The sequence below is a fragment of the Anaerolineales bacterium genome (assembly GCA_030583885.1).
Lineage (GTDB): Bacteria > Chloroflexota > Anaerolineae > Anaerolineales > Villigracilaceae > Villigracilis.
In genome coordinates this window covers 288,358-346,028 of the sequence record CP129480.1, presented here as the reverse complement: position 1 = coordinate 346,028, position 57,671 = coordinate 288,358, and the positions used below count along the sequence as shown (strand labels likewise).

Annotated in this window: 54 protein-coding genes and 2 riboswitches (2 of these 56 only partly in view); of the genes, 19 read left to right on the top strand and 35 right to left on the bottom strand. The window is 55.6% G+C overall.

The window, feature by feature from the left end:
* The 3 genes in view from QY332_01750 to QY332_01740 are tightly spaced (at most 11 nt apart) and all read left to right on the top strand, a layout consistent with a single transcriptional unit that may run on beyond the window.
* Nucleotides 1-1,586, top strand: partial view of an APC family permease gene (locus tag QY332_01750; GenBank protein WKZ36650.1) — the 3' portion only. It extends 385 nt beyond the left edge of the window; only the last 1,586 of its 1,971 coding nucleotides appear in the window; its start codon lies off the left edge, out of view; its stop codon occupies nt 1,584-1,586.
* An 11-nt stretch (nt 1,587-1,597) separates the two neighbouring features.
* The gene (locus QY332_01745) at nt 1,598-2,263 is read left to right on the top strand and encodes a TrkA family potassium uptake protein (protein ID WKZ36649.1); all 666 of its coding nucleotides are present in this window, start codon (nt 1,598-1,600) and stop codon (nt 2,261-2,263) included.
* Between the two features lies 1 nt (nt 2,264).
* Entirely contained in the window at nt 2,265-2,945 is a 681-nt protein-coding gene (locus tag QY332_01740) for an NAD-binding protein (protein WKZ36648.1), read from the top strand.
* Nucleotides 2,946-2,988: 43 nt separating this feature from the next.
* Here QY332_01740 and QY332_01735 read toward each other — a convergent pair whose 3' ends face one another.
* Both QY332_01735 and QY332_01730 read right to left on the bottom strand, forming a co-directional pair.
* Nucleotides 2,989-4,803: an ABC transporter ATP-binding protein gene (locus QY332_01735; protein WKZ36647.1), complete on the bottom strand. Its 1,815-nt coding sequence runs from the start codon at nt 4,801-4,803 to the stop codon at nt 2,989-2,991.
* Nucleotides 4,804-4,905: 102 nt separating this feature from the next.
* Nucleotides 4,906-6,669 carry an ABC transporter ATP-binding protein gene (locus QY332_01730; GenBank protein ID WKZ36646.1) on the bottom strand — a complete coding sequence of 588 codons (1,764 nt, stop codon included), beginning with the start codon at nt 6,667-6,669 and terminating at the stop codon, nt 4,906-4,908.
* Between the two features lie 119 nt (nt 6,670-6,788).
* On the opposite strand from QY332_01730, the gene QY332_01725 reads away from it, so the two are divergent.
* Nucleotides 6,789-6,938, top strand: a complete 150-nt coding sequence (locus QY332_01725) for a hypothetical protein (protein ID WKZ36645.1) — start codon at nt 6,789-6,791, stop codon at nt 6,936-6,938.
* A 43-nt stretch (nt 6,939-6,981) separates the two neighbouring features.
* Here QY332_01725 and QY332_01720 read toward each other — a convergent pair whose 3' ends face one another.
* From QY332_01720 to rlmB, 4 genes are all read right to left on the bottom strand, one after another.
* Entirely contained in the window at nt 6,982-7,947 is a 966-nt protein-coding gene (locus QY332_01720) for an aminoglycoside phosphotransferase family protein (protein ID WKZ36644.1), read from the bottom strand.
* Entirely contained in the window at nt 7,944-8,750 is an 807-nt protein-coding gene (locus tag QY332_01715) for a hypothetical protein (protein WKZ36643.1), read from the bottom strand. Before QY332_01715 ends, QY332_01720 begins: the two co-directional genes overlap by 4 nt.
* An 87-nt stretch (nt 8,751-8,837) precedes the next feature.
* Nucleotides 8,838-10,163 carry a family 1 glycosylhydrolase gene (locus tag QY332_01710; protein WKZ36642.1) on the bottom strand — a complete coding sequence of 442 codons (1,326 nt, stop codon included), beginning with the start codon at nt 10,161-10,163 and terminating at the stop codon, nt 8,838-8,840.
* Nucleotides 10,164-10,203: 40 nt separating this feature from the next.
* Complete coding sequence (gene rlmB, locus QY332_01705; GenBank protein WKZ36641.1) at nt 10,204-10,929, bottom strand: 23S rRNA (guanosine(2251)-2'-O)-methyltransferase RlmB; 726 nt, start codon at nt 10,927-10,929, stop codon at nt 10,204-10,206.
* 51 nt (nt 10,930-10,980) lie between these two features.
* Here rlmB and QY332_01700 point away from each other — a divergent pair, with 51 nt between their 5' ends.
* Nucleotides 10,981-11,451 carry a hypothetical protein gene (locus QY332_01700; GenBank protein ID WKZ36640.1) on the top strand — a complete coding sequence of 157 codons (471 nt, stop codon included), beginning with the start codon at nt 10,981-10,983 and terminating at the stop codon, nt 11,449-11,451.
* Nucleotides 11,452-11,484: 33 nt separating this feature from the next.
* Here QY332_01700 and cysS read toward each other — a convergent pair whose 3' ends face one another.
* Together cysS and QY332_01690 are read right to left on the bottom strand one after the other, a co-directional pair.
* On the bottom strand, nt 11,485-12,882 hold the full coding sequence (cysS, locus tag QY332_01695; GenBank protein ID WKZ36639.1) for a cysteine--tRNA ligase: 1,398 nt from the start codon (nt 12,880-12,882) through the stop codon (nt 11,485-11,487).
* 126 nt (nt 12,883-13,008) lie between these two features.
* Nucleotides 13,009-14,085 carry a TRAM domain-containing protein gene (locus QY332_01690; GenBank protein ID WKZ36638.1) on the bottom strand — a complete coding sequence of 359 codons (1,077 nt, stop codon included), beginning with the start codon at nt 14,083-14,085 and terminating at the stop codon, nt 13,009-13,011.
* 159 nt (nt 14,086-14,244) lie between these two features.
* On the opposite strand from QY332_01690, the gene moaA reads away from it, so the two are divergent.
* The 3 genes from moaA to QY332_01675 all read left to right on the top strand — a co-directional run bounded on the left by moaA (nt 14,245) and on the right by QY332_01675 (nt 17,554).
* The gene (gene moaA, locus QY332_01685; GenBank protein ID WKZ36637.1) at nt 14,245-15,249 is read left to right on the top strand and encodes a GTP 3',8-cyclase MoaA; all 1,005 of its coding nucleotides are present in this window, start codon (nt 14,245-14,247) and stop codon (nt 15,247-15,249) included.
* 79 nt (nt 15,250-15,328) lie between these two features.
* A complete protein-coding gene (locus QY332_01680; protein ID WKZ36636.1) occupies nt 15,329-16,036 on the top strand; it encodes an HAD family hydrolase in 708 nt (235 codons plus the stop codon).
* A gap of 168 nt (nt 16,037-16,204) precedes the next feature.
* The gene (locus QY332_01675; GenBank protein WKZ36635.1) at nt 16,205-17,554 is read left to right on the top strand and encodes a malic enzyme-like NAD(P)-binding protein; all 1,350 of its coding nucleotides are present in this window, start codon (nt 16,205-16,207) and stop codon (nt 17,552-17,554) included.
* Nucleotides 17,555-17,632: 78 nt separating this feature from the next.
* Here QY332_01675 and QY332_01670 read toward each other — a convergent pair whose 3' ends face one another.
* The 25 genes from QY332_01670 to QY332_01550 all read right to left on the bottom strand — a co-directional run bounded on the left by QY332_01670 (nt 17,633) and on the right by QY332_01550 (nt 44,708).
* The gene (locus QY332_01670; protein WKZ36634.1) at nt 17,633-18,868 is read right to left on the bottom strand and encodes a PLP-dependent aminotransferase family protein; all 1,236 of its coding nucleotides are present in this window, start codon (nt 18,866-18,868) and stop codon (nt 17,633-17,635) included.
* 303 nt (nt 18,869-19,171) lie between these two features.
* Nucleotides 19,172-20,026, bottom strand: coding sequence for an EamA family transporter (locus QY332_01665; GenBank protein WKZ36633.1), 855 nt, complete (start codon nt 20,024-20,026; stop codon nt 19,172-19,174).
* 3 nt (nt 20,027-20,029) lie between these two features.
* Complete coding sequence (locus QY332_01660) at nt 20,030-20,926, bottom strand: alpha/beta hydrolase (protein WKZ36632.1); 897 nt, start codon at nt 20,924-20,926, stop codon at nt 20,030-20,032.
* Nucleotides 20,901-21,569: an SDR family oxidoreductase gene (locus QY332_01655; protein ID WKZ36631.1), complete on the bottom strand. Its 669-nt coding sequence runs from the start codon at nt 21,567-21,569 to the stop codon at nt 20,901-20,903. Before QY332_01655 ends, QY332_01660 begins: the two co-directional genes overlap by 26 nt.
* Nucleotides 21,562-22,320: a GTP cyclohydrolase II gene (gene ribA, locus QY332_01650; protein WKZ36630.1), complete on the bottom strand. Its 759-nt coding sequence runs from the start codon at nt 22,318-22,320 to the stop codon at nt 21,562-21,564. Before ribA ends, QY332_01655 begins: the two co-directional genes overlap by 8 nt.
* Before the next feature lie 30 nt (nt 22,321-22,350).
* Nucleotides 22,351-23,031, bottom strand: a complete 681-nt coding sequence (locus QY332_01645; GenBank protein ID WKZ36629.1) for a dihydrofolate reductase family protein — start codon at nt 23,029-23,031, stop codon at nt 22,351-22,353.
* A gap of 4 nt (nt 23,032-23,035) precedes the next feature.
* Nucleotides 23,036-24,637 (bottom strand): M1 family metallopeptidase, encoded by a 1,602-nt coding sequence (locus QY332_01640; protein ID WKZ36628.1) that lies wholly within the window; start codon nt 24,635-24,637, stop codon nt 23,036-23,038.
* Nucleotides 24,634-26,127 (bottom strand): M1 family metallopeptidase, encoded by a 1,494-nt coding sequence (locus tag QY332_01635; GenBank protein WKZ36627.1) that lies wholly within the window; start codon nt 26,125-26,127, stop codon nt 24,634-24,636. Before QY332_01635 ends, QY332_01640 begins: the two co-directional genes overlap by 4 nt.
* 159 nt (nt 26,128-26,286) lie before the next feature.
* Nucleotides 26,287-26,727, bottom strand: a complete 441-nt coding sequence (locus QY332_01630) for an SRPBCC family protein (GenBank protein ID WKZ36626.1) — start codon at nt 26,725-26,727, stop codon at nt 26,287-26,289.
* 41 nt (nt 26,728-26,768) lie between these two features.
* Nucleotides 26,769-27,584, bottom strand: a complete 816-nt coding sequence (locus QY332_01625) for a metal ABC transporter permease (protein ID WKZ36625.1) — start codon at nt 27,582-27,584, stop codon at nt 26,769-26,771.
* Complete coding sequence (locus QY332_01620) at nt 27,581-28,390, bottom strand: metal ABC transporter ATP-binding protein (protein ID WKZ36624.1); 810 nt, start codon at nt 28,388-28,390, stop codon at nt 27,581-27,583. The genes QY332_01625 and QY332_01620 overlap by 4 nt, the downstream gene beginning before the upstream one ends.
* Nucleotides 28,391-28,454: 64 nt before the next feature.
* Nucleotides 28,455-29,393 (bottom strand): zinc ABC transporter substrate-binding protein, encoded by a 939-nt coding sequence (locus QY332_01615; protein WKZ36623.1) that lies wholly within the window; start codon nt 29,391-29,393, stop codon nt 28,455-28,457.
* Nucleotides 29,394-29,440: 47 nt separating this feature from the next.
* Complete coding sequence (locus tag QY332_01610) at nt 29,441-29,860, bottom strand: Fur family transcriptional regulator (protein WKZ36622.1); 420 nt, start codon at nt 29,858-29,860, stop codon at nt 29,441-29,443.
* 120 nt (nt 29,861-29,980) lie between these two features.
* The gene (locus QY332_01605) at nt 29,981-30,520 is read right to left on the bottom strand and encodes a hypothetical protein (GenBank protein ID WKZ36621.1); all 540 of its coding nucleotides are present in this window, start codon (nt 30,518-30,520) and stop codon (nt 29,981-29,983) included.
* Between the two features lie 131 nt (nt 30,521-30,651).
* Entirely contained in the window at nt 30,652-33,237 is a 2,586-nt protein-coding gene (locus QY332_01600) for a hypothetical protein (protein WKZ36620.1), read from the bottom strand.
* Nucleotides 33,171-34,532: a hypothetical protein gene (locus tag QY332_01595; GenBank protein ID WKZ36619.1), complete on the bottom strand. Its 1,362-nt coding sequence runs from the start codon at nt 34,530-34,532 to the stop codon at nt 33,171-33,173. The genes QY332_01600 and QY332_01595 overlap by 67 nt, the downstream gene beginning before the upstream one ends.
* Entirely contained in the window at nt 34,529-35,263 is a 735-nt protein-coding gene (locus QY332_01590) for a TIGR03943 family protein (protein WKZ36618.1), read from the bottom strand. Before QY332_01590 ends, QY332_01595 begins: the two co-directional genes overlap by 4 nt.
* An 8-nt stretch (nt 35,264-35,271) precedes the next feature.
* Nucleotides 35,272-36,288: a permease gene (locus QY332_01585; GenBank protein ID WKZ36617.1), complete on the bottom strand. Its 1,017-nt coding sequence runs from the start codon at nt 36,286-36,288 to the stop codon at nt 35,272-35,274.
* Nucleotides 36,289-36,383: 95 nt separating this feature from the next.
* Entirely contained in the window at nt 36,384-36,851 is a 468-nt protein-coding gene (locus QY332_01580; GenBank protein ID WKZ36616.1) for a rhodanese-like domain-containing protein, read from the bottom strand.
* A gap of 85 nt (nt 36,852-36,936) precedes the next feature.
* Nucleotides 36,937-37,353 (bottom strand): STAS domain-containing protein, encoded by a 417-nt coding sequence (locus QY332_01575; protein WKZ36615.1) that lies wholly within the window; start codon nt 37,351-37,353, stop codon nt 36,937-36,939.
* A 26-nt stretch (nt 37,354-37,379) separates the two neighbouring features.
* Entirely contained in the window at nt 37,380-38,657 is a 1,278-nt protein-coding gene (locus QY332_01570; protein WKZ36614.1) for a ferric reductase-like transmembrane domain-containing protein, read from the bottom strand.
* A gap of 67 nt (nt 38,658-38,724) precedes the next feature.
* On the bottom strand, nt 38,725-39,135 hold the full coding sequence (locus QY332_01565) for an STAS domain-containing protein (protein WKZ36613.1): 411 nt from the start codon (nt 39,133-39,135) through the stop codon (nt 38,725-38,727).
* A gap of 31 nt (nt 39,136-39,166) precedes the next feature.
* Nucleotides 39,167-40,387 (bottom strand): ribonuclease H-like domain-containing protein, encoded by a 1,221-nt coding sequence (locus tag QY332_01560; GenBank protein ID WKZ36612.1) that lies wholly within the window; start codon nt 40,385-40,387, stop codon nt 39,167-39,169.
* Between the two features lie 78 nt (nt 40,388-40,465).
* Complete coding sequence (locus QY332_01555) at nt 40,466-43,894, bottom strand: calcium-binding protein (GenBank protein ID WKZ36611.1); 3,429 nt, start codon at nt 43,892-43,894, stop codon at nt 40,466-40,468.
* Nucleotides 43,895-44,066: 172 nt separating this feature from the next.
* Nucleotides 44,067-44,708 (bottom strand): sortase, encoded by a 642-nt coding sequence (locus QY332_01550; protein WKZ36610.1) that lies wholly within the window; start codon nt 44,706-44,708, stop codon nt 44,067-44,069.
* 71 nt (nt 44,709-44,779) lie between these two features.
* A riboswitch (cyclic di-GMP riboswitch) is annotated at nt 44,780-44,870 on the bottom strand.
* Nucleotides 44,871-44,955: 85 nt separating this feature from the next.
* Nucleotides 44,956-45,046, bottom strand: a riboswitch (cyclic di-GMP riboswitch).
* A gap of 143 nt (nt 45,047-45,189) precedes the next feature.
* Between QY332_01550 and QY332_01545 the strand changes: the two genes are divergently transcribed.
* Nucleotides 45,190-46,629, top strand: coding sequence for an MFS transporter (locus QY332_01545; protein ID WKZ36609.1), 1,440 nt, complete (start codon nt 45,190-45,192; stop codon nt 46,627-46,629).
* A 23-nt stretch (nt 46,630-46,652) separates the two neighbouring features.
* Here QY332_01545 and QY332_01540 read toward each other — a convergent pair whose 3' ends face one another.
* Nucleotides 46,653-48,332 (bottom strand): methylmalonyl-CoA mutase family protein, encoded by a 1,680-nt coding sequence (locus QY332_01540; GenBank protein WKZ36608.1) that lies wholly within the window; start codon nt 48,330-48,332, stop codon nt 46,653-46,655.
* A 111-nt stretch (nt 48,333-48,443) separates the two neighbouring features.
* Between QY332_01540 and QY332_01535 the strand changes: the two genes are divergently transcribed.
* The 3 genes from QY332_01535 to QY332_01525 all read left to right on the top strand — a co-directional run bounded on the left by QY332_01535 (nt 48,444) and on the right by QY332_01525 (nt 50,820).
* On the top strand, nt 48,444-48,971 hold the full coding sequence (locus tag QY332_01535) for a DUF3090 domain-containing protein (protein ID WKZ36607.1): 528 nt from the start codon (nt 48,444-48,446) through the stop codon (nt 48,969-48,971).
* A gap of 33 nt (nt 48,972-49,004) precedes the next feature.
* The gene (locus tag QY332_01530; GenBank protein ID WKZ36606.1) at nt 49,005-49,703 is read left to right on the top strand and encodes an SCO1664 family protein; all 699 of its coding nucleotides are present in this window, start codon (nt 49,005-49,007) and stop codon (nt 49,701-49,703) included.
* 82 nt (nt 49,704-49,785) lie between these two features.
* The gene (locus tag QY332_01525) at nt 49,786-50,820 is read left to right on the top strand and encodes a homoserine dehydrogenase (GenBank protein WKZ36605.1); all 1,035 of its coding nucleotides are present in this window, start codon (nt 49,786-49,788) and stop codon (nt 50,818-50,820) included.
* Between the two features lie 36 nt (nt 50,821-50,856).
* Here QY332_01525 and QY332_01520 read toward each other — a convergent pair whose 3' ends face one another.
* Nucleotides 50,857-51,204: a DUF1304 domain-containing protein gene (locus QY332_01520; protein WKZ36604.1), complete on the bottom strand. Its 348-nt coding sequence runs from the start codon at nt 51,202-51,204 to the stop codon at nt 50,857-50,859.
* 276 nt (nt 51,205-51,480) lie between these two features.
* On the opposite strand from QY332_01520, the gene radA reads away from it, so the two are divergent.
* From radA to hutU, 7 genes are all read left to right on the top strand, one after another.
* The gene (gene radA, locus QY332_01515; protein WKZ36603.1) at nt 51,481-52,899 is read left to right on the top strand and encodes a DNA repair protein RadA; all 1,419 of its coding nucleotides are present in this window, start codon (nt 51,481-51,483) and stop codon (nt 52,897-52,899) included.
* A gap of 11 nt (nt 52,900-52,910) precedes the next feature.
* On the top strand, nt 52,911-53,396 hold the full coding sequence (locus QY332_01510) for a nucleoside deaminase (protein WKZ36602.1): 486 nt from the start codon (nt 52,911-52,913) through the stop codon (nt 53,394-53,396).
* Between the two features lie 16 nt (nt 53,397-53,412).
* Nucleotides 53,413-53,628, top strand: a complete 216-nt coding sequence (locus QY332_01505; protein WKZ36601.1) for a DUF2277 domain-containing protein — start codon at nt 53,413-53,415, stop codon at nt 53,626-53,628.
* A 72-nt stretch (nt 53,629-53,700) separates the two neighbouring features.
* Nucleotides 53,701-54,549 (top strand): toast rack family protein, encoded by an 849-nt coding sequence (locus QY332_01500; protein ID WKZ36600.1) that lies wholly within the window; start codon nt 53,701-53,703, stop codon nt 54,547-54,549.
* Between the two features lie 217 nt (nt 54,550-54,766).
* Entirely contained in the window at nt 54,767-55,180 is a 414-nt protein-coding gene (locus tag QY332_01495; protein ID WKZ36599.1) for an Rrf2 family transcriptional regulator, read from the top strand.
* Between the two features lie 143 nt (nt 55,181-55,323).
* Nucleotides 55,324-56,157: a hypothetical protein gene (locus QY332_01490; protein ID WKZ36598.1), complete on the top strand. Its 834-nt coding sequence runs from the start codon at nt 55,324-55,326 to the stop codon at nt 56,155-56,157.
* Nucleotides 56,158-56,165: 8 nt separating this feature from the next.
* Nucleotides 56,166-57,671, top strand: the 5' portion of a protein-coding gene (hutU, locus tag QY332_01485) for a urocanate hydratase (GenBank protein ID WKZ36597.1). 156 nt of this gene lie beyond the right edge of the window; only the first 1,506 of its 1,662 coding nucleotides appear in the window; the start codon lies at nt 56,166-56,168; its stop codon lies beyond the right edge, outside the window.

Sequence of the window (57,671 nt, the reverse complement as noted above, 5' to 3'; positions counted from 1 at the left end):
TTGCGGCATCCTCCCTGCTTACCGATTACATCCTGACGGTTTCGGTGTCGATTTCCTCCGGGGTGGCACAAATTGTCTCTGCCTACCCGGCCTTGCATGAATACCGTGTCGTTCTTGCGGTGACAGCCGTTTTCTTCATCATGTTTATTAACCTGCGCGGCGTACGCGAATCCGGCGCCGCGATTGCCGTGCCAAGTTTGTCGTTTGTTGTCATCATGTTCGTTACGCTCGGCGCTGGTGTGTTCAAATACTTTAGTGGATCGCTGGGCTTGGTGGTGGACCCGCCTGAGATCCACGCGCATGGGATCACATCCGTGCTTGGGCCCTTGCTTATCCTGCACGCCTTCTCCAGCGGTACCGCCGCCCTGACGGGAATCGAAGCCATTTCCAACGGCATCACCGCCTTCAAGGAGCCGCGCAGTAAGAATGCCGCCGTCACCTTGTCATGGATGGGCTTCATCTTGGCGAGCCTGTTCCTCGGCATTTCCTTCCTTGCCAGCCGTGTCGGCGCCGTTCCATCGGAAATCGAGACAGTCATTTCCCAGCTGGCCCGCACCATATTTGGCGGTCAGGGATTCATGTATCTTGCCGTTATTCTCGGCACAACCATCATTTTGATTCTCGCTGCAAATACCGCCTTTGCCGGGTTCCCGCGGTTGGGGGCATTGATGGCCGGTGACGGTTTTCTGCCGCGCCAGTTAACGTATCGAGGCAGTCGTTTGGTGTACTCGCGCGGCATTGTTGCCCTGGCACTTCTCTCCTCCCTATTGATTATCATCTTTCAAGCCAGTGTAACGCGTCTCATTCCCCTGTATGCCATTGGCGTGTTCCTGTCTTTTACCCTGGCGCAGTTTGGCATGGCGCTGCGCTGGCGGCGAAGCGGAAAAATTCATCCGGATCATGAAGGAGATCAAACTTCCAGGCGGGTGACACGGCTTCAATTTGACCGCATGTGGCGGGTAAAAATGGTCTTCAACGGATTCGGTGCGTTGAGCACTGCTCTGGTCATGATTGTGTTTGCGGTCACAAAATTTCAGGACGGCGCGTATGTTGTGTTGATCCTGATCCCCGTCCTGATTTGGGCATTATGGCTGATCCACGGCCATTACAAAAGACTTGCCCAAAAACTCTCGCTGGATAATATCGGTGTCATCCCGCCGCATGCCATGCGCCACCGCGTGATCATGCCGATCAGCGGGGTGCATCAGGGGACGCTTTCCGCCCTGCGCTATGCACGCATGCTTTCGGACGATGTGACCGCGGTCCACGTTACGATCGAACCGGAAGATTCTGAAAAGGTCCGTAAAAAATGGGAGACCTGGGGCGAGGGCATCCGCCTGGTGATGCTGGATTCCCCCTACCGTCTTTTCATCGAACCGATCCTTGGCTACATTGCCGATATTGCAGCACAGCGCCAGCCCGGCGAGACCATCACGATTGTGGTGCCTGAATTCATTTCAGACAACCGCATGACCTCTGTATTGCACACCAATACGGCGGAAATATTACGCAGTCAGTTGAAGCATTTGCACGATATCGTAATTACAAATGTGCCCTATCACGTCCATGAAAACGGCGGGCATTAAGGAGCTATGGAATGAATTTTATTGTTGTAGGCTGCGGAAGGGTTGGCGCGGATCTGGCCTACCGCCTCTTCCAAAATGGATACCAGGTGGTGGTGGTGGACAGCGATCAAAAGGCATTCAACCGCCTCCACCCGGACTTTCGAGGGCGCACTGTTGAGGGAGACTCTCTTTCCGCTGACACATTATCCCGCGCCGGTGCAGATAAGGCTGACGGCGTTGCCGTCGTCACCAACTCGGATACGATGAACGCCGTCATCGGGCATACCGTCCGCGCGCATTACCCCAACGTGAAGCAGGTCATCGTCCGCAATTATGACCCTGCCATGCGCGAAATGCTCGAAGCCTTTGGCCTGCAGCTTGTCAGTTCCACTGCCTGGGGTGCGGAACGCGTGCAGGAATTGCTGATCGACCCGTCCTTCCGCGCGGTATTCTCAGCCGGGAACGGCGAAGTGGAGATGTACGAAATGTATATCTCCCCCAAATGGGATGGCATGACCATCTCTGATCTATTGGATGGATGCGGCCAGATCGTCTGTGCCGCGCTAACTCGTGCGGGGCGGGCGCAACTGCCGACCCCGCACTCCACGCTCACGAGCGGTGATGTGCTTACCGTCAGTGCAACCTTGGATGGCGTAAAAGCCCTGCGCGCAAAGCTGCAGGAAGGCAGGGAGGCGTAATATGTTCGTATTTATTGCCGGGGGTGGGCGCACAGGCGCCCAACTTGCCGCGGATTTGATCGCTCAAAACTATGAAATCCGCCTTGTGGAGCATCGCCGCGAGCTGCTGACCCGTCTCCATCACGAACTTCCCACCGAGGTCATCTACGAAGGGCAGGCAACCGACCCTGCCGTCTTGAAACAGGCCGGCTTGGAAAAAGCAAACGTACTGGTGGCTTGCACCAATGATGACGCCGCCAATCTCGTATTGTGCTACCTTGCGCGGACGATGTTCAAGGTCAAACGTACCGTGGCGCGCATCAACAATCCGCGCAATGCCTGGCTGTTCGATAAAAACTTCCATGTGGACGAGACCATCAATCAAGCCGACGTGATGGCGCATCTCATTCAGGAGGAAATGTCGCTGGGTGACATGATGACCCTGCTCAAACTCCGCCGTGGACGTTACTCGCTGGTCGAGGAGAAGGTTCCAAAGGGCGCGCAGGCGATCGGCGTGCCGCTCAAGGACCTGGGCCTGCCCGAGCAGTGCGTGATCGCCGCCATCATCCGCAATGGACAGGTGACCCTGCCGCGCGGCACGATTGCATTTGAAGAAGGCGATGAAGTGCTTGCCGTCACCGACGATGAAGGCGCAAAAAAACTCGCCATCCTGCTTGAGCCGCCAGACCGGTCTGTACTGTAATGGAAATAAATTCGCCCGATGGGTTTTGCCATCGGGCGAATTTTTATTTTCCGACCATTTCCTTCATCTGTTCCACATAGGCAAGTGATTGATGCCTGAAATACGTGTTGTATAACTCTGCATAATGTCCGTTTTGCTCCAGCAGGCCGTCGTGATCGCCTTCCTCGATGATCGTCCCTTTTTGCATGACCACGATTCTATCCGCGGCTTTGACGGTGGACAGGCGGTGCGCGATGAGGATGCTGGTCGTATTCTTCAAAATGAGATTCAACGCCTGCTGGATCTGCCATTCAGTGAACGGGTCGATGCTGGCAGTGGCTTCATCCAATATAAAGATGGCGGGGTTTTGAACCAGCACACGCATCAACGCCACGAGCTGGCGCTGTCCCATCGAGAGGCGGTTGCCGCGCTCGCCGACTTCGGTGTGCAGACCTTCCGGCAGGGTTTCCAGCCATTCGCCGTCGCCGATCTTCTTTGCAAGTTTGAGCAGCTCCTCTTGCGGGACGCCGGGCGCGGCGTAGCGGATATTCTCCATGATCGTGCCGGAGAACAGGAATGGAACCTGGGAGACAATGCCAAGCTGGCGGCGGTATTGGGTCAGGTCAAAGGTGCGGATGTCGCGCCCATCAATCAACAAACGTCCCTGCTGATATTCATAGAAACGCGCGATCAATTTTGCAATGGACGACTTGCCGGCGCCGGTATGTCCCACCAGCGCAAGATTCTCCCCGGGTTGTACGAGCAGGTTGAAGCCTGTAAGAACCGCCTCCTTGTCCGAATAGCGGAAGTGAAGCGCGTCAAAATGGATTCCGCCTTTCAGCCGCGGCACATCCTGTTTTTCGTTTTGGATGACGTTCGGGTCGGCGTCGATCAAGGCGAAGACGCGTTCCGCGGCGGAAAGTCCGCTTTGGATCTGTGCCCAGAACGAGGTCAGGTTCAAAACAGGGAAGAAGAACTGGTCGAGACTCATGATGAAGAGATACCACGCCCCGATGCTGACCATGCCCTGTGCGGCGCTCCACCCGCCGACATAGATCAGGACGCCGACGAAGATGCCGCCGAGCGCATTCAGCACGGGGAAGACCAGCGAAAGAATAAAACCGCGCTGCACGTTGACGTGATACGACTGCTGGTTCGATTCATCGAACGACTTGAAGATCTCCTGCTCCTGCCGGAAATTTTTCGCGATCGAAATGCCGCTGATGGTTTCCTTGATGGCCGCGTTCACGTCGGACATGGCTTTCATGCCGCGCCGGCTCACCCGCCGCGCCAGTACGCGGAAGATGGATGCGACGCCGAAGATGACCGGCATAAAACCGATCAACAGCAATGCCAGCCGCCATTCCGTGCGGAAGAGCACCACCGCAATGATGACCGCCTGCATCATCTGTGCGACCACGTCGGTGACGATGACCACGAGCTGGCCGAAGTCGTTCGTGTCGGAGGTGATGCGTGAGACGATGCGGCCCGACGAGAATTGATCGTAGAACGAGAGGTCATGCTCGGCGGCGGCGCGGAAGGCGCGGGAGCGCATGTCCAGAACCACATCGCCGACGGCGCGCACGATCAGACTCCGCCGCAGCCAGTTCAGTCCCCACAAGCCGAATGCCACGCCGACAAGTGCCAGCCCCACCCATGCAATGGATGCCACGCCAGGCTGGTCCTGGATCAGGTCCACCATGCGGCTGACAAGGATGGGCAGTGCCGCGCCGATGAATGCCAGCACGATGATGGTGATGGATGCATATATCAGCCGCGCAGTCTGCGTGTTGAAGTAGTTGACCATGCGGTTGACCAGTACACGGTCTGTATACTGGCGGTCGTATTTTTCGTCGTTTAATCCTACAAAGAAACCCATAAATAATCCTCTGTCATTGCGAGGAGGGCGATAGCCCGACGAAGCAAACTCATGTAAATGGAGAGATTGCTTCGGGCTGACGCCCTCGCAATGACAATAATGCTATTCTCTAAAAATCCTCGAATACGCCTCGGATGTTTCCATCAATTCCGCATGCGCCCCGATGGCGGCGATCTGGCCTTTGCGGAACACGATGATCAGATCCGCCCAGCGTATCTGTGAGAGGCGGTGCGTGATGATGAAGGTGGTGCGTCCGCGCGTCGCATTGGAGATGGCGCGCTGGATCTTGTCCTCGGTGGCCGAGTCGATGGCGGATGTGGAATCGTCCAGCACCAGGATGCGCGGATCGGTGAGGAAGGCGCGCGCGAGCGCAATGCGCTGGCGCTGTCCGCCGGATAATGTCACACCGCGTTCGCCGACAGTGGTTGCGTAGGTCTGATCGAAATCGAGGATGAAGTCATGTGCCTGCGCGGCAATCGAGGCGGAGATGATCTCCTCCTTGGTGGCCCCGGGTTTGCCAAAGGCGATGTTGTCGCTGAGCGAGCGCGAGAAGAGGAAGATATCCTGTTCGATGATGGAGATTTGTTCGCGCAGGGCGGCCAGGTTCCAGTCGCGTACATCCACACCGTCCACAAGGATCTGCCCTGCGGTCACATCGTAGGTGCGGTTGATCAGCTTGACGAGGGAGGTCTTCCCCGCTCCTGTCTGCCCGACCAGGGCGACGGTCTGGCCGGGCTTGACCTTGAAGGAAATGTCCTTTAGCACGGGTTCGCCGTGTGGATAACTGAACGAGACGTTTCGGAACTCGATCTCGCCGGCCATGTTCGAGGTCCGGCCCGAGGCGTTTTGGTCGAGGTGAGTCTCTCGTTGGATGAGTTCCAAAATACGGCGGGCAGAGGAGACTCCCGAAGAGATCTGCGAATAGGCGAACGTGGAAACAAAGGTCGGGAATCCAAGCAGCTGCAGCATGCCGAAATATGCAACGACCGCGCCCACGTCGATCAGCCCTGCACGGAAGAGGAACAGGGAGTGGACGAGCCCGCCCGCAAATGCAAGGCCGAGCAAAAGCATGGCGATGTATTTCGCTTCGAGGTCGCCCTGCACCACAAAGGTGTCGCGCACCTTGCGCGCGTTGGTGACAAAGCGTTCGACTTCAGCGCTCTCCTGTGCCGCGCCCTTCATGATCTCCACGCCGTCCAGTGATTCGGAGAGGTGGGTGTTCATTTCCCCAAAGGTGGCGCGCACTTCGTCCGTGATCGGCGCGAGTTGTCTGAGATAGCGCGCCAGCGAAATAAAATAAATGATGGTGAAGATGAGCGGCGTGGCGACCAGCGACGGGTGATAGCGCGGACCGAAGAAAAGCGGCATGAGGATGAACATGAACGAGCCGACCACCAGGTTGAGGCCGGGGCTGAACATGTAGTTCACCTCGCGCACATCGTTGGTGGCGCGCGCCATCGTATCGCCGACAGGCTGCAAATTATGGAAGGTCATGCTCTTGCCGAGCAGGGAAAGATACAACTCGTCGCGGATGTCGCGTTCCATTCTTTGCGCCATCAACTCCGCGCCGAAGTTGCGCCCGAGCTGCAGCACGCCGCGGATGATCTGCGATATCCCGATGGTCAACGCAAGCGGCAAAAGCACCGAGGTCTCCGCTGGAACCTTGAGCATGGCGTTGAATGCATCGCCCGTCAGCACCGGCACGACCACTGCCAGCACGGCATTCCCGATCGCGCCGACAAGGATCATCACCATGATCCATAGGTATGGACGGGTGTGTGACAGGATCCAGCGCACCGCCGAGGACTGGTCGTATTTATTCGTGCGCTGCAAGGTAAATTCTGCGGGAAGGTCCAAGGTTGTCATAGAACAATTGTATCATTTTTGAATTCATCGATTCCGCAACTATTAATTCAGATACGGGTTATCTTATTTGGACTGGCGATCCTGCCAGCCAAACTTTCAACTCACAAGGAGAGTGTGAAATGTCTTTACCTCAAACGATTTCCGGTTGGTGCATGTGGTTATACTTCCTCTGGGTCGGCATTGGCGCCTTTGTGGCGCTTCCAATGTTCGGCATCATCGCCGGCATCCTTGCCCTGGGATATGCCCTGGCCTCCCTGTTCGGTAAGTAAACAACCTTTCAAAATGACAGAGCCTCCTATTTGGGAGGCTCTGTCATTTAATTTCGGAAAATATCTTCGCACATTCCAGTGAATACTCCCAATCTGTCCCATCTTCAATGCTCCACCATGCGGAGAGGACGGCATGTGCCAGCGCCCACTGGATGATCCGCTCCCGCTCCCAACCCAGCCTCTCGTGGATGATGTCCACCCGCCTCTTTGACATAATCTGAAAACTGCCCCAGTCCGAAAAGCCCTTCCACGGGTTAATCATCAGCGGACCGATCTCGTAGCCGACTGGCCCGATCACGCCCTTCGGGTCGATCCCCAGCCATCCCCGCCCGGATTTCAAGATGTTGTAATGGTGAAAATCCCCGTGCATCAGGCGGATATCATCATCCGTAAATAACTCCAATAACGACGTTTCGACCCGCTCCAGAATTTCCTTCGGGAAAGGTCCCGTCCCGCCGCCAAAATGCGGGCGGATTTTCTTCAACCCATCGAACCAATCGGATAATCGAATAAATGTATTGCTCAAGCCGCCGTACCCATTCTGGGCACTTTCCTTGGCGGCGGGGACGCCGCTTTGAGCCCAAAGCCTTTGCATTACATCCACGGCGATGTGTGTGCGTTCGTCGTCGTCCGCCAACTCGGAGAGCATCGTCCCCGGCACGAGTCGTTCCAACAGTGACATCCCGCGTTCTTCGTCACACTCCAATAGACGGCAGGCGCCATGCCCATTGAATAAGCGCAACGCCGCCAGCTCGCTTGCCAGTTCACCGCGCGGCACGCCGATCTTGAGAATTACACTCCCCTCTCCCTCAGGGAGAGGGGCTGGGGGTGAGGGACGTTTTGCAAACGCAACGAAATTATAGGAAAGGTTGGAAACCGGCCAAACATCCGTCAATCCCCAGCGCGTGGATGCGTCTGCGATCAATTCAGGCAGGCGCGCCAGCATCATCCGCCCGTCCTCGCCAAAGGTGCTGTGGATCGTTTTGATGAAATCAGGAGGCAGGTTCAATCTTTATTGATAACCCGCAGGGTAACGATCGGCTGTCCCTGCTTGCGGAACTTGACGACTTCGGGATGCGCCTGCGCGTATTTTGCAAGACCGTCGTTGTCCCATGAAATGCGTCCCTGGGAATAGGTGACGCGGTACGATCCCGCCGACACGCTCTCGCCGTGCAGCAGCACATCGGTCTTGATCTCATTTTCCAGCGCGGCGGTGTTTTCTTCCGCTGATTCAAGCAAAGGCTTGTATTCCGAATCGAGCGCGTCCAGCTCCGCCTGGATCTGTTTGAGTATCCCGGCGCGTTTGGCTTCGTAATCCAATCTCGTTATATCCGTTGCGCCGCGCAGGTTTTCCAGCCGCTTCAATTTCTCCGCGATGTGTTCACGCGAGGGACGCTGGTCTAATTCGCCCAGTTTCTCCACCACGATATGCTTTAAACTTTTCTTCAATTCCACCTGCCAGGTTTTGCTCTGGCAGCGCTGGATGATCTCCTCGAATAATTGGCGCAGAAATTCAGGGCTGTGATTTTGCTTTTCGGCAATGGCGGAGAGTTGTTCGGGCGCTTCGCCGTCCAATCCGTAGCGGCGGGAGAGGATTCGATAGTACGTATCCTTACCCGAATCGCTGGTCAGGCGTTTGTGGATGACCTCAAGGAACTGCGCGACAACAGACTCAAGATGTGCCTCACGCACCTGCTCGATCTGCCCCTGCTCGAAACCAAGATCGCGGAGTAATGTGCTGAGTTTGGTCTCCTCCCCGTAGATGACCGCGAGTAATTGGTTCAGTCCGGTAACCTGTATTTTGAAATCCATGGCTTGCTCCCTTCCAAATCAATTGTAAGGGCCACCCACCCAGATCAGACAATCGGTTTGCCAGCCTGGAAGGGTCGCCCCTACAGTTCACGAGGGAAATAGCTTCTCGAACACCTCGGGGCAATATTTCCCCACCATCCCGCTGGACAAGCCGTTCTCCTTGCATATCTCAGCATACAAATCCACGGATGGGCGGCGGATGCGTTTCTGGGTATCCAGGTCAAGCCCCCATAGACCGAAGCGCTGAGTCCAGCCGCGTTCCCACTCGAAGTTGTCCACCAGCGACCAGTGGAAGTAGCCCTTCACAGGCCAGTTGAAGTTGACCGCGCGCCAGACCTGGTGCAGGTGCTGAGCCAGATAACGCGGACGCATGTGGTCATCGGAATCCTCCACGCCGTTCTCGGTGATGATGATGGGAATGTCCGGATACGCGCGCGTGATCCATTTGATGGAATCGAAGATGCCTTCGGGGATGTTGGCGAGGAAGTTCGTGTCGCTCATGTCGGCGTCTTTTGGATAGCCGCTGTTCGAGAACAACTCGCCGGGCTTGAAGAGGTCGAACCAGACCGTATCCACTGAGTAATAGTTCAAGCCGAGATAGTCCTGCGTGCCTTTGGCTTCGGGGATGCGTTGATTGCCGACAGGCGACTTCATCACGCCCGTCGAGATCGCGGACGGGAATCCCATATTGATGCCGCTGTAACGGATGTCCCGCATCATTCTGTCCAATGGCGACCAACTCCAGCGCGGGACCATCGGGCGGTAGTGCAGGGCGTATCCCGCGCGTGCTTCAGGCTGCAATTCATGGATGGCGCGGTACGCAGCGGCGTGCGCTTTCACCATATTCCCCAGCACGCGCATGGATAACTTGATATTCTTCTTGCCGGGCGGGAACACGCCCGCCACATAGCCGCTCAAGGCATACACGTTCGGCTCATTGATCGTACACCACAGCGTGACATATTCCTTCAACGCATCCACCATTTTGCGCACATACTTCTCGAACAAGGGAACGATCTTTTCATTCTCCCATCCGCCGCTCTCCGTCACCCACAACGGATCCGTAAAATGATGCAGCGTAACCAAAGCCGTCATATTACGTTCCCGCAATCCGCGCAGCATGAGGCGGTACTTCTCGATGGCTTCCTCATCCCACGAATCGGGCGTCGGCTGGACGCGGCTCCACTCCAGCGAGAAGCGATGCGCGTTCTGTCCCGTTTCGGCGGCGCGGTCGAAATCCTCGCGCCAGCGTCCGCCCCACCAATCGGCGGCGAGCCCCGACTTGTGCGCAGTGTGTCCCGCCTGCTCCCATGCGTGCCAGTTATTGTTGGTGTTATTCCCCTCCACTTGATGTGATGCGGTGGCTGTTCCCCATAGAAATCCCTTTGGAAAATGATAGGTGCCTTGAGGCATGATGGTCTCCATGTTGTAGGGACACAGCCACGCTGTGTCCCTACATGCGATTCAAATATGCAAGATAGAGTGCAACGGACCCTGCCACGGCGGCATTGAGCGATTCGATTTTGCCTTTCATCGGAAGTTTCAAGACGATGTCGCATTTCCTGCGCGTGAGTTCGTGCAGACCCTCGCCCTCCGAGCCGACGACCAGTCCCAATGCGCCTTTCAAATGACGCGACCCCGCCTCGACCTCCGTCCCGGCCTGGTCCAATCCGACGACCCACACATCGTTCGCTTTGAGCGCGTCGATCGTCTGGGACAGATTCGCCTGGGCGATGAGCATGTGCTCGCTCGCGCCGGAGGATGCGTTGACCACCGCAGGCGTGACGTCCACCGAGCGCGCCAGCGGGATGACGATGCCGTGCACCCCGACCGCCTCCGCCGTGCGGATGAGCGTGCCGAAGTTCTGCGGGTCTTGCAATGAGTCGAGGAGCAAAATGAACGGCGGTTCGTCTTTGATGTTATCAAGTATTTCGACCACATCCGAGTATGGATATTTGTCCACTTCAGCGACCACACCCTGATGGTTCTGGTGGACCTTGTCCAGTTTTCCGCGCGGCACGTGGCTGAGCTTTATCTTCTGCTGACCCGCCAGTTTGACGATCTCTGCCAGCTTGCCCTTCTCCTGCGCGGAATCGGCGATCTCGATCGAAAAAACCTGCCTGCGTTTCGCGCGCAGGACTTCATGGACGGCGTTGCGGGAGTAGATGAATTCTTTCATATGGGCTGATTTTACTTGATTAAAAGCAGCCATAAATCCTATAATCACCCCATGATACATCTCGCCATCCCCGGACGCGGGGAACTCACCATTCAACACATCGTCACGGACGTGAACGGCACGCTTGCGCTCGACGGTGTCCTTTTCGATGGACTTGCGGAACGCATCACCGCACTGCGCGGACGAGCCCAGATCCATCTGCTGACAGCGGATACGCACGGCAAACAGGCGGTCATTGATGAGCAATTGGGGTTGGCGGCGGTCCTCATCAAGGGCGGGAATGAAGCCTTTCAAAAAGCGGACTACGTCCGCAGGCTGGGCGCGGAGACGGTCGCCGCCATCGGTCAGGGGGCGAACGACGCACTCATGCTCAAGGAATCCGCGCTTGGAATTTGTGTCATGTCTCGCGAAGGCGCTGCAACCGAAACCCTGCTCTCCGCCGATCTGCACATGCCCGATATTTTTGCCGCGCTCGAGTTATTCACCAATCCAAATCGAATCATCGCCACCCTGCGAAAATAAAAGGGGCGGACAACCGTCCGCCTCTACAGGAAATTATCCCCATCGCCAGGTGGTGCCGTCCTTGCTGTCTTCGATGGTCACGCCCATCTCTTTGAGCTGGTCGCGGATCTGGTCCGAACGCGCCCATTGTTTTTGCTTGCGGGCTTCATTGCGTTCCGCGATCAATGCATTGACCTGCGCTTCCTGCCCGCTCGAGCCTTTCTTTTCGACAAGCTGCAGGCCCAGCACGGCGGCGAGTTCGCGGTAGATATCCTGTACTGCGGCAATTTGTTCGCTCGTTGCGCCGTTGTCTCGTGCGGTGTTGATGAACTTGGAGAGTTCGAACAGGGCGGCGACGGCGCCCGCGGTGTTGAAGTCGTTGTCCATGGCTTCGGTGAAGCTGGTCTTTGCGGAGGCGCCTGCGGCGGCGAGGGCGGCGAGGGAATCAGCGGCGAGTCCCTTTGCAGATGGGGAGGCAGGCCGCAGCGCGGATTTGAGGCGCTCGACATTCTTTTCGGCGGCGTCGAGGGTGTCGTCATTGAACATCAACGGCGCGCGGTAGGTCCCGTTCAAAACCAGCATGCGCATCACATCGGCAGGGCGTTTCGAAAGGAATTCCTTGATGCTGATGATGTTGCCGAGCGATTTGGACATTTTCTCGCCGCCGAGCTGCAGCATGCCGTTGTGCACCCAATAGCGTGAAAATGGTTTGCCCGTGTAGCTTTCGCTTTGCGCGATCTCGTTTTCGTGATGGGGGAAGATCAGGTCGTTGCCGCCGCCGTGGATGTCGATCTGTTCGCCGAGTTCGGCGAGGTTCATGGCCGAGCACTCGATGTGCCAGCCCGGGCGTCCCCTGCCCCAGGGACTGTCCCAGGAGATCTCGCCTTCCTTGGCGGCTTTCCAGAGCGCGAAATCCATGGGGTGGTCCTTGGCTTCGCCGACCTCGATGCGCGCGCCGGCCTGCATGTCGGCGAGTTTGCGGCCGGAGAGTTTTCCGTAATCGTCGTCGCTGGTGACGCGGAAATAGACATCGCCGTTCGAGGCGGCGTAGGCATGTTCCCTTTGGATCAGGCCCTGAATGAATTCAATGATGAGCGGCATGGTCTTGCTGACCTGCGGATAGGAACTGGCGGGCAGGATGTTCAAATTCTTCAAGTCATTGGTGTAATCTTCGATGTAGCGCTGTGAAAGTTCAAGCGGGTCTTCGTTGAGCTGCCTGGCGCGGTTGATGATCTTGTCGTCCACATCGGTATAGTTCATGACGTGCCTGACGGTGTAGCCGCGGTATTCCAGGTAGCGGCGGATGATGTCGAAGACCAGCGCAGACATGGCGTGGCCGACGTGCGCGTCGTTATAGACGGTGACGCCGCAGACGTACATTTTGACGAGGTTCGGCTCGAGGGTTTGAAATTCTTCGGTCTTGCGGGTGAGGGTGTTGTAGATTTTGAGCATGTGCCTATTATAAACCACAGATATTCAATCCTTGTCAGTCTTCGAGAAGCGGCGCAAGCTGCTGATAAAAAAACAGGACGCTTCTTGCGCGCCCTGTTCACTGGTGCCTGTTTCCTGTTTATTGTTCTACTTTTTGTTTTTTTTCGCATGGTCTTCGTCCACACGTCCGAAGATCATGCGCCCTGCGGCGGTTTGCAGGACCTTGCTGATGTTCACCTCCATGTATTCGCCGATGTATTCCTTGCCGTTTTCGACGACGACCATCGTGCCGTCGTCCATGTAGCCCACGCCCTGGCCGTATTCCTTGCCTTCCTGCATGATGTTAATGCGCAGGGCTTCGCCGGGCAGGACAATGGATTTGACCGCATTGGCAAGTTCGTTGATGTTCAGCACTGTCACCCCCTGCAGTTCGGCGATACGGTTGAGGTTGTAATCGTTGGTCAGGACCGGACTTTTTAACTGCTTGCCGAGCACGATGAGTTTGTCGTCCACTTCGCGCACGCCGTCCACGTTGATGTCCGAGATGCGCACGAGGATGTTGGGAAGTTTTTGCAGTTCAGCCAGCACTTCCATGCCGCGGCGGCCGCGCTGGCGGCGCATCCCGTCGGGGGAGTCTGCAATATATTGGAGCTCGTTCAGCACAAAGCGGGGGATGAGAAGCGTGCCGGGCAGGAATCCGGTCTTGGCGATATCCGCCACGCGTCCATCTATGATGACGCTGGTGTCGAGCAGGATGGTGCGGTTCAGGTTGGTCCAGGAGGACGATCCGCCGCCTTCGCTGCGCCCGGTCAATGCGCTCAGCAACCCCATAATGTCACCCTGGCGCATCACGAAGAGCGCAACGCCGAAATAAGAGAAGACCAGGACGCCGACAAAAGGCAGGATCTGGCTGAGCGGGGCAGGGAGCAAGGAAAGCGGGAAGGCCAGCAGTGCGGCGATGAGCAGGCCCACCACCAAACCGGTCAACCCGGCAAAAAGACTTTCCGCCGCCAGCCGTCCCAGCAGGGAGCGGAATGCCCGCGCGGGGCGTGTGGTGACATACGGGGTGAGGATCAAGCCCGCCAGCGCGCCGACCAGCCCAAGGACAATGGTGGTGCGATACACGTCATCCGGTGTGAACCTTGAGAGGTCAAATCCCCAATATCCCCCGGCAACCGCCAGGACGATCATTCCAATAATACGAAGAATGAATTCAAAACTCATCAATGCTCCTTCAAAATAAATGGAATTACAATATAATCATATGATAATAGCACGGGTGACACACCCCGTCAATTCGAATAATCCTTAATCTCATATTGTTGTTATAATCCGCTTCCATCGTTCTTGCACTTTGTGTGCCTTGATGAGGAAACGAGCGACATGACCCTTATTGATACCCTTAACCGTCCCCTGCGCGACCTGCGAATTTCCGTCACCGACCGCTGTAATTTCCGCTGCGTATACTGCATGCCGAAGGAAGTGTTCGGCTCGAATTACAAATTCCTGCTCCATGAACAAATCCTGACGTACGAAGAGATCACGCGCCTGGCTCAGATTTTCGTCTCGCATGGAGTTAGGAAAATCCGGTTGACCGGCGGCGAGCCGCTCGTCCGCAAGGATTTCCCCGACCTGATTGCGATGCTTTCACAGATCCCCGATATTGACCTGACCATGACGACCAATGGCGCGCTGCTTCCGCGCTTTGCCGGGGAACTCAAGGATGCGGGATTGAAGCGCGTGACCGTGAGTTTGGATTCGCTCGATAACGATGTATTCAAATCCATGAACGATGCGGATTTCCCGGTGGAAAAAGTGTTGGAGGGAATGGCCGCCGCCGCCGCGGCCGGGCTGACTCCGATCAAGGTCAATATGGTGGTTAAACGCGGGGTCAATGAGTCCAGCATCCTGCCCATGGCGCGCTTCTTCCGCGAAAAGGGATATATCCTGCGCTTTATTGAATTTATGGATGTCGGCAGTACCAACGGCTGGCGCCTGGACGATGTGGTCTCCGCCAGGGAGATCGTAAAAATCATCAACGCGGAAATGCCGCTGGAACCCGCCGACCCGAACTATCGCGGTGAAGTGGCGGAGCGCTGGCGCTACAAGGATGGGGGCGGTGAGGTCGGCATGGTCGCCTCGGTCACCCAGGCGTTCTGCCGTGATTGCAACCGCGCCCGCCTCTCTGCCGAAGGGAAACTCTATACCTGTCTCTTTGCCATCAAGGGACATGATTTCCGTGCCCTGCTCCGCAGCGGCGCAACGGATGAAGATGTTTCACAAGAGATCGCAAAGGTCTGGGGTAGACGCGCAGACCGTTATTCCGAGATCCGATCCGAAAACACGATCCCGCTTCCCAAAGTGGAAATGTCGCACATCGGCGGTTGATCACTGTCACGCAACAAGCGGGAAACCATGAAACCTGTGGGGTGATCCAGGCTTTCACCTGCTTAATCTGGAGGTTTGTTTGTCAAAGAATATCAAAGCCGTATTGTTCGATCTGGACGGCACGCTTCGTCATCATCTGCCCAACGGCGCGGATGTTTTCTCCGCCCATGCACGTGAGATGGGGTTGAACTTCTCTGAAGAGGACAGGATCCGCTCCAACCGCTGGGAGCATTACTACTTCGCCAACTCCCCGGAAATACAAAAGGATTTCAAGGAATTCAAGGACGCCGCCTTCTGGGTCAATTACAGCCGCAGAAAACTGGTGGCTTTGGGCTGCGACCCAAAGGAGGCGGCGTCCCTGTCCGCGCCCATGTCTGCCTATATGAAGGAACATTACAAACCTGAGGTGCATGTCTCTGAAGAATCGCACGCGCTGCTGGGCTCCCTGCAGCAAAATGGATACGTGCTTGGCGTGATCTCGAATCGCGATGAACCGTTTCATGAAGAATTGAAGACCCTGAACCTGGATTCCTATTTTCAATTTTCACTGGCGGGCGGCGAAGTCAACTCCTTCAAGCCGGATGCGCTCATCTTTGAACATGGATTGAAACGGGCGGGCGTCAATGCCGATGAGGCGATGTACGTGGGCGACAATTACTTTGCAGACATTGTCGGTTCGCGTCGCGCCGGACTGACGCCTGTGCTCTACGACCCGGACACTCTCTTCCCCGACGCAGAGTGCGCGGTCATCAAATCCTTTACCGAGCTGCCGGAGTTGTTGAAATAAAAACCGCAGCACGATATCAAGGCCGCGAATCTTATTCGCGGTGTTCGTCTTCCAGGCTGTCGCATCAATTCCCGGCCCGTGGATGTAAATTTCCCCGAGGTTTCTTCCAAAAATCCAGTAATTTACATACCAAGCGATAAAATGGGTATTAATAAAAAGGAGACCATCATGGCCTGGGAACGGAAGATCATGCGCATTGTGCGCGTGCGTAATTCACAGAAAAAAGGTGTGCTGGCAAGGTTGTTGACAGCCATCGCCGAGGCGGGAGGCAATACCGGCAGCATCGTTCTGTTGACCGAGACATCGCAGCATGTGGTGCGAGACATCACCGTCACGGCCGAGGATGAAAAGAGTCTCGCAGCGATTTTAGGGGCGATCGAAAATAACGAAGGCACAAAAGTCATCGAAGTCCGTGATGAAGTGCTGGAACTTCATCAAAAGGGAAAGATCGCCATCCGCTCGCGCTATCCGATAGATTCGTTGACAACCCTGCGGCGCGTGTACACCCCTGGCGTGGCGGAAGTCTGTCTGCGCATCGCAAAAGACCCGTCACAGGCGCGGTTGTACACCAGCATCAGCCACATGGTCGCAATTGTCACCGACGGGACGGCGGTGCTTGGGCTGGGTGATATCGGTCCGCTGGCGGGCATGCCGGTCATGGAAGGCAAGGCCATGCTCATGGAAACGCTGGTCGGCCTTTCGGGCATCCCTATTTTGCTGAACACGAAAGACCCCGATGAGATTGTTCAAGCCGTTGCCGCCATCGCGCCGACCTTCGCCGCCATCCAACTGGAGGATATCTCCGCGCCGCGCTGTTTCGAAATCGAGGAACGTTTGCAGGCCATGCTGGATATTCCCGTCATGCACGATGATCAGCACGGTACGGCAGTGGTCTGCACTGCGGCGTTGATGGTCGCCACGCGCGAGACCGGCACGGACTTGGACAAAGCAGTCATCGGGCAAGTCGGGCTGGGGGCGGCCGGCCATGCCATCGGTCGGATGATGATGCGCCTGACCGGGAACGCGGTCCACGGCGCGGACTTGAGTCCGGATGCGCTGGAACGGTTTGAGAAGGCTGGAGGCATCAAATCCAGCCTGAACGACATCATGGCGAAATGCGACATCGTGGTTGCAACCACAGGTGCGCCGAACCTCATCCAACCCGAGATGGTGCGCAAGGGACAGATCATCCTTGCGCTTTCAAACCCGAATGCCGAGATCGATCCCGAGATCGCCATGGAACGCGGGGCGGCGTTTGCGGCGGACGGCAAATCTGTGAACAACGTGCTGGGCTTCCCCGGCATTTTTCGCGGTGCGGTGGATTCATGTGCGCCGCACATCACGCATGAAATGTATCTGGCCGCCGCCAGGACGATTGCGGAAATGACCCAGCCCGGCGAACTGGTTCCAAACCCATTGGACAAGAAAGTACATCATGCCGTTGCGCGTGCGGTGGCGGAGACGGCGATCAAACAGGGTATTGCCCGCGCCGAGTATGTGCCGTATGTAGAGGAATAGACGAAGGCCTGGGGCCAATAAAAAAAGCGACCTGCTTCTTTCAAGAGCAGGTCGCTTTTTTATGCATCATGAGGTATTTTATTTGTGACCGTTCTTTGCCAGCACCTCTTTCAGGGTGGTGCCAAGCCGCGTGATCCCCTCGCGGATCGTGTCCGGCGAGGAGAAGGAGAAGTTGATGCGCATGGTGTTTTTTCCGCCGCCATTGGGGTGGAAGGATGTGCCCGGCACGAAAGCCACCTTGCGTTCGATGGCAACCTTCAATACATCTGCCGCATCCACGCCCTCGGGCAGAATACCCCACAGGAACATGCCGCCCAGCGGTTTTGTCCAGTGCATTTCGGGCGGGAACATCTCGTCCATCATTTCCAGCATCACATCGCGGCGTTCCTTGTACGTGGCGCGGATGACCTTGACGTGTTCGTCCAGAAAGCCGCCCTTGGCGACCTCATACGCCACCTGCTGGTTGAAGGAGGATGTGTGCAGGTCTGCGGCTTGTTTGGTCATCACCAGTTTTTGAATGACCTGCGGCGGCGCAACCACCCAGGCAAGGCGCAGGCCCGGGGCAAGCAATTTGGAGAACGTGCTCAGGTAGATCACGTTGCCGCTGTAGTCACCATCGCCATCGTTTCGGAAATGGTTGTCGAGATATACGACGGAAGGAAGATGCTCCCCGTCATAGCGCAGTTGACCGTACGGATCGTCTTCAATGATCGGTACGCCGTATTGGTCTGCGAGCAGGACCAGCCTCTTGCGGCGTTCGAGGCTGAGGGTCGAACCGGATGGGTTCTGGAAGTTCGGGAGCACGTAAATGAACTTCGGTCCGATGCGAAGCGCCTCCTCCAGTTTATCCACGATCATGCCGTGCTCATCCGACGGGACGGAAATGTATTGCGCGCCGTACGCGTTCCACGCCTGCAATGCACCCAGATACGTCGGTGATTCCACCACAATGTAATCGCCGCGGTTGATGAACAGGCGTCCGAGAAAATCCAGCGCCTGCTGCGAACCGGATGTGATCAAAATATTGTCGGCCGTGATCGGCACGCTGTAGCGTGCCGTGTGCCGCGCGATCATCTCGCGCAAAGGTTTGTATCCCTCCGTGGTGCTGTATTGCAATGCCTGCGCGCCGCGTTCCGTCAACACGCGGTTGCACGCCTCTTGAAATTCCTTGACTGGAAAGACCTCGGGGGCAGGCAGGCCGCCTCCAAAGGAAATAATATCGGGCTGTTCGGTCAGTTTCAGCAATTCACGAATGGCTGAACTCCCCATCTTCTGCATACGGTGCGCGTACCGATACTCCCAGGGCGTTTGCATTTTTACTCCTTGATAAAAGATGAAAAAAGCCTGACAGATACACTCGTACCCATCAGGCCTGCTGACTTATGGCATCAAAATGCCGGAAAGATGTGGCGCCAAAAATACAGTCATGGCACTACTATCTTACCCAGTTTTCGCGTCCCGCGCAACTGATTAATGTAACTGTAAATTGGATGAGACTTGTCACAAATTATTGGAGGAATAAAAACCCGCCCCACTCCTGACCCGAACCTGCTTCTGTTCCCCGTCATTTAGCTCCACCCTGAGCGAATCGGTCCACGCTCTTCGGTCTGCTGTCCACTACCCAAATACCGCGATCACCATCACGCCTGCAAATACGATTGCCGCGCCGACCACGCGAATTCCGCCCATCTCTTCCTTCAAGAACTGCCATCCCAGGAACGCCCCGATCACCGCACTGACCTCTCGGATCGCACCTGAATAGCTGAGCGGCGCAAAGGTGTAGGCGAACAGGGCCAGCATGTAGGCCACCAGTCCAAGTACACCACCAAGCAGGAGATAGTTTCGGTTGTTCCTCCACACTCTTACAAACGAATCCCAGCCATACCTGCGGGTGAGGTAGGGTGTGGTTACAAATGGGATCATCACAAACATGAACAAGCCATACGGCAGCGCGGGTCCGTTTTTTACGGCAGTCCCGTCAATGAAGGTGTAGATCGAAATGACCAGCGCAACCGATAGCGCCGTCAGGATGCCCTTCAAATGCGGTTTCTCCCCGCGAGTGTTGAGCAGCGCCGTCGCGCCGTTTAGGACGATGCCGCCGGTGATCATGGCGAGACCGATATACCCGCCAATGGTCAACTCCTCGCGCAAAAATAATGCAGACCATAAAACCAGCAAGGCAGGCGCCGCCCCGCGCGCAATCGGATAGACCAGCGAAAAGTCATGGTCTGTGTAGGCGATGCACAACAGAATGAAGTAAATCGCCTCCAGCAGCATGCTGATGACCGCGAACAGCCACATGTGCTGCGGCGGCAAGCCTGAAAAGAAGATGAAACCCAATGCCAGAATCCCGCTCAGAATCACCTGCCAGCCCATGGCAATGTATTTTTCTTCAGCGTTTTTAAGCAAAAAATTCCACAAGGCGTGCATCGCGGCGGATGCGAACAGAAGCGCAATCGCAAGAACGGGCATGGGTTACCTCAAAAATTCGATGAGATATTTGTTCACTTCGTCTGCTTTGTCGTGCTGTACCCAGTGGGTGGCATCCTCGAACATGACCGACCTGCCGTTATCGCACAGCGCCAGGGACGGTTCCACCATTTCATGGCTGAGCGCCACATCCCGTTTGCCCCATAGAATGAGGATTGGCGTTTGCACCTGCCGCGCGGGTAGTTTCTTGCGGTTGAAAAAATGCTTCAAACTGCTGTGAAAAATGGCGCGATACCAGTTCAGCATCCCCGTCAACGCGCCGGGCTGTGACCATGCCTTTTTGTATTCGGCAATGTCCTCCCTTGTGAAGGTGCTTTTCTTCCCCGAACCGACCAGCATCCGCGCCATGTTGCGGAAGCCATTGCGACTCAAATTCCATTCGGCGATGTGCCGCAGTTGAATGGCGAAGATATACCAGGATTTCCTGCGTTGCAGCGGGTCTTTCAATAGAAAACGCGCCATCACATCGGGATGCGGGACGTTCAAAATGGCGAGTTTCTCCAGCCGTTCGGGGTGATTCAACGCCATTGTCCATGCGACCACCGCGCCCCAATCGTGCCCGACTAATTTTGCTTTCTGTATCCCAAAATGGTCAAACAGACCGATGATGTCCCGCGCCAGCGTATTGACATCATACGCCGCCGTCCCGAGCGGCTTCTCGGACAGGTTGTACCCGCGCTGGTCCGGGACGATGACACGGAATCCCTGCTGCACGAGCGCGGGAACCTGCTTGCGCCAGCCATAGTGGAATTCGGGAAAGCCGTGCAATAAGATAACCGACGGTCCGTTTTCGGGTCCGTCGGTCAGCACATGCAGTTTGATGTTGTTAGTTTGGATGAACTGGCTTTGCATCCGCCTAGTATAACGGAATTCTCGCCCCATTGACTTTGTCTGCCTGTGTGGAGAATAGATATTCCATGGCAGAGACGATCTCGGCAGGGCTTGTGCCTGTGCCTTTATTTTCCACGTCTATCGCGCGGACGAGGATGATGTTTGCGGTGACTTTCGCTTCCTTCAATTCGGATGCGAGCGAGAGCACCATGTTCTCCTGCGCGGCTTTGGCGGCGGTGTAGACCCCCGATTTGCCCGGCGGGTTTGGCACCGTGGATGCCGAGATGATAATGACACGTCCCCAGTGATTGGCGGAGAGTGGTTTCGAGAACGATTTGAAGAGATTAAACGTCGTGCGGACATGCTGGTTAAGCATGAATTCCAGATCATTGTGCGGGGTGTCCACGAAGGTCTGGCCGCCGACCCAGCCGCCGACGAGATGGAACAGAGCGTGGACTCTGCCGAATTTGGAAAGAACAGCTTCGGCGGAATCCTGAAGCGCCTGTGCGTCGAGCAGGTCCACGCTTTGGGCGAGGAGTCTGTCTGCAGGCAGGTTCAGGTCACGGACGAGGGCATCCAATTTCGCCTGGTCTTTATCAAGCAACACCAGGGTATGTCCCTGCCCGGCAAATGTTCTTGTGACGAGGTTTCCAAGCACGCCGGTTGCGCCCGTGATGACGATGGTCTTATTCATACAACGCCTTGATCTGGGTTTCGCTCATGCCTTCCACGATGGTGGGTTCGTGCTGTTCAAGCAGATGTTCCTTGCCGCGAAAATCGATCAGATGCCCGGACTTGGCAGCTTTGGTCTCGAGGTAAAAGCGGTTGTGTTCATTGCTCGGCAGGATGTGCGGCAGGCGCTCGTTGATCCTGACACCGTGCTCTTCGAGCTGCACGATTTTCTTGGGGTTGTTGGTCATCAGCCGCACGGATTGGATCTTGAGCGAGTGCAGCATGTGCGCGGCAACTGCATAATCGCGTTCATCATCGCGAAAGCCGAGCGCGAGGTTCGCCTCCACGGTGTCAAGACCCTGATCCTGCAAGCTGTACGCGCGGATCTTGTTCGTCAGCCCAATGCCGCGCCCCTCCTGGCGGAGATAGAGCACAACGCCCTTGTCCATCCCGCCGATCTTTTTCAGGGCAGCTTCCAATTGATCGCGGCAGTCGCAGCGCAGGGATCCGATCACATCGCCGGTGAGACACTCGGAGTGCAGGCGCACGGGGACATCCTCCGCGCCGATGACATCACCTTTGAGGATGGCGACGTGTTCCTTGCCGTCGCGGTTATTCGAGAACGCAACGATGTGAAACTCGCCAAAGCGCGAAGGCAGTTCCGCAACCGCTTCAATGTGGACGCAGATCTTATCCTCGCCGTAGCCTTCACATTCGTGGCAGCAATCTTCTTCAAGCAACAGTTCAATTTGTTCGTGCGTAATTCCAGACATAATTCTCTCCATGATCACAAAAAACGTGACCTACTTGATTTTATACTTCAGAACAACCCCGCCGTCTTCCCATCGTTCAACATCCAACAGGTTCATCTCAATTGCCGCATCACGCGGGAGTCCGGGTCCATCCGCGGGGGTGGGGGCGGTCATGCCGCCGAAGACCATCGGTGCGATGTACATGATTAGTTCATCCACCAGTCCCAGGCGCATCAATTCGAAATTCATCGTCCCGCCGCCTTCCACCATTAACCGTTCAACGCCGATTTGTTTCAACGTCCTCATCATTTTTTCCAGGTCGACACGCTGCGTATCATCTACAAGGGTTTCCACGCCGTGCGCACGCAAAAGATCGATCTGCGTCTTAGATGTTTGAGATGTGGTGAATATTACGACCTGCGTATTTCCAACCTTAATAAAATCTGAGTCGGTGGGGATGTCGGCGACCGTGACAACCCCCACCTTGATCGGATTCGGCGAACGCCCCTGTTGGATCCTCCCCTTACGCAGCGCCTCGGACTTAACGATGAGTTTGGGTTGCTCTTCGAGAAGCGTTTTCCCCCCGACAAGCACTGCATCCGCCTCCGCGCGGAGTTGATCCACGCGTTCCTTGTCCTGTTTGGATGAGATGGCGGTGCCTTTGCGTTCAACCGTATCCATCTTTCCGTCCGCTGACACGGCGACGTTAATGAAGGTGTAGGGGCGGTCCATTATCTTAATACGAACCCGCAAAATATTTATTCAATAAACCGTTGTAGTTGACATTGACGATCTCACGAGCAAGGGCGAAGAAATCGGCAGAGGTGGCATGCCCATGGGCATGGCGCCTTGCATACTCCTTCAGGAACTTGGAGAAATTACCGTGTCCCATGAGGATGCGCATTTCATCCAGGAATCGCGCGCCCTGGAAATATACAGCATTGGTGTACAAGCGGAACGAGCCGCCGTTGTAGATGTTCGTATCCACGTAGCCAGTTGGGTTGAAGTAGTTCACGCGGAACTGCCACCACCAGCTGATATTGGCGGGATAGTTGTTTTCATAAAAAATGCGTTCACTGTAGGTTGCCAGCGCCTCATCCAGCCAGGGTTCAAGCGCGTGGTCGTTTCCCACCAGCCCGTACCACCATTGATGTGCAATCTCATGCACACCGATGGCGGCAAGGTTGTTGCGCGCGCCGCCGGTATATTGACTGTAAAAATCGGTGGAGATAAAGATCAAACCATCGTATTCCATCCCGTCGTCCATGTCGGTCTGTACGACCGCGAGGCTTTGATACGGATATGGTGCGAACTGTTCCGAGAATGTATTGACCGCCTGCGCGGCTAACAAGAGGATCCCGTCTCCGCCGGTTTTATACCCGTTGAAATGATACGAGCGGATCGTGATATTCCCCGCAGTTGATTCGACCACGATGAATTCATTGCTGGCTGAGAGCGCCAGTGTACGCGCGCCGTACAAGCGGTAACGGGTCCATTCGCCGTTCTGTTCGGGCGAAGCGCCCACGGCGAGAGTGACATCCGAATCCTTTTTGATGTTCAACTCGATGTCCGCTGAATCATAGACGAGATGCTCGCCCCAGGGCATGGAATCATGCAGGATCCATCCGTTTTTGTACGGCACGATGAACGGATACCAGTCCACAAGGTTGATCTGGTTGTAGTCGTATCCGAACACATCGCTGGCTGATTTCTGAGGGATGTTGAGTTTGAAGTTCAGGGTCAGTGTGGTGGCAGCTCCCGCTCCAAGGGGCTGGGGCAGGCTGACCGTCATGCGTTGGCCGCTGATTGTGTACGAATTTAATGATGTGCCATCCTGGGCAATGGAATTCAGTACGAATGCATTGCCATATCGATTCGGTTGGACGGAAAATACGATCTCGGATAATGATACACCCGTGTTGTTGTAATAACGGATGGTCTGGTCGGTTGTGATGGTTTTTCCCCTGAAGTCCAATGTTGAATACAGGATGTAGTTCGGGCGTGAGGAATTCGCCCCTGACGGCAATGTTGGGGAAACGGAACCAGAGGCCGGCCCAGGGGGAGGCGGGGTGAAGGTCAGCGTGGGCGGCAGTGTGCTGGTGAAGGTCGCAGTGGCGGGGGGCGCATCGGTAAACGTCGGCGGAACTGTGTCGATCGCACCTGAGGGCTGGAAGGGTGTCGGCGTGGGGGATGCGTTCGGATCCTGTGTGATCAGGATGAACGGTGCAAAATGCCGCGGCTCGGGAGTCGGTGTTGGTGAGGCGCAGGAGGCCAGGACTGTCAGGATGAGTACGAATTGCGTAACTCGCAGTGCGTACTGGATGCGGAATCCGTTCATTGATAGGTGTTTTGGAAGTATTTGCGCACGATGTCCGAGTAGTCGGTGCTGGTGTGCTGGCTGAGGATACGGAAGAAGTCGTTGGCGGTGACGATCCTGCCGCGTCCCTGCGCGAGGTAATCGCGGATGAAGGCGAAGAAGGCCTCGTCACCGATGCGGTTGCGCAGTTCTTCGAGGAAGTGTGCGCCCTGGAAGTAGGCCGCATTGGTGTAGGGACGGAAGCCCTTCCCGTCATAGATGGGTATGTCCACAAAGCCCTGCGGTTTGTAAAAATCAATGCGGTATGTCCACCACCAGCTGACCAGTTCGGGATGGACATTTTCATAATAAATGCGCTCGGAGTATGCGGCCAGGGCTTCATCCACCCAGGGTTGTAATGCCTGGTCGCTGGCAACCTGTTCGAACCACCATTGATGCGCGGTTTCATGTGCGGCAACAAAGGTGAGATAGTTTGCAGGCGTGCCGTCATACAGATTGTAGAAGTCCTTGGGCAGGTAGAAGAAGGCGGAGTATTCCATGCCGTCGTTGAAGTCGCCCATCACGATGGCAAGTGTCCTGTGCGGATACGGTCCAAAACGCTGCGTAAAGACCTGTACAGATTCGGCGGTGGCTTTCAATGCGGCCTGTCCACCGGCTTCGTTGAAGGGGAAGTAATAACTGGAGATGGTGCTCTCACCAACCTGCGTGCTTGAAACTTGAAACTCGCGGCTGGCGGCGAGGGCGAATGTCCGCGCGGCGGTGATGGTGTAGCGGGTGGAGTCTGTCAGTTGTTCGGGGAATCCGCTGGCGGCGACGATGGGGGCGCTGGCCGGGTCTGTAAATCGGACGGTGACTTCATAGTCGGCGGCATCGTAAACAAGATGTTCACCATAGAACCAGGGGTCATGCAGGATCCAATCGCCGTTGATGTTCGGCACAACGAATGGATACCAATTGGTCAGGTTCATTTGACGCACCGTATATCCATAAATGCGTGGACGCGAGATGCTGGGGTCCTCCTGTTCGGCAAAGGGAAGTGCAAGGGTGAATTGAAGGGAGATCTCGAGGGTGCTTCCGGCGGGCAGGAAGGATGACAATGCCACATCCAGCCTTTGACCGTCGAGCGAGTAGGTTGTGGTCGGCGTCCCGTCGATGGCGATGCTGTCGAGGGCGAAACTTCCCCGCCAGAGGTTGGGGACAACAGCCATGACGAGGGTATTGATCTGGTTGCCGCTCAGGTTCGGGTAAAAAATGGTCTGATCCACTGTGACGCTATGTGCGTCATAATTTATGGTGGCATCCAGAATATAGTTGGCTCGCAGGGGCGCAGGGGTTGGCGTGGCGAGCGGTGTGGGTGTGTCCACTGGAAGCACAGGAGTGGTTTCGGTGGGGAGCGCCGTCTCGGTGGGTGTTTCTAATGGAGGTGGTATCGTTGCAGGGGAGGCGCAGGCAGAGATTAAAAAAATAATCAAGGAAACAAGGCGAAGGGATGATGTGGTTTTATATCGCATGGGCCTTATTCTACCGCTTGTCGCATATTTTTTTAAAACTTTTGACGGAAATTAAGAGTAATATCATAATTCTGTTTCAATCATTCATGCGGTACCCCGTGATCAAAAAACTCCCGCCGAGGTTTCGACGGGAGAAAATCACAAGGGTGGAGTTCCTGCCTAGCCCTCCAATTTCTTCTTGAGCGCAGCGAGTGCGGCGTCATAGCCCGCGAGCATCTGCTTTTTCATCATGTCTTCCATGCCGGGCACACTCGGCATGCCTGCGGGGAGCAGCACAGCTTCGGTCTGCAGGGTCACTTTTGTGCCGTCACCGTCCTTTTCGAGGATGTAGGTGCTGACCACATCCGAGGCGGGCGGTGCGGCAAAGGTCTTGGTTCCGAATTTCCTGTTTTCCTCGAAGGCGATGACTTCGGAGACGATCTCGTTCTCCACGCCCTGTGTGGATTTGATCCTGGTCTTGATCTTTGTGCCTAGCTTGACCGGTCCATCCGCCTCGATGCCGACCACGTATTCGTTCTTCAGACTGTCCAGGCTGGAGACGTGTGAAAAGATTTTCTCCGGGCTTACGTTGATCTTGATGGAAGTTTCGATAAGGGCCATTTCTAAAATTCTCCTTTGGTTTTGTCAAATATTAACTTTTATTATACAGACTTCACTCGTTTCCACAAGAACCCAAGCAGGAAAAACAGGGTGGCCGTTAGTACTATGGCCGAGCCGGAGACGATGTTCAGATAGTAGCTGAGATATAAACCGATCACAGATGACAGTGCGCCGATCAAAGCGGAGACCAGCATCATCGGGAAGAGACGGCGCGTGAGGAGATATGCGGTTGCCGCGGGCGTGACCAGCATGGCGGCGGCGAGGCTGACACCCACGGTTTGCAACGAGACCACAACGGTCAACCCCAAAAGCACCAGCATCAGATTCCGCAAAAGTTCGGCGGGCAGGCGCAGGGTCGCGGCAAGAACCGGGTCGAATGAAATGACGAGGAAGGGCTTGAAAAATAATCCCACGGTCAAAAGGATGGCAAGGCTTAAGCCTGCGATCAACCATAGATCGGCTTTGCTTACGCCAAGCACATCCCCAAAGAGGATGTGGGATAAATCCACGGCATAGGTTTGCATGGAACTGATCAATGCCACACCCAGGGAAAGCGCCGCCGCGAATAAAATGCCGATGGCAGTATCCTCCCTGACCGTCCCCTCACGCGAGAAAAAACCGATGCTCAATGCGACAATCACCGCGGCGACTCCCGCACCGATCAGCAGATCGCCTCTGAATATGTAGGCAATCGCCACTCCGGGCAGGATGGCGTGCGCCATGGCGTCACCGAGAAATGCCATGCCGCGCAGGACGACGTAGGTTCCCATTACGGCGCATAGAACGCCGACGATGACGGAAGCGAGCAATCCGCGCTGCATGAATTGATAAGCGAGGGGCTCGAGGAACCAGTTCATTTCACCTCTGCATGGCTGTGAAGAGCATGATCTTCATCGGGAGGACAGCATTCATCCACAAGCATCACCCCATTTTCTGTGACCAGAAGGGAATTACCGAAGGCCTGCGCAAGGTTTTCCCTGACAAATACCTCCTGCGGCGCCCCGAACGCAATGAGACGGTGATTTAGCAAAAGTACAAGGTCGAAGCGTGAAGCAGCTAGATTCAGATCGTGTGTCGAGATCATGGTCGTCACCCGGCGGCTTTTCAGGTGGTCCAACAGGTTGAGGGTAATGTCCTGGGTTGTCATGTCCACGCCTGTGAACGGCTCGTCCATTAAAAGGATGTGCGGTTCCTGTGCGAGTGCGCGCGCCAGAAAGGCGCGCTGCTGTTGACCACCGGATAACTGCCCAATCGAATGCATTGCAAGGTCGGTAATGCCCAATTGTTCGATGCTTTTCCTGACTACCCTTTTATCATCACTGGATGGACGGCTCAGCCATCCCATTTGTCCGTAGCGCCCCATCATGACCACGTCCTGCACCGTGACAGGGAAACGCCAATCCACATCCTCACGCTGCGGGATGTACGCCACGCAATCCTTGTGCGCGCCGAGCAATTCACCGTGGATCAACACATGCCCGCTGTGCAGCGGCAGGATTCCAACCAATGCTTTAAACAACGTGGATTTCCCCGCGCCGTTCGGTCCGACCACAGCCACGCGTGCGCCATGCGGTATCTGAAAATTCAAATCATGCACGACGATCTTTTCGCCATACCCAATGCTGGCATTTACAATTTCAAGACGGTGAGGAACATGTGTCATATCATACTTAAGGGCGACCCTTGAAGAGCCGCCCTTACCTGCCTTCCTGCGGGATTTCCTAATCTTACTTCAAAGCGTCCACAATGCGGGTCGTATTATGCTTCATCATGTCAATGTATGTCCCTGCGGGTGCGCCGTCGGTGAGCGACTCGAGGTGCAGATCACCGACAACCTTTATGCCCGTCTCCCCCGCAATTTGATTTGCGAGGCTTGTATTTTCAACATCGTCCAGGAAGACCGCCTCCGCCCCGGAGGTTTTGACCTCGTTAATGACAGCCGCCAACCGCTGCGCCGATATCCCCGCATCGGAACTCAGGCTGGCAAGGATGGTGTCCACGATCTCGAACCCGTACCGCCCGGCAAAATACCCCATCGCTTCGTGATTGGTCACCAGCAGGCGGCGCTCGCTGGGGATGTCAGCCACCTGTTCGGTGATCCATGCATCCAACGCTCTCAATTCGTCGATATACGCATCTGCATTGACTCGATACACCTCTGCGCCCTCAGGGTCGGCTTCGATGAATCCGTCACGGATGTTCTCGACGTACCTGATGACAAGGGTCGGGTCCAGCCACATGTGCGGATCGCCCGCTTCATGCCCGGACCCTTCGCCTGCTTCTGCTTCGCCGGCATGTTCATCCATCTCACGCGGTTCCAGGCCAGTCGTCGCCTCAATTACCAGACGTTCACCGCCGGCATTCTCAAGGAGCGGTTCAATGAAGTGTTCATATTCCAGCCCGTTCAGGACCAATACATTGCTCGCGGCGATTTTCGCCACATCCGCAGGCGCAGCCTGATACGCGTGCGGGTCCGCGCCAACGGGGAGCAGTGAATCCACCTTGACGCGGTCACCTGCAACGTTCCAGGCAATGTCCGCTAGAAAGGTGGTGGAGGCGAGCACTCTCAAAGTCCCGTCACTGCCTTGAGGGGCGGATCCACAGGCAGTCAGGAAAAGAGCCGCGAGAGCCGGCAGTCCAATAATGGAATTGATAATCTTTTTCATTTATAATCCTTTTTTAGCCCCCACCGTTGGTGAGGGAAGAGTTGATTTTATGCGCGGCACTTCGCGCACAGCCCGAAAAGCTGCAGCCAGTGTTCGTTGATCTGGTAGCCTGTTTTCCGTGCAATGGAACTGATCAAGGTACTCAAGTCATCGCCTTCGAAGAACTCCACCTGCCCGCACTGCCTGCAAAGCAGAAGGTGTTGATGCCCCTGGCCCATTGAGATGAATGCCTGACAGCCCATGGGTTGATGCACGCGCTGGATGAGACGCAGTTCCTCGAGTTTCTCAAGCGTGCGATAGACCGTGACCAGCCCCAGCGCGCGATATTTTTTGCGCGCCATGTCGTACACTTCCAGCGGGGTGAGTGCGCGCATGGATGTTTCGACCGTCTCCACCACCGCACGGCGCGCGGCCGTGATGCGGTATCCGTTCTCATGCAGTTGGGTGAGCCAGATTTCAGCGGACATCGGCGCTCTTCTTGATATTGAAAATCATTATCAATAAGTATAAACATGAAAAGGCAAAGTGTCAAGGCGGCGGGCGGGTAAAAAATAAGAGTCTCATCACTTCGATGAGACTCTTATCCATCAGGACATGCCGATGTCCTGTGGATAATCTGATACCGTACCCGCCTGTACAGGCATCAATTTTTGCAGTTGATTCAAAGCCTGCAAACCTTTCCACAGACCCCATAGAAAATACAAATGGAAGAAGAAGCCGATCCAATCCTGGAAAGCCAGCAACAATCCCCCGTCCAGTGCATACAGTAGCATTCCCGTAACAAATGCCCAGCGTTGCGACCTGCCCGCAAAGACCCCAAACAGGACGAAGACGGTTGAGATGACAATGCTTAATACCAGGCCGAGGCCCTTGAAAAGCATTGCTCCTTCCGGTGCCTCCTGTGCGAAAAGAAATGCGAACGCATCCGTTAATTGGGTTATCCCCAGTCCGATGATAAAGGTCATGCCGCCCCCAAAAGCCGAAATGAGGGAATTCAACACGGACAACCCTGCGATCCAATGGAAATTGTTTGCGCCGATCTTTATGTTGCGTGCAAGCGCTGCGGCGATCAAGGATCGATTGTCCGGTCGCGATCCAGAGGATGGTTCTTCCTGAAACTGGCTCATTTGGAAACTCCCTTCTTTGATTTCCACACTATATACGATAATGCCCTGTGAGTCAAACAGGGATTTTCCGGGAGGATGACAGGGAACAGGCTCAGGCTTCTCCGCAATGACCAGCGGTTATTTTCAGTGTGCTATTTCCGCCACACCCACTGCGGGTTGAAGCCTTTCATCCCAAGGTCTGTGACCTCTCCTGATTCGATCTCAATCACCTGTAAACGCGACTCGAACGGGAACGTGTCCAGGATATATACATCGTACAGTAAATACCTTCCATCCGGCGACCAATTCAAACTGCTGTGCAGAACATCGGGTGTATCTGTAATCGTGTGCGCCTCACTGCCATCCGCGCGCATCAGCCAGATCTGGTCGCCGCGCGGGATGGCAAGGTCGCGCCGCACAACGGCAATAAATTCGCCGCTGGGCGACCATGCAGCCAGGAGATTTTCCACACGGTCGTTCGGATTCAGGTTCGCAAGCGCTTCCGATTCAATGTCGTATAAAAATAACTGCGTCAGGAACTGGTTGTCTCTGATGACGACATCCCGCAGCAAAATGGATTTGCTGTCCGGGGACCATAACGCGGCAGCTCCAAGAATATTCCTGATCACGCGGCTTTCTCCGTCTTTCATATGATACAGACGGATTCCCTCAGGCGTGGCATAGCTCAGCCATTCGCCATTCGGAGACCAGCGCGGGTTACCGCCGGGCAGCTGCGTCTCTTGAAAGACAGGCTGTTCCTGCCCCGTGATGATATTGATCCACCACAAGGTTGGCAATCCGCTTGCGTTGCCGCTCAAACTCATGTGTTCATAGATCACGCGGTTTCCATCAGGAGACCAGACCACGCCCGAACAAACCGCGTCCGCACAATCCGATATTTTTTTATTCTCCATGCCGTCCAGGTCGATCAGCCAGATCTCATTTTCGTGGCTGCTCGTCTGGACGATATACACCACGCGGGTTTGATCGGGGGATGTTGCGTAGTCAATGATGCTGTGGGCCGCCTGTGTAATGACCCGTGATGTATCCTTTTTATAGTCCGTAATCAACAATTGCTTAAATCGATTTTCATTTTCATCTAGATATAAAATCTGCGCATCGTTCACGGAAGTTTTAACTGGCACACCAAAATTGAAATTTTCCTTCGCCCGGACATACGCGCCCCACGTCAACCCGAAGCCGAGGGCCAGCACGATCACTGCGCTGACAATGGGCAGGACCGGCGCAAGCCTGTCCAGGAATCCAATGCGGTCGAAGATGCGGCGGCTGTTAACCATCAACAGGCCGATGACAATCAACACGATTGCCAGCCCCAGGCTGAACGATGTAATCAACGCCAGCCCGAGCAGAATACGGTTGATTGCAATGGCAACCAGCAGGATTGCGATTGCATCCGGGCAGGGCACCAGTCCGCCGCTGATGCCGAGGGCGATGAGGGAGCGCCAGGTGATGGTTTGCGGGACATCGTGGGAATGCACTTTCCCATCCCCATGATGATGAAAACCGGCGGGCATCTTTTCCACCTTCAGGCCCCCGGCCGGCTTTTTGTTTGTTGATGCAGAAGGTGCAAGCGGACTTCTACGCGGATTTAATTGCGGGGCGGGTTTCAGTGAACTGCGCCAGTATAAAAATCTTTGCCACAATAAATAAAAACCCAGTCCAAGGATGAGCAAGCCGGAAAGGATTTCGAGGAAGGGGATGATCGTGGTCGGGAGAATGTATTGCGAAGCCGCCAGCGTGATGGTGCCCAGCAGAAAGACGGAACCGGTGTGTGTCAATGTGACGATGGTGCCGAGGGCAATGGCGTGAAATGTCGTACCGCGCGAACCCACCAGGTAGGCCGCAACGACGGTTTTGCCGTGTCCCGGTGTCAGCGCATGGAGCGCGCCCAGCGCAAGCGCGATGGCAAGTGCGAAGACATAGAATGAAATGGAAAATTCCTTTTGGCGGACAAGGTCAAGCAGAATTTCCTGCGGACTTCTTTCCGCCAGTTCCGGCACAACCTGCTCAGCGGTTTCAGTGACGACATCCTTTTCCTGACCAAATGGCAGGGCGGGTGTGCCGCTGTCCCAGGCGCTCAGTAGTTTTGTCTGGTTTGAAATCAGGCTGCTGTCTTGAATGATATCAATGGTGATGATGTGGCTTTTCTGGGTTGGGAATAAAAAGGCGGTATGATCCGCCGCGCTGAGATAAAACCAGTTGATGGACTTTGTTTGTTCCAGCCTGTTTTCGAGAACCAGTTGACGGACGTTGTTTGTTCCCGGGCTCCACCCGGCGGACAGGTGGAAGGTGATATGTTCCTGGCCCGCCTGGAAACTCCGCAAGTCTGCGGGCAGTTGCACGGAATCCATCCGCAGGGGGAAAGGCTTGTCGTCGAGCGTGGCAGTCATCAGCGCGGCACGAGCGTTCCCCCACGTTTCGGTTTCGAACGGGCTGAGAGTCCCGTCCTGATCCGAGTCCATTTCATACCAGAGAAAATTCGTCAGCAGCGGGCCGGGTTTTACGACCCATTCGATCTGCAGGCCGGTGTTGGAGATGGTGACATGGAGGGTGTGCGCATAAAGATCGGCGGGATGCGCCCGTGCCTTTGTGAATGTCGCCGAGGCGAGGATGACGAGCAATAAGATGGATGAAAAAAGTTTGGGGAATTTCATGGGAGCCAGCGCGGCATGAGACCCTGTGCGAGGATGAGCGGCGCGCTGAAGCCCGGTTTCCATACGCCGATTTCGGGATTGAACGCACCGCGAAGTTTAAATTGTTGAAAGATGAGCGCGCCGCCCCACGGGTCCCATTGCGGCGAGTTGTATGTGTAGTTCTCTTCGCCGGCGATGACGATGCCTTCGAGCATGGATGGATCGAAGAGCCAGAGGATCTGGGATGGTTTCTCGTCACCGGCGCGAAATCCCAACACGGCTTTCTCCTCGAGCGGCGACCAGGCGATTGAATAATACGAATAATCGCGGTTATCCCGGGAGCCGATCAGGGTCATGGAGTCGTTCAAGGAAAGATCAGCAAGACGCACCTGTGTGCGCAGCCCGTCCTCCTTCTGTTCGATGATGGTAAAGAGAAATCTGGTGGAATCAGGCGACCAAGTGACAGGTCCGCCGGTGTTGGATGGGAAGATGTAGCGTTTGTTGTCGGTCAGATCCAGCAGGTTGATGCGGTCTGCAAGGCCGTCATAGGATGCAAGCTTGTTCGAGTCTGGTGACCAGGACGGGTTATATCCCAAAATTTGCCGGTCTTCATACACGGGACCATTCTGTCCGCTTTGCAGGTCCAATATCCATATGCGCGGAGAACCAAAGGGCAGGTCGGGACCCGGTCCCGCGGCTTCACGTGAATACGCGATGCGATAACCGTTGGGCGCAATGGCTGGCGTGGTGCAGCGGTCGCGGGCGCAATCCAGCAGAAGGGAGGCCTCGCCGCCTGCGCGGGGTATGCGCCACAAGTCGATGCCGCCCTGCCCGTTGACGCTGGTGAAAATGATGAGTTCACCGTTTTTCGCCACGTCGAACGAAATGACCTTTATCTTTTCATCCGTGAGCCGTCGCGGCGGATTGCCGTTCAGATCCATCGCCCAGATGCTGCTTTGATTTTCGCCGCTTGCCAAATAGGCGACCCATGGAGCGCGGACGGAGAACTCCCAGGCCTGTTGTTTTTTCAACTCGCGGCCTGTTGCGCTGACTCTGCCGGGCAACAGCGTCAGTTTGTAAACAGTATCCAGTTCAAACGGTGCGGCGGGAACGAATTGCATGGAACGAGAGTCAAGCCATTCGAAGCGTCCATCCAATGCAGGCTGGATCGAAAGAAGCGCCTCGGTCAGGTTGGGATCAACGGATTCAGAGAAGGTCAACTCGATGGTTTGGAGGGGGCCGATCAGGCCGCGCTCGGGCAGGTTCGCTGAAACCCGAACACCCGCCTGTGCCCCGGCCAGGACGGTCAGCCCGACGAAGACCGCCAGCAGGACAATGATGCCGATTGCGGCAGTATCCAGGGTAAGGCGAAGTTTCATGGAAAGAGATAGGGCTGGTTGGGGACGGGGACCGCCTGCACAGACTCGGCCGCGATCATCGGCACGGCACGGCCATTGAGCGTAATCGATTCGATCATGCCTTTCACCAGCACCCATGAATCCTGTTCGAGCGCAGCGGCATCATCCCATTCCGCCGCCATGGCGATCGCAAAGCCGTCCGCCGCACAGCAGGAGACCACAAAGCGGCTGACGAAGAATTGATCCTCCCCCAGGCTTTCATCGAAGTAAACGAAACCGATCACGGACGCCTTCTGTCCGTTGAATTGCAGGGTGTTTTCCTCATAATTAAAGAGTTTGATCCAATCCAGAACATTGCGCTCTTCGGAATCTGTTTCAAAGATCAGCGCCGAGGAATCCGCGCTGACCAGGGGCGAATTGGTATTGAATCCCTTTGTGGCGAAGGCGGACGAGTCCAGCGGGCGTGCAGGGATGAGAACGCCGATCAACAACGGCACCAGCATGAACCATAAACTCACAGGGGCGGGCGCATGGTCATGCTCATGCGCGTCATCCTGCCGGCGGGAGCGTTTGACCTCGGCAAAGATGGTGTGCGCCAGCACCGCCAGGAAGACGATCCCGAAAATCGTCAGCGGAATGAAACGGCTGTTGATATACCAGGTCAGTTGTCCGTTGGCGGCTTTGGACGCGAAGAAGATGCACAACCCCAGCAGCAGCAGTCCTTGAAAGGAGCGATACATTCTCGTTTGCATAAGGTTCCCTATGGCTGGAAGTAATTAAAGATCAGCCCTGACAGCAGGCTTATCATGAACGGAATGGCAACAATATAAAACACGGAGCGTCTTTTGAACACCTGCAGATACATCAGCACGCTTTTGATGTCCACCATCGGCCCGAAGACAAGGAAGGAAAGCACCGAACCGAAACTGAACGTGCCGACAAACCCCAGCGCCACGAACGAGTCGACGGTGGAACAGATCGAAAGCAAAACCGCCAGTGCCAGCATGACCAGCACCGAGAGGATGGGTCCGCTCCCGAGCGTGAGCAGGAAAGATTGTGAGGCAAAGGTCTGAAGCGCTGCCGCAAACACGGCGCCCATGATCAGGAAACGCCCCATCTCAAAGAATTCATCCGCAGTGATCAACAAGGATTTGCGAATCTTTGCGGTGAATGGATCATTTGACCCTGCAGAGGCAGGATCATGCTCATGGGAAAGCACCAGCACGGGACGCAATACGTTCCCCGCCTCCTTCTCGACCGAGAAAATGAGACCGGTTACGACGGCGATCACAAAGCTGAGAGCGATCCGCCAGAAAAGCATCTGCCCCCAGCCAAACGCCGCCGCCGTGCTCAATATGACAATCGGATTCAAGACGGGCGCGGCGAGCAAAAAGGCGATGCCCGCCGAAAGCGGGAGTCCCTTGTGGAAAAGCCTGCGCGTGAGAGGGATGACTCCGCACTCACAGACGGGAAAGACCATGCCCATAAATGCGCCGGTCACAGCCGCCGCAACGGGGCGCCCGGAAATCCATCTGCCCATTTGGTCTCGGTCAAGGAAGACCTCCACCAAACCAGATGCAAGCGTCCCCAGCAAAAGAAACGGGACCGCCTCCACGAAGATGCCAAGAAAGACCGTGGCAAAAACATTCATGCGGTCCCACAGCCAGGCAAAAAACCCAGCCGGGATCATGCTGGCTGCAACCATGACCAGAATGCCGGCGGCAATGGCCAGTATCAATGTGCGGGGCAGACGATTGGAGCTTGTTGTGGTTTGCACGCGGTAATTATAACCATGAACGGAACCTGATCGACCGAAAATAAAAGGACTCTAAAGTTTTGACCTTAGAGTCCTTTCCATGATTCAACTGATTGCTACTGGGGGGCGCCTTCGATGGGATAGCCTCTGGCGTACCAGTCCTTCAATCCGCCGGACATGCTGGTGGCGTTATATCCCGCCGCAAGCAGAATGTCCCGTCCCTCCTGGCTGCGGTTTCCCGAACGGCATACCACCAGGATCTCGCGACCGTCTGGCACTTCATTGATGCGCGCCTGCAATTGATCGAGCGGAATGAGCGTGGTGTTCGGCGCATGGTATTCGTCCCATTCCTCCTGGGTGCGGACATCCAGGACGAATATCCCATCCTGATACATTTGATACGCCTGATCCACACCGACTTCACGGGCGAGGGGAGTACCTCCTCCGCCTGCCGATGCGATCAGATAGACCAGAAAGGCGACAAACAGGACCATCGTCAATTGCACCGCGGGACGGCGTAAAATGGAGGAAAGCCCGCTGCGGTTGTTATGACTGCTGCTTCTCTTGTTTTTTCTTCGAGACATACTGCCCTCACAGATTTCGATTTTTCCCTTGGATGAGGAGACGTGAAGTATTCTTACCCACACATCCAGAATAAAGGACGGCGTGTCATCCCTTGAACGATTTCACCGCAGATTCAAGTTCCGTATGGATCTCAAAGAAGGCGGCCAGCCCGACCATCTCCAATACCTGTTCCACCGCAGGCTGTGGAGCAAGTATCTTCACATGCGCACGAACGGCGGTGTCCCGTTCCTGGTTGATCGCGCCGAAGGATGGCCGGCCTCCGTCCTTTGCCTGCGCCGATTGGCCGGAGAATATCTTCACCACCGAGTGCAGTGACATTAAACCCGCACTGCTTACATACGGCACCTTGCTCAAGTCGAGCAGCAGGTCGCGGGCACCGTTATCATAGGCCTCCTGCGCCTTGTTGATCACATCGGTGTAGGTGGATGAGTCGATGTCGCCCATCAGGTGCATCACCGTCACAGGGACATTGCCTTCCTGTTTGGAAAAAGTGATTTGCATAAGGTTCTCCTGCGTTCAGATTGAAATTACCTGAAATTGAATTCCTCGAAGTGGATGTTCCCCGCCGGAACGCCGGCTTCGAGGAATTTCTTTTCGAAGGCCTGCACCATCGGGAGCGGACCGCACATGTAGACATGCTGTCCGCGGATGCCGCCCTCCGCATTTTTGATTATCTCGTCCACGTTCAGCGAGCCATGCACGGCAGAAAAACGGATATAAGGCTTGATGCGTGGATGCTTCTTTATAATATTCTCGATCTCATCCACGAACACGGCCTCCTCGCGGTGTCTGACTGTGTAATAAAAATCAATATCGTGAGCGAGGTCCGTTTCCAGGTCCCGCATGAACGCGAGGAAGGGGGTTACACCGATCCCGCCCGCCACCCAGATCTGCCGGGGTCCGCCGGTCTTATAGTCAAACATCCCGTACGCGCCTTCGATGATTGCGTCCGTGCCCGCCTTCAGGGTTGCGAATAAATGGCGCGTGAAATCGCCGCAGGCTTTGACGGTGAGGCGCAGGACATCTTCACCCGGCGCGCTGGAGATGGTGAATGGATGTGATTCGTTCAGCTCCCTGTCACCGCCGAATCGTACAAACAGGAATTGACCGGCGCGTTGTTTTTGGATCGGCTCCTTCTTTGCGCGCAGGACCACCTCGGTGACGGAGTTGTTGGGATGGTTCACCGCTTCCACCGTGTACGGCACATATTTCCTGAAGAACCTGCCAAAGACCTCGGTGTAAAGATACGAAACCGTCCCAAGAATGAAGAAAATCTGCACCCAGTTGATGGCGATGAACGCGCTCAATGCATCGATGGTCAGTGCATGGATATACCCGAGGATGAAAAAAATGCCGATAAAGCGGTGCAGTTTCTTCCAGCCCTCGTAGCTTTTCCCGGTCAGGTTATTCAAAAAGGGAATGCGCGGCGCAAGCGTGGGCAATACGATCGCAACGATCCCCAGAAAGGCAACGATGGCCAGATAATTTCCCAGGCGCAGATTTATGGTGGTGATGGGCACGGTTAACAAATGAACAAACAAAAGCAGGAAGGCGCTGGTGGATGTATGGCGATGCGTCATGTACATTTTATCCAGCCCGCCAAAGTAAGGTTCCGCCCATTTCGGACGGCTGGAAAGGAAAAGCGAAAAGGACATCAGCACGATCACCACGGAGCCGAGCACTTCCCCGGCGTACGTGCGCACAAAATCTTCACGCCCGTCATTGATCGGCGGGAAGACAAGCCAGACGACGACGGTCAGGACCACCAGAACAATAAAGACAAGGTTTCCCAGTTTATGTTTCATTTTATGACCTCGTTAATATGAATCAACAGCGATGCAATTGAACTGCATCGCTGTGGATGGACTCTTTTTAAAAAGATTGAACCGCAGTCTGTTTGTCTGTAAAAATTTCAAAGAATGCCGAAAAACCGACCATGTCCAAAACGCTGACGATCTCAGGGCGCGGGTTGAGCAGTTTGATATTCTTTTGCATGCCGCTGTCTCGTGAACGGTCAATTGATTTGAGCGCCGACCAGCCCTGCTCGGGATCGGGCAACGGCTCGCCGCGCAGAAGCAGTGCAACTGTGTGCAGGGAAACCAGCCCCGCACTGGAGATATAAGTCAACCCGCTCATATCCAGGATGATGTTTTTTGCACCGCCGTTGAAGACCTCCTGGGCTTTCATGATCAAGTCCTGATAGGTCTGCCCATCCAGCTGACCCGCAAGCTCCAGTATGGTCACAGGGATATTTCCCTGTTCCTGCGAAACGGTAATTTCCATCGAATGCTCCTCCTGTAGTGTAATCGTCCAATTATAAACCCGCTTTTCGTTCCAGTCGTGTCAGGCGGCGGTCAATTTCGTCCAGCCAGAGTTTGCGGACATAGACCGGCAGGTCCGCCTTTTCGACCTCCCGGCGCGCAGATTTCGCCCATTGGATGGAGGTCTTCACATCGCGAATTTTATGTTCGTAATACTTCGCCAGTTCGATATGGGCGTAGATATGCCCATTTTGTGAAGCTGCCTCCCACAAGCGGACAGCCTGACTTAAATCCCCGCGCTTCTTTTGCAGGATCGACAGCCGCCTCACCGCCACGCCGAAATCTGATTCTTCCAGACCGGCTTCGAGTCCACGCTCGAACAGACGGGCGGCTTCATCCCAGTGACCGAGGTCCTCGAATAGTTTGCCGAGTGCAATGAAATCCAGCCCGTGTTCCACGCGCCCGTTGTACGGGTCTGCCAGCAGTTCGCTGACATGGCCCAGCAAGGCGGACATGGCGACCACGTCCATGGCGTTGTGATAGAACACGCCGCCCATCGGACGCGCATCCCCTGTGCGTAGGTAATCGAAATACAGCCAGGGAATTTCGTAGCCCGGCACCTCCTCGGAGGTGCGTGTGAAACCAAGCACATGCTCTTCGAGATATTTCAATGCGCGCGAGGGGAGTCTATCCCGCCATAAACGCCGCGCCAGCGGGAGCAGGTCAATGTGGACATAACCCTTGAACGGGGCGGGGATGCGATGCAATGAATAGCGTGTATTGAGCAGGGGCGCGTCGAAGGCCTTCCCATTGAATGTCACCAGCCCCTCGCATGGCGCAAGGAAATGGATCAACGCCTCGAGCATGGCGGGCTCTTCGGCCGGGTCGCGCAGGAAGAATTGCTGTAAAACGAATTTTCCGTCCACAAAGCGTGCTGCGCCGACGAGAAAGGCATAGGTGCCTGTACCTCCGGCCATGCCGGAGGTCTCCGTATCCAGAAATGCAAATTTGTGGATGGGTACTTCCGCAATGCGCGGGTCGTTCGCCCATTGGGAGATCAACGACAGGGGGAAGCTGGAATAGGGGGATATTTTCCCGTGCAGGTATTCCTCCCCAAAGACCTGCTCGGAGACGAAGGCTTCGCCGCGCGGGGTGGCGAGAAATGTCCCAGCCACGACAGAGTCAATGGCGTGGCCGGCAATTTGAGGCGGGGAAAGATGCGAAGTCCCGGTCTTTACGCCAAGGGACTTCAACTTATCTGCAAGCGAAGACATGTGTTCTATTTTATCCCCAACTTAATAAAAACAGGCATCCATGTATCATGGACGCCTGTTTTTATTTGATCACTTAATTTAATCCGTTACCAGAATGTAGGTGCCGGAACGGTGAACGTTCAGGACGGGCTGGCCGTTCGCAAGAGTGAGAGGTATTTCCACCCAGGCGCCGAGGCCGTTGCTGGCGGTCGTATCCCAGAAAAATGCGGCGATCGATTGGCCGGCATCGAGGGACACCGGGAAATTTAACTGGACTGATGAGCCTTCGGGGAATTTGCCGACCGCCTGGCCATCTTTGAGGACGGTCATCGAAAGCCCGCTCAGGTATGCCCCGTTGTTCGGGAAGTCCATTTGCGCCTCGACAAGGGCCGCTTCATCCAGAATAACCGCATATCCACACAGGTTGTAAAAGAGACTTTGGATGCCGAAGAGAGTCAATGCGGTCACGTTCGATTCGCAATCCAGCATTACCGGAGTCCCCCCTGTAACGGGGATCAAGGCCGTCAGCGCGTTGAAAGGCCGGGAGTCCGTCTCCGAAGATGCGACCGGGAAACCGTTTTCCATATCGATATGAGTATCGGCGGATTGATAACCCTGCACAGTGTCTAGGCCTGCTCCGCCGTCGAGCGTATCCATGCCGGCTCCACCGTCCAAGATATCGTTGCCCGCCTCCCCATACAGCATGTCGCCGCCGCCGCCGCCGTGCAAAACATCGTTCCCGTCGCCGCCGTATAGAATGTTATCGAGGCTGTTTCCGGTAATTGTGTCTGCAAAGACAGAGCCGTACACAATCTCAAAGTACCCGCCCAAGGTGAGCAGCAATCCGCCGCCGACGTTCTGCTGGCTGCTGTTGCCCAGATCGATGGTCACAGGCGAGTCGAACAGGCGGAAATCCAGCGTGTCGGTTCCGCTGGAAACCAGTTCGATGGGCCCATTCGTGCCCGGTTGAAACACGAAGATATTGCTCCCAAGGCCGCCGTCCACAATGTCGCCGCTGGAATGCGTCCCGGTGATATACATCAAATCATCGCCCGCACCGCCGTCGAAGGCATCAATGCCGTCGCCTGTCGTGAACGTATCATTGCCGTCCCCGCCAAAGATGGAATTGGTTCCCAGGCCGCCGTACAGCGTATCGTCACCATCGCCGCCGTACAGCGTGTCATCACCGTTTCCCCCGTTCAATGTGTCGTTGCCATCCCCGCCATGGAGGGTATCATTCCCGTTGCCGCCGAAGAGCGTATTATCCCTGGAGTTTCCTGTTATCGTATCGTTGCCGCTGCCGCCGAGCACCGTTTCAATTTCCGATGCGCCCAGCACCAGGGTAAGATTGGCATTGATCACCTGGCTTAAACTTTGGTTCAAATCGACATTTAAAGAACCCGTCGAGACGCTGAAATCCAGCGTATCAGTCCCCCCACCGGCGATATCCGTGAGGGTATCGGTGCCAAGCGCGGAATCGGTGTCGAAGTAATAGGTGTCGTCTCCATCGCCTCCGTTCAACGAGTCGTTCCCGGATCCGCCGTCGAGAAAATCGTTTCCATTCCCGCCATTCAGGGTGTCGTTCCCGCCGAGGCCGATCAAGGTGTCGTCCCCGTCGCCGCCGGAGAGCAGATTGTTCAGGCTGTTGCCGATGATCGCATCATTCCCGCTGCCGCCGGTGACATTCTCGATCTGCGTGGAGGCCAACACCAGGTTCAGGTTGACATTGATGCTCTGATTTATGGTGATCGCCAAATCCACCGTGACGGAGGCGTCGGAGCCTGTGAAGTCCAGGGTATCCGTCCCGCCGCCGGCGGCCTCGATGATCGTATCGGTGCCGAGCGCCTCGTCCACATCGAAGTTGTAGGTATCATTGCCCGTGCCGCCGGACAGTATATCGTCGCCTCCTCCGCCTGTGAATATGTTGTTGCGGGAGTTGCCCGTTATGGTATCCGCGCCGGCGGAGCCGATGACGTTCTCGATGCTGGTGCTGGTTTGGAGCCTCAGTATCAAATCGCCGGGGTTGACGGTTTGGGATGCGGTGCTTGCCAGGTTAAGTGTAATGCCGGGAGTGCCGTCCGGCGTGAAGCCTGAAAAGTCCAGGGTGTCGGAATCGGTATTAGCCGCCTCGTTGATGGTATCGGTGCCGAGCGCACTTCCGGAAAAAATATATGTGTCGTTGCCGGCCCCGCCCGTCAACGTATCATTGCCGGATCCGCCAAGCAGCGTGTCGTTCCCATTGCCGCCGCTCAGAGTGACGTTGCCGGCGGTAAAGGCTGAAGCATCCAGAAGGTTATCCCCGTTTCCACCTGTGAGTGAGGCGTTCTCGATATTCGAAAGAGTAAAAACGCTGCCGGTGGAGCGCGTGAGCAATGCGTCCGTCAGAACAAAATCCGAATCGTTGCTTGAAACAATGGTATCGGTCCCGCCGGCGCCATCTATGGTGGCTGTGCCTCCCGTCCAGCCGCTCACGGTAAATCTATTGTTGCCCGCCCCGCCGGTCAGCCAAGCGTCTTCGATGCTGACGAGCGTATCGTTTCCGGTGCCGGTCAGAAGAGTGTCTGTAAGCGTTTGATTGGCGTTTGCCGTCTGCACAACGCGGTCGTATCCGTCGCCGCCGTTCAGGGTGTCATTGCCCGCACCGCCGACGAGGATGTCATTGCCGTTCCCGCCAAGAAGGACATTCGCGGACCCGTTGCCGGTCAAGATATCGTCTCCGTCACCGCCGAACACATTTTCCACGTTGGACAGGCGCAAGATCAGGTTTCCATTCACGGTCTGGTTTGAGGCGGTTGTCGCCAGATTCACAGTGATGCTGCTGAGTGATGCGGAGAAATCCAGTGTGTCCGTGCCGGCGCCTCCGTTCACCACATCGCGCCCCAATGGGCTGTCCGTATCGTATACAAACACATCGTTGCCGGCCCCGCCGTTCAAGGTGTCGTTGCCTCCCGCGCCGGTGATGATGTCGTTTCCGTTTCCGCCATTGATCGTATTGTTCAGATCGTTGCCGGTCAGCACATCGTTCCCGCCACCACCCGTCAGATTCTCCACCTGTGCGGCAAGGAGATTGATGGTCAGGTTCGAATTCACCACTTGATTTCCGGTGACGCCGAGATCGACGGTCAACGCGTTGCTGGAACCTGTGAAATTCAGGGTGTCGGTGCCGCCGCCGGAATCCTCGATGATCGTGTCGGTCCCAAGGGCCGAATCGGTGTCGAAAAGATAGCTGTCGTTTCCCGCGCCGCCGATCAGCGTATCATCCCCCTCCCCGCCTGTCAGTGTGTCGTTCCCATTTCCCCCGTAAACCGTATCGTTTCCCGCGCCGCCATCAACCCGGTCATTGCCGCCCAGGGCGTCAATCGTGTCGTCCGCTCCGTCGCAGGTAATTGTGTTGGCGCCTGAGGTGGGGGCCGGAGCGCAAATGGCAAAAACGGGCCGCCCGGAGGGAAACATGAGCATAAGCAAAACCAGGGCAGCTGTTCCCATCGCCTTTAAGTTGTACTTCCATTCAAAAGCCAGACCTTGCATGATTGATAAATCCTTTAGGCGAGGGCCATTCCCAAAATACACCCATCGCCCATGGAATTTAATCACGAATCGTGGAATCGAGGCTTTACAGGCGGTTTGCCGCAGCCCGGCAGAATTGTCAGCCGAGTTCCCGACTAGGGCGGGCCTGTTTCACCTGGCATCTTTTTGAGATTTATGTTCCAGGCCGGGGGTTCACAACGGGCTTGGCGATGACGAATAACCTGCCCCAGCTCAGGTTCCCTTCGTTTTCGATGCAGGTTTGCAGGGTGAGGTGGTATTCGCCGCGATAGACCTTGTTGAAGAGCTGTTCGGCGGTGAGCAAGTTTTGTGTTTCCAAGTCTTTGAAGTTGCTGTATGGGCTGAGCGGTTTCAATGCCTGGTATTGCAAGATGCTTTCGACCACGAAACTCTGTGTGCGTCCGTTGCCGTAGACGAGGGTAATGGCGTCGCCCGGTTTCAAGCCCGAAAACATGGAGCCTGCCAGATAGTTATGCGCGAGCAAGCCGACATTCCCGGTTTCCGCCGCCATGCCGAACTGCGTGATGACAGAGTCGATACTGGAGACATATCCGGGATTACCCTTGGGCTGTTGGATAACGGGGAATGCCATCAAACCGGAGACATAGATGCCGCGTAATGAATGTTCATCCCCATTGCTGACGGCCTGGATGAAGTCGGAGAGAGCGGGGATTACATTGGGGTTTTCTTTTGCGTACGCCTGCACAGGGAGGGCAAACGTGCAGAACAGGATCGAGAACAGGATGAAAGAGAATATTCGGTTTTTAAACTGTGTCAATCGGTCTTTGGATGTCATAAAAAACTCCTTTGAGCATCCAGACCTTTTGCACAATGTATGCAGAGTGCTTAAGATCCTAGAGGCTCGTTTTCGGTGGCCTGGCAGTCATGGCTGTGCGGGCACAGCGGTAGACCCATGGCTTTGCGTCCCCGGCTTTCGACGGGTTTGCCGTTATCGGTACGATCCACTTTTAAGGTTCAAAAATAAAAACAGGCTTGACCAATAGCCAAGCCCGCGGATGAAAATACATTACAAAAATGTGATCTTCGGCGGCCTGGCGGTCCTGGTTGTGCTGCCACAACGGTAGACCCATGGCTTTGCGTCGCCGTCTTTCGACGGGTTTGCCATTATCGGATGTTTATCAATTACAACTATAGTCCAAAACCGTATGGCCGGCTATGGGGGATTCCCCTACCATGAGCAGGGGAAAACAACTATGGACTTCCCGACCGGCAGTTGGTATTCCATGCTACACTTGTCCCTACTTTAAAGGATGGATTTGGTAAAAAGACATCTTCCCTTCTGGCTTAAGCTTTTATATGGTTCCGGTGATTGGGGCATTGCCAGCATTGGCATGATGCGTTCGATCTTTTATGCCATATATCTGACCGATGTGGTCGGCATCGAGCCGCGCCTCGCCTCGCTCGGCGCGCTGGCCGGCATCATCTGGGATGCAATCAACGACCCGCTGATCGGCATGTTGAGCGACCGCATGAAATCGCGGCTTGGACGGCGGCGTCCGTTCCTGCTGTGGTTTGCCTTCCCCTTCGGGTTAAGCTTTGTGATCCTGTGGTCTGCGCCGCACTGGGAGAGCCAGATCGCATTGCTGGTCTACGTGACGCTCGCCTTCATGATCTCGGACACGCTGAGCACGCTTGTGTCCATGCCGTATCTTTCCCTGACCCCGGAACTGACCCAGGACTACGACGAACGCACTTCCCTTTCGAGTTTCCGCACGGTCTTCCAATTGTTATCCGCAATGACCGTTGTGATCGCCGCGCCCATGATCGTGGACGGGGTGATCATCGGCGGCGGCACGCAGCAACAGGGATTCATGCTGGCAGGCGCGATCTTTGGCGCCATCGGGTCGCTTCCGCTTTTCTTCATAGGCCTGTTTGTGCGCGAGCGGTACGCATCCGGCGAGCAGGAATCGTTGTCCTTCCGCGAGACCCTGCGTGTGGCATGGGAGAATGTCCCGTTTCGTTATGCGGCCGGCATTTACATGTTCAACTGGTCGGCAGTGGACATGGTCGCCATCACGTTCCCCTTCTTTTTATTGTATTGGGTGGCGCAGGGGGACCTGCTTGCCCGCATTAACATTCTTGGCGTTGACCTCGCGCTCGAATCCGCCTTCTTTGGCGTGTTGATGCTCGTATGCGTCCTGTTCGTCCCATTCTGGCTGTGGTTCGCAAAACGCTACAACAAGATCAAGGCATATATTGCCGGCATGTGCGCGTGGATCGTTGTGCAGGCATTGATCTTTACCATTCAACCGGGAGATACGAACTACCTGCTGCTCATTGCGGCACTGGCAGGGATCGGCGTATCCGCCGCGTATATTCTGCCTGACTCGATTCTGCCCGATGTGATCGAATGGGATGAACTGCGCACACGGCGCCGGCAGGAGGGCATCTACTACGGCATCCGCACCCTTATCCGCAAGCTGACCGGTGCGCTGGTCATCTTTGTTACCCTGCAAATTTTAGGCTGGTCCGGGTATCAATCCCCGCCAATCGATGCAATTCAATTTTCCCAGTCCGACTCTGCGCTGCTCTCCATCCGTTTGATGGTTTCATTTATCGGCGTGGCGATTTTATTGGGGACGATCATCCTGGCCTGGTCGTATCCGCTGTCGCGTGAAAAATATGAACGCATCCAAAAACTATTAAAGCACCGTCGCGAACAAAAAAGCAGAGCGGAGGAAATTCGCTCCGCTTAACCCTGACACCGCACACCGGATAATTAGATCATCGTCGGTTCTTCGTACTTCCCAAACACCTTCGTCATCACCCCAATGATCTCGCCCAATGTGCAATACGCGTGGACACATTCCATGATATGGGGCATGGTGTTCTCTGTGCCTTCGCAGGCGATACGCAGTCTATCCAATGCCTGTCCCACATGCCCGCTGTCACGCGTTTTGCGGACTTCGTTCAAGCGCGCCACCTGACGGCTGTATCCGTTCGGGTCCATCTTCAGGATTGGGATGCTCAACGGCTGATCCTCTGCATAGGCATTCACCCCCACGATCTTGCGGATGCCCGTATCGATCTCGCGCTGATACCGATATGCCGCATCGGAAATTTCGCTTTGCATGAATCCCTTTTCAATGGCGGGGATGACGCCGCCCAGATCCTCGATGCGGCGGAAGTAGGCGTACGCATCCTTCTCCATCCGGTCTGTTTGCGCTTCGACGAAGAAGCTCCCCCCAAGTGGATCCACCGTGTTCGCCACGCCTGATTCCTCGGCGATGATCTGCTGCGTGCGCAGGGCGATGGTCACGGAATGTTCAGAGGGAAGCGCAAGCGCTTCATCCAATGAGTTGGTATGCAGGGATTGTGTGCCGCCGATGACGGCGGCAAGAGCCTGAATGGCGACGCGTACCACATTATTCTCCGGCTGCTGCGCCGTGAGCGAGACTCCCGCCGTCTGTGTGTGGAAGCGCATCAGCCACGAGCGCGGATTCTTTGCTTTAAACGTCTCGCGCATCTCGCGCGCCCAGATGCGGCGGGCGGCGCGGTATTTGGCGATCTCTTCGAAGAAGTCGTTGTGCGCGTTAAAGAAGAAAGACAGGCGCGGCGCGAACTCATCCACATCCATGCCGCGCTCGATCCCCCAGCGGACGTATTCCATCCCATCCACCAGCGTGAACGCCAGTTCCTGCGCGGCAGTCGAACCGGCTTCGCGGATGTGATAGCCTGAAATGGAGATCGTATTCCATTGCGGGACCTTTTGCGCGCCGAACTCCATCGTGTCCACGACCAGTCTCATGGATGGTTCGGGCGGGAAGATGAATTCCTTCTGCGCGATGAACTCTTTTAGAATGTCATTTTGCGTTGTGCCGCGCAGTTGATCGGAGCGCACACCCTGCTTTTCAGCGGCGGCGAGATACATGGCCCAGATGATCGCGGCGGGCGAGTTGATGGTCATGCTGGAGGAGACTTTGTCGAGCGGGATCCCATCCAGCAGGATTTCCATATCCTTCAGCGACGAGATCGCCACGCCGCACTTGCCGAACTCGCCGAGCGCTTCGGGCTGGTCGGTGTCATAGCCCATCAAGGTAGCCAGGTCGAAGGCAATGCTCAGGCCGGTCTGACCCTGCTCGAGCAGGTATTTGAAGCGCGCGTTCGTTTCCTCCGCGGTGCCGAAGCCGGCAAACATGCGCATTGTCCACAGTTTGGAACGATGCAGCGTCGGGTGGACTCCCCTTGTATAGGGGTATTCGCCTGGAAGTCCAAGCGAGGCGGCGTAGTCCATATCCGCCACATCGAGCGGGGTGTAGATGCGGTTGACCGGTTCGGAGGAGGTCGTGATAAATTCGTCTGCGCGCTCCGGCAGTTGGCCCAACGCTTTTTCAAGGGAGGCCTGCCCCCATTTTTTCAGCGAATCTTTTAACCCGTCGAGTTTCTTTTTATCGTACATGACAACTCCTTTGGCGAAGATGTTTGCATTATACCTGTCTCCCAAAATGATATTGGAATTTATCCTATTGGGGTAGGGAGGGTCTGGTATACTCACGAACAAAGGTGCGATATGCCCCGCTTTGAAATTGATGTAGACCCCTGTGATCATATCACCGCAGACGCCATCGGCAAACCAGGCCAGCGCGTCTTTTATTTGCAAGCCTATCAGGACCAGCGTACGATTACGATCATCATCGAGAAGGCACAGTTGCAATCGCTTGCCATCGGCATCGAACAGTTCCTCGCGCAGATCAGCCAGCAAAACCCGCACCTTGAAGAAGCCTCCGGCGATTATGTGGAACATGTCATGCGCATCAACCCGCCGGTGGACCCGCTCTTCCGCGCCGGTGAAATCGGGCTGGGGTATGACAAGGACCGCGACCGCGTCGTCATCTTTACCAAGGAATTGCTCACCGAGGAGTTCGAACCCGAGTCTGCGGCGCAGGTCCGCTTTTGGACGACGCGCACACAGTTGCGGCAATTAGCCCGCTGGGGACAGGATGTTGCCTCGCGTGGACGACCGATCTGCCCGCAGTGCGGCCAGCCGATGGAACCCGAGGGACATTTCTGTCCCAAAAAGAACGGGCACTTGCATTGACGTTCAAACGTTTGAACGCCCAAACGTTTCCCCATGAATTCAAAAATACAAACCGCCCTCGCATACGGCGCGTATGAACTCAAAGGCCAGTTCATGCTCGGCTCGAACTACACCTTCCTTGTGGATGTGCATCATGAAGGGCAGACCTGTCAGGCGGTGTATAAACCCAGCAAGGGCGAACAGCCGCTCTGGGATTTTCCGGAAAGCACGCTTGCCCTGCGCGAAGTCGCCGCCTATCAACTGAGCGAGGCGCTCGGCTTTCCCTTTGTCCCGTTCACCATCCATCGCGATGACGGCCCCTACGGTCCCGGCTCATTGCAACAGTACATTAATTATGACGTTGAATACCACTACTTCACCTTCACGCCCGGGGATAAACAAAAACTCCGTCCCGTGGTTTTATTCGACCTGCTTGCCAACAACGCCGACCGCAAGGGCAGTCACATTTTTTTCGAAGATGAAACACAAAAGCTCTTTGCCATCGATCACGGGATCTGTTTTCACGAAGAGGATAAACTCCGCACCGTGATCTGGGATTTCGCCGGCCAGCCGATCCCGGACGAATTGCTCGCGCCTCTTTCCCAAACCGACAACTGGCCGGACCTCTTCGAGCAGTATCTCAGCCCGAGGGAGATCTCCGCGTTGTTGATCCGCGCAGAGAGGATCTGCGCAACAAGAGAGTTCCCGCGGCCATTACAGGGACGCAGGGCCTACCCATACCCCCCGGTCTGATGAGATTGCTTCGGGCCTGGGTCTCGATACGGACTTCGTCCTACTCGACCACCCGCCCTCGTAATGACATAAAGGAGATTTCATGCACTATACACTTGCACTCATTGGATTCGGCAATGTCGCCCGCGCGCTTGCGAGACTTTTAGTCCGCAAGCAGGGCCTGCTCAAATCCAAACATGGCGTCACCTTTTCATTCACGGGCATTTCCACCGGCAGTCATGGATTTGCGGTGGATTCAGATGGGCTTGATATTGAAAAAGCATTGGAACTTGTCGAAAGCGGAAAGTCCATTTCCCCTCTTTCCATTTTCCGGGTGGACGACTCACTTGCGGTAATTCAGAACGCCTCCGCCGATGTGGTGTTCGAGAACTCCCCCGTCAACACACAGACGGGACAGCCCGCGCTCGACCATATCCGCACGGCATTGAATTTGGGGATGCATGCGATCACGGCAAACAAGGGTCCCGTGGTGCATGGTTATCGCGAGTTGACCGAATTGGCGAAGAGCAGGGGAAAAATGTTTCGGTTTGAATCCACGGTTTTGGGCGGCGCACCCGTTTTCTCGGTCATGCGGGAGGCGTTTCCCCTGGCAGAGTTGACATCCTTCAAGGGTATCCTCAATGCCACCACCAATGTCATCCTTTCCAGAATGGAGGGCGGGGAATCCTACGATGAGGCGTTGAAATACGCGCAGTCCATCGGACTGGCGGAGACCGACCCGACCAACGATGTGGACGGCTGGGATGCGGCGATCAAGGTGGCTGCGCTGGTGACCGTGCTGTGGGATGTGCCGATGACGCCGCAGCAGGTCAACCCGACGGGCATTCGCGGAATCACATCCGAGATGATCGCCAAAGCCAAAGCGGAAGGCAAACGGTACAAGCTGGCCTGTTCTGCCGAAAAAGTTGGGGACAAGGTGGAGGCGAGCGTCTCCCCGCAACTGGTGGATGTGATATCGCCGTTGTATGGGATGATGAACTCCAGCACCGGCGTGACCTTCCGCACCGATGTGATCCTGGATTACTCGATCACACTCTCCGAGAAACCCGGCATGCAGGGCGGACCCGTTGAAACCGCCTATGGTCTGTTTGCGGATTTCGTGAATGTGGTGAAATAAAATGTAGGGGCGCAGCGTCGCTGCGCCCCTACATTTTTAAAATACCAGCAAAATCACCAAAGCCAAAATGGCAGGCAGGGCCTGGATGTAAAATATCCGCCTGCTGACGGTGTATGCGCCAAAGATTCCTGCAATGGTGACACAACTCAGAAAAAAGATCTTCACTGCGTCGCCTGTGCATAATCCCCAGATGAGTCCAGCCGCAAGGAAGCCGTTGTATAGTCCCTGATTCATGGCGAGGGTCTTTGATTGTTTTGCAAACTCCTCCGTCATGCGGAAGGTCTTCATGCCGTGAGGCTTGTCCCACAGGAACATTTCAAGGTAGAGAAAGCCGAAATGTAAAAGGGCGGCGATAACGATAAGAATGTCGGATACGAGTTTCATTGGCTCTCCTTTGGTTAAATGGCGAGTATAGCAGGAAGTTAACCACCAAGGCGCGAAGACACAAAGTCACTAAAAATCATTGTGTCTTCGCGCTTTAGAGTCTTTGTGGTTCGTTAAAACAGAACAAAAATTCTGTTATACTGACGACCATGTCATTCTGCCTGCACCGTGCGCAGGCACGCGTGAGCCGCGCTCTTGCTTTTTGCGGCGAAGAATCTCTACAATTATGGTAGAGACCCTTCGCTACGCTCAGGGTGACACCAACAGGTGAACCTTATGGCAAAAACAAAAACTCACACCCGATTTGTCTGTCAGCAATGCGGACGAGTCGCCGCCTCCTATATGGGCAAATGCCCGCAGTGCGGCGCATTCGACAGCATGCTGGAGGAAGTCATCCACGACGAACCCGTTTCCAAAAAGGGAGTCGGAAATGTCCGAGGACTGAGCGGTCGCTCGGAACCGCGTCCCATCTCCGAGGTCGGCGGTGACGCGGAGGATCGCGTCCACCTGCCGATCGGTGAATTTGCGCGCGTGCTCGGCGGCGGCATCGTGCCGGGCTCCATCGTGCTCGTGGGCGGGGACCCGGGCATCGGCAAATCCACATTGATGCTGCAAATGGCGATGGAGATGGCGAAGGTACAGCGCGTGCTGTATGTGTCGGGCGAGGAGTCGGAGCGGCAGATCAAGATGCGCGCGGTGCGTTTGTTCAATGGGACGCAGGAACTGCCTAAGGAATTGCTGCTGGTGACCGAGACGAATCTCGAAGTGATCTTCAGCCACGTCCGCGAATCAAAACCCGACCTGTTGATCGTTGACTCCATCCAGACCACGTACCTCACTGAATTGGATTCGTCGGCGGGGTCGGTGTCGCAGGTGCGCGAGTGTTCGTCGCAGTTGCGGGAGTTGGCGAAGTCATCCGGGATTTCCGTGTTTATGATCGGGCATGTGACCAAGGATGGCGCCATTGCGGGTCCGCGGGTGCTGGAGCATATCGTGGATACCGTGCTGTATCTGGAAGGCGACCGTTTCCAGGCGTATCGTCTTTTGCGTTCGGTGAAGAACCGCTTCGGCGCGACTTCGGAAGTGGGCGTGTTCGAAATGCGTGAAGGCGGCATGATCGAAGTGACCAATCCCTCCGAGGCGTTTTTGGCGGAGCGTTTGGTCAATGCGGCAGGCTCCACTATTGCAGTGACCATGGAAGGCACGCGCCCGATCCTGGTTGAAATTCAGGGATTAACTTCGCCGACTCAATTCGGCAATGCGCGCCGCACGCCAAATGGCGTGGATTTTAACCGTTTGTTGTTAATTACGGCGGTGTTAACCCGCCGTGTGGGACTGAAACTCGCCGAGCAGGATGTTTTTGTGAATGTGGTGGGCGGCATTCAAATTGACGAACCCGCCGCCGACTTAGCCGTCGCCGCCGCCATCGCTTCTTCATGGAAGGATGTGCCTGTCCGCGCGGAGGCGGTCTTGATCGGTGAGATCGGTCTGGCTGGTGAATTGCGCATGCCCGGGCAGATGGTGGCTCGCTTGAAAGAAGCTCAGAAGCTCGGTTTCAAAACCGCCATTATCCCAAAGGCGATCCGCAACCCCCATTCTGGGGGCATGGGCTCGGAATATCCGAAAGGAATCGAGATCGTCGAAGTCCGCTCGCTGGATCAGGCGTTGAGTGCGGCGTTGAAGAAAGAGAAGTAAAGAGGTGTGGAATGGTATCTGCTGAATTGCAGAATCTCGACCTTGAATTGTTCATGCGGGAAGCGCTTGCTGAAGCGGATGCTGCGGGCGGAGCAGGAGAGTTGCCCATCGGCTCGGTCGTCGTTCTGGATGGAAAAATCATCGCACGTGGGCGCGCACGACATCGTGAATTCAAAAGTCAAATTCGACATGCGGAATTAAATGCCCTGCTTGCAGCAGGGGAAGACTTATGGCGGGATTACAAACGGGCGGTCCTTTTCACATCGGTTGAACCGTGTCCCATGTGCCTGGGGGCGGTGGTGATGGCGGATATTCCCCATATCATTTTTGCCAAGCATGACAAGGTGGTGTTCTCCAAACTAAGCATAGAAAGCAATCCTTACATTAATCGACACATCAAATCGTATCATGGCGGGGTGTTGGAGGCAGAATCGTCTCAAATCATTGCCAAATACCGCCCCGATGTTTTGCAATACATCGAAAAGGGCGGCCTTTAGAGCAGGAGAGGTAACCATGTGCCGAAGTATCAAACCCCTTAGAAATATGGATCACCCCGTCACCGAGCAGGAGATCTACGAGGCGGCCTTGCAATATGTGCGCAAGGTCAGCGGGTATCGCAAGCCATCCAAAGTGAATGAAGGAGCATTTCAAAAAGCGGTGGAGGAAGTGGCGGAAGCAACCAGGAAAGTATTGGAAAAGCTGAAGTCAAAACCGTTTACAAACCAATAACAACTTACACTGCAACCAACCTTCACTTTCCCTCGTATACCTCCTTAGCAATCACCTGAGGAGGTTTTTCTTATGTATCGAAAACTTATGTTCTTTGTCGCGATTCTCGCGCTGACCACACTCGCCTGCGGATTCCAAGTCAACGTGCCGCGCCAGATGGAAGCCGGCCCCGATGTGACCGAAACCATCAAGATCCCGTATTCCGCCGGCGGCGAAGACAGCCTGAAACTGTCCTTTGGCGCGGGTGAATTGAAATTATCCCCCGGCGCGGGCGGGCTTGTGGATGGCACGGCCACCTACAATTACGAACAGTTCAAGCCGGAAGTGAAGACCGACGGCGGGAATGTCCACATCACGATGGGTGAGACGCGCATCAATTTCCTTCCATCATTCGATAGCCTCAAGAACGAATGGGATCTCAAACTCGGCGGCCAGCCTATGGATTTGAGCATTGAATCCGGCGCATATGAAGGGGACTATGAATTCGGCGGTCTGGCGCTCACCCGCCTCACGGTCGCAGACGGCGCGGCGGATGTGGAACTCTCCTTTTCGGAACCGAACCCGGCGGAAATGACGGTCTTCAGTTATTCAACCGGTGCCTCCGACATCGAAATGAAGAATCTCGCCAACGCCAATTTCAGTCTCTTTGACTTTTCCTCCGGCGCGGGCAATTACACCCTCGATTTCTCCGGCGAACTGCAGCGCGACGCCTCGGTCAAACTGACCACCGGGTTCAGCAATCTGATCGTCATCGTGCCGGATGGGATCGATGCCGTGGTGACCGTGAAGAGCGGTGCGTCGAATGTCAACGCAGGCTCAGGCTGGAGTCAGAGCGGAAACGTCTACAAGCAGAAGGGCGAAGGCCCCACACTCACCTTCGTCATCGAAATGGGCGCGGGCAACCTGACCCTCACCCGATAACAAGCCGCAATTTACGCCCAACACGGAGTACGCAACGCGTACTCCGTGTTTTTTCCTCACAGAGTGCGCCACATCCTTTGGAAGGTATATAAAAGGGTTGTCTAATTCAGAGTAAAAGGTCATAATTCATCCGTGACCTCTATCACTTGCCTTGAAACAGATTGCACAATAAAATCGTGATTGTCGGTAATTTTTACCTAAATTAAGTGAGGTTCGCATGCAGATCACACGCCAGGCAGACTATGCTGTTCGCGCCGTGCTTCATCTCGCCCGCAATAGCGACCAGCGCACAGCAACCAGCACGATTGCAGAGGAACAGCGTATTCCGCCTTCCTTCCTTGCCAAGATCGTTTCGCAATTGTCCATCGCGGGCCTCCTGCACACGTCACGCGGCGCACGAGGGGGCGTCACGCTGGCCCGCACCGCAAAGGAGATCACCCTGCTCGAAGTCATCGAAGCCATCGACGGCCCCATCCAGCTCAATGAATGCGTCGGTGAAAACAGCACATGTTCCTTCGGGGACGACTGCCCCCTGCGCCCCGTCTGGTGTGATGCGCAGGATGAGCTTGTTGGCAGGCTGAAAGGCACGAACTTCGCCGATATGATCGCCAAGGGACAGGTCGCCGTATAAAAGCCTTAAACGAACAAAGCCTCCCGGCTATAATTGCCGGGAGGCTTTTTTATAATACCCACAGTCGCAAATTACGCCTTCCCCTTTCAAAAAGCGCAATTTGTGACTGCGTTGGGTAGATTTCACGAATAAGGATGAAAACCATGGATATTCGACGTGCGCTGTCTGGCGCGCTGGTCCTTTTGATGACCGTTCTGGCATGTGCCCTGCCGGGACAACCTTCCGCTTCGCCGCTCCTGCCGACGCCTGATACCCGGCTGGAGATCATGGTGGCTGAAACAGTCTCTGCCGCCCTCGAACTGACCCGCCAGGCAGTCCCCTCAGCAACGCTTTCTCCAACTTCCACGCCCGAATCAATGATCGCCCAGGTGGATTCCTCCGGCAGCGCACTCACAACCGGCGAAGACGGTTCCGCCCTGTTCCGCGATGAACGCGGAAAATATCAGATCACCACCCCGGGCGGCTGGCTGGCCGTGCGCATCAACCAGCAGGAATTCCTGGATGCCGCGCTCCTTCCGCAAGTCGCCCACCCCGCCTTTCAGCGTTCGCTTGACAGTGTGCAGGGACAGGATCCAAACCTCTTCCGCCTTTTTCTATTCGACCTGAACGAGGAACATATTGACGGCGGGTTTGTAACCAATGTCAACTTCCTGTGGAACGAGCAGGAGGAGATATCCCTTGAGAATGAAACCAGCCTGATGGAACTCGCGGATGCACTCCCCGATTCCCTGCCTGGTTCGGAAGTGTTAACCGTTGAACTACTTCCGCTTGAAAACGGAACGAAAGCCGGCATCATCACTTCCCGCCTTGAAGCCATCACATTGGACGATGTGGCAGTGGTGTTGTTCCAAAAGCAGGTATTAATTGACCTGCCCATCGGGACGCTTTCCATTACCTTCTCAACAACTGAGACCTGGCGCGGCGTGAGCGAGCCGTTGTTTGATGCGATGATCGAATCATTTAAACACGTAGACTAGGAGATTCAATGCCGACACCTCGCGTCATCCGCGCGCCTCGTGGAACGGAACTGACCTGTAAGAACTGGCTGAGCGAAGCCGCCTACCGCATGATACAAAACAACCTTGATCCCGAGGTGGCCGAGAAACCCGAAGATCTCGTTGTCTACGGCGGCCGCGGGAAAGCCGCCCGAAGTTGGGAAGCCTTCGATGCGATTCTCGAAAGCCTGAGAAATCTCGAGGAGGACGAGACCCTGCTCGTGCAATCGGGCAAGCCTGTCGTGGTCTTCAAATCCCACAAGGATGCGCCCAAGGTGTTGATCGCCAACTCCAACCTCGTGCCGCACTGGGCAACGTGGGAAAAATTCGATGAGCTTGATAAAAAAGGTCTCATCATGTACGGGCAGATGACGGCCGGTTCGTGGATCTACATCGGCACGCAGGGCATTCTGCAGGGAACCTATGAAACATTCGGTGCGCTTGCCAAACTCAAAGGCTGGGGCTCGCTCAAAGGGAAGTTCATCCTTACGGCGGGACTGGGCGGCATGGGCGGCGCGCAGCCGCTGTCCATCACCATGAACGAAGGCGTGGGATTGATTGTCGAAGTGGACCCCGAACGCGCGGAACGCCGCCGCGCCATCGGCTACGTGGATATGATCGTGGATAATCTCGAAGAAGCCATGACGCTGGTCGAAGAGAATGTCAAGAACGGAACACCGAAGTCCATCGGGTTGATCGGCAATGCCGCGGATGTCTACGACGAACTCTCCAGGCGTGGGGTAATCCCCGATGTGGTCACAGACCAGACCTCTGCGCATGAGGCATTGTTTTATATCCCCTCGGGGTTGAGTATCACCGCTGCGAACCAGCTGCGCGAATCCGACCCTGAAAAATATAAAAAGATGGCAATGGATTCGATGTCCACGCATGTGCGGGCGATGCTTGCGTTCCAGCGTGCGGGCGCGGAAGTGTTCGACTACGGCAACAACATCCGCCAGCAGGCGTACAACAACGGCGTGACGGATGCGTTCGAGTTCCCCGGCTTCGTGCCTGCCTACATTCGTCCGCTGTTCTGTGAAGGCAAGGGGCCGTTCCGCTGGGTGGCGCTTTCGGGTGACCCCGCAGATATTTACACCACTGATCAAGCCATTATGGAACTCTTCCCCGAAGATGCGCATTTACACCGCTGGCTGAAAATGGCGCGTGAGAAAGTGCCGTTCCAGGGCTTGCCATCACGCATCTGCTGGCTTGGTTATGGTGAACGCGCCAAAGCGGGATTGAGGTTCAACGAACTCGTTTCAACTGGTAAAGTGAAAGCCCCCATCGTCATCGGGCGCGATCATTTGGATTCAGGTTCGGTCGCTTCGCCGAATCGCGAAACCGAAGCGATGAAGGACGGTTCGGATGCCATCTCCGATTGGGCGATCCTCAACGCGCTGATCAACGCCGTCGGCGGTGCGACGTGGGTGTCCTTCCATCATGGGGGCGGCGTGGGTATGGGCTATTCCCAACACGCCGGTCAGGTCATTGTTGCG

Coding starts and splice junctions, on each gene's coding strand:
- QY332_01725 (WKZ36645.1), top strand. CDS start 6,789: ATGTCTTTACCTCAAACGATTTCCGGTTGGTGCATGTGGTTATACTTC.
- QY332_01730 (WKZ36646.1), bottom strand. CDS start 6,669: ATGACAACCTTGGACCTTCCCGCAGAATTTACCTTGCAGCGCACGAAT.
- QY332_01575 (WKZ36615.1), bottom strand. CDS start 37,353: ATGCAAATCACTTTTTCCAAACAGGAAGGCAATGTCCCTGTGACGGTG.
- QY332_01530 (WKZ36606.1), top strand. CDS start 49,005: ATGAATTCAAAAATACAAACCGCCCTCGCATACGGCGCGTATGAACTC.
- QY332_01745 (WKZ36649.1), top strand. CDS start 1,598: ATGAATTTTATTGTTGTAGGCTGCGGAAGGGTTGGCGCGGATCTGGCC.
- QY332_01520 (WKZ36604.1), bottom strand. CDS start 51,204: ATGAAACTCGTATCCGACATTCTTATCGTTATCGCCGCCCTTTTACAT.
- QY332_01615 (WKZ36623.1), bottom strand. CDS start 29,393: ATGAAAAAGATTATCAATTCCATTATTGGACTGCCGGCTCTCGCGGCT.
- QY332_01570 (WKZ36614.1), bottom strand. CDS start 38,657: ATGAAACATAAACTGGGAAACCTTGTCTTTATTGTTCTGGTGGTCCTG.
- QY332_01550 (WKZ36610.1), bottom strand. CDS start 44,708: ATGACATCCAAAGACCGATTGACACAGTTTAAAAACCGAATATTCTCT.
- rlmB (WKZ36641.1), bottom strand. CDS start 10,929: ATGAAAGAATTCATCTACTCCCGCAACGCCGTCCATGAAGTCCTGCGC.
- QY332_01580 (WKZ36616.1), bottom strand. CDS start 36,851: ATGTCTCGAAGAAAAAACAAGAGAAGCAGCAGTCATAACAACCGCAGC.
- QY332_01510 (WKZ36602.1), top strand. CDS start 52,911: ATGGTATCTGCTGAATTGCAGAATCTCGACCTTGAATTGTTCATGCGG.
- QY332_01500 (WKZ36600.1), top strand. CDS start 53,701: ATGTATCGAAAACTTATGTTCTTTGTCGCGATTCTCGCGCTGACCACA.
- QY332_01540 (WKZ36608.1), bottom strand. CDS start 48,332: ATGTACGATAAAAAGAAACTCGACGGGTTAAAAGATTCGCTGAAAAAA.
- moaA (WKZ36637.1), top strand. CDS start 14,245: ATGACCCTTATTGATACCCTTAACCGTCCCCTGCGCGACCTGCGAATT.
- QY332_01610 (WKZ36622.1), bottom strand. CDS start 29,860: ATGTCCGCTGAAATCTGGCTCACCCAACTGCATGAGAACGGATACCGC.
- QY332_01640 (WKZ36628.1), bottom strand. CDS start 24,637: ATGAACGGATTCCGCATCCAGTACGCACTGCGAGTTACGCAATTCGTA.
- QY332_01525 (WKZ36605.1), top strand. CDS start 49,786: ATGCACTATACACTTGCACTCATTGGATTCGGCAATGTCGCCCGCGCG.
- QY332_01620 (WKZ36624.1), bottom strand. CDS start 28,390: ATGACACATGTTCCTCACCGTCTTGAAATTGTAAATGCCAGCATTGGG.
- QY332_01735 (WKZ36647.1), bottom strand. CDS start 4,803: ATGGGTTTCTTTGTAGGATTAAACGACGAAAAATACGACCGCCAGTAT.
- QY332_01565 (WKZ36613.1), bottom strand. CDS start 39,135: ATGGAAATTACCGTTTCGCAGGAACAGGGAAATATCCCTGTGACCATA.
- QY332_01630 (WKZ36626.1), bottom strand. CDS start 26,727: ATGGCCCTTATCGAAACTTCCATCAAGATCAACGTAAGCCCGGAGAAA.
- radA (WKZ36603.1), top strand. CDS start 51,481: ATGGCAAAAACAAAAACTCACACCCGATTTGTCTGTCAGCAATGCGGA.
- QY332_01595 (WKZ36619.1), bottom strand. CDS start 34,532: ATGAAACTTCGCCTTACCCTGGATACTGCCGCAATCGGCATCATTGTC.
- QY332_01490 (WKZ36598.1), top strand. CDS start 55,324: ATGGATATTCGACGTGCGCTGTCTGGCGCGCTGGTCCTTTTGATGACC.
- QY332_01675 (WKZ36635.1), top strand. CDS start 16,205: ATGGCCTGGGAACGGAAGATCATGCGCATTGTGCGCGTGCGTAATTCA.
- QY332_01605 (WKZ36621.1), bottom strand. CDS start 30,520: ATGAGCCAGTTTCAGGAAGAACCATCCTCTGGATCGCGACCGGACAAT.
- QY332_01690 (WKZ36638.1), bottom strand. CDS start 14,085: ATGAGTTTTGAATTCATTCTTCGTATTATTGGAATGATCGTCCTGGCG.
- cysS (WKZ36639.1), bottom strand. CDS start 12,882: ATGCTCAAAATCTACAACACCCTCACCCGCAAGACCGAAGAATTTCAA.
- QY332_01665 (WKZ36633.1), bottom strand. CDS start 20,026: ATGCCCGTTCTTGCGATTGCGCTTCTGTTCGCATCCGCCGCGATGCAC.
- QY332_01660 (WKZ36632.1), bottom strand. CDS start 20,926: ATGGGGCGAGAATTCCGTTATACTAGGCGGATGCAAAGCCAGTTCATC.
- ribA (WKZ36630.1), bottom strand. CDS start 22,320: ATGTCTGGAATTACGCACGAACAAATTGAACTGTTGCTTGAAGAAGAT.
- QY332_01505 (WKZ36601.1), top strand. CDS start 53,413: ATGTGCCGAAGTATCAAACCCCTTAGAAATATGGATCACCCCGTCACC.
- QY332_01590 (WKZ36618.1), bottom strand. CDS start 35,263: ATGCAAACGAGAATGTATCGCTCCTTTCAAGGACTGCTGCTGCTGGGG.
- QY332_01670 (WKZ36634.1), bottom strand. CDS start 18,868: ATGCAAACGCCCTGGGAGTATCGGTACGCGCACCGTATGCAGAAGATG.
- QY332_01600 (WKZ36620.1), bottom strand. CDS start 33,237: ATGGAAACCGGGCTTCAGCGCGCCGCTCATCCTCGCACAGGGTCTCAT.
- QY332_01715 (WKZ36643.1), bottom strand. CDS start 8,750: ATGGATTTCAAAATACAGGTTACCGGACTGAACCAATTACTCGCGGTC.
- QY332_01710 (WKZ36642.1), bottom strand. CDS start 10,163: ATGCCTCAAGGCACCTATCATTTTCCAAAGGGATTTCTATGGGGAACA.
- QY332_01535 (WKZ36607.1), top strand. CDS start 48,444: ATGCCCCGCTTTGAAATTGATGTAGACCCCTGTGATCATATCACCGCA.
- QY332_01625 (WKZ36625.1), bottom strand. CDS start 27,584: ATGAACTGGTTCCTCGAGCCCCTCGCTTATCAATTCATGCAGCGCGGA.
- QY332_01635 (WKZ36627.1), bottom strand. CDS start 26,127: ATGCGATATAAAACCACATCATCCCTTCGCCTTGTTTCCTTGATTATT.
- QY332_01645 (WKZ36629.1), bottom strand. CDS start 23,031: ATGGACCGCCCCTACACCTTCATTAACGTCGCCGTGTCAGCGGACGGA.
- QY332_01555 (WKZ36611.1), bottom strand. CDS start 43,894: ATGCAAGGTCTGGCTTTTGAATGGAAGTACAACTTAAAGGCGATGGGA.
- QY332_01560 (WKZ36612.1), bottom strand. CDS start 40,387: ATGTCTTCGCTTGCAGATAAGTTGAAGTCCCTTGGCGTAAAGACCGGG.
- QY332_01740 (WKZ36648.1), top strand. CDS start 2,265: ATGTTCGTATTTATTGCCGGGGGTGGGCGCACAGGCGCCCAACTTGCC.
- QY332_01700 (WKZ36640.1), top strand. CDS start 10,981: ATGATACATCTCGCCATCCCCGGACGCGGGGAACTCACCATTCAACAC.
- QY332_01655 (WKZ36631.1), bottom strand. CDS start 21,569: ATGAATAAGACCATCGTCATCACGGGCGCAACCGGCGTGCTTGGAAAC.
- QY332_01495 (WKZ36599.1), top strand. CDS start 54,767: ATGCAGATCACACGCCAGGCAGACTATGCTGTTCGCGCCGTGCTTCAT.